This window comes from Streptomyces sp. NPDC006430, assembly GCF_040612395.1.
Lineage (GTDB): Bacteria > Actinomycetota > Actinomycetes > Streptomycetales > Streptomycetaceae > Streptomyces.
The window spans coordinates 57,672-113,770 of the sequence record NZ_JBEXQA010000010.1; the positions used below are offsets into that span (position 1 = coordinate 57,672).

Consider the following 56,099-nt stretch of genomic DNA (forward strand, 5'->3'; position numbering starts at 1 on the left):
CGCCCCGGTGAACCTGCTGCGCCCGCGCGCCCGCAAGCTGCTGCTCGACGCGCTGTACGCGAAGTCCGGCGGCGCCGGCCGGCACAGCGACCCGGAGCTGGCCGCCGAGCTGCGCTCCGCGTTCGACGAGGACATCTCGACCGAAGACGCGTTCATCGACTTCCTGAACGCCTGGTGGCCCGAGCTGACCCCGCGCGCGGTGCTGGCCGCCATGGCCGACGAGCGCAGGCTCGGCCGCTGGTCGCGGCGGGTCCTGAACCCGCGCGAGACCCGCCAGCTGGCGCGCTCGCTACGCCGGGTGGGCCCGGACGGCAAGGGTCCGCTGTCGGTCCACGACGTGGCGCTGCTCGACGAACTGCAGCTGCTGCTGGGCGCCCCGGCGCGGCCGAAGCGGAAGCGGCAGATGGACCCGCTCGACCAGCTCAGCGGGCTGGAGGAGCTGATGCCGACCCGCGAGGAGACCCAGTGGGAGCGGGCAGAGCGGATCGCGGCGGAGCGTACGGAGTACGCACACGTGATCGTGGACGAGGCGCAGGACCTGACGCCGATGCAGTGGCGGATGGTGGGCCGCCGCGGCCGGCACGGCACCTGGACGGTGGTCGGCGACCCGGCGCAGTCCTCGTGGACGGATCCGCAGGAGGCCGCCGCCGCGCGTGACGAGGCGCTGGGGTCCCGACCGCGTCGCCGCTTCACCCTGACGGTGAACTACCGCAACCCGGCGGAGGTCGCGGAGGTCGCGGCCCGGGTGCTGCGGCTGGCGATGCCGGACATGGAGCCGCCGACCGCGGTGCGCTCCACGGGCCTGGAACCGCGTTTCACTGCGGCCGAGGCCGACTTGGGAGCGGCCGTTCGGGCGGAGACCGTGCGGCTGCTGGAGCAGGTGGACGGCACCGTCGGCGTGGTCGTGGCCATGGACCGGCGTGCGGAGGCCGCGGGCTGGCTGGCGGACCTGGGCGAGCGTGCGGTGGCCCTCGGCAGCCTGGAGGCCAAGGGGCTGGAGTACGACGCCACGGTGGTCGTCTCCCCGGCGGAGATCGCGGACGAGTCCCCGGCGGGCCTGCGGGTGCTGTACGTGGCCCTGACCCGTGCGACCCAGCAGCTGACCGTCGTGGCGTCCGAGCGCGACACCCCCGACTCTTCGGGAGTCCCGGCCCTCCTCCGGCCGTAGCGGCCCGGCGGGGTCGGGGTTCGGAAGGGTCGGGCCGGGGCTTGGACGGGTCGGGGCGGCGATGGGCCGGATGGCCCGCGGCCACACGCGTGGTGAGACGAGGTCAACTCCGGGTAGGGGGGTCGGTTCCGGCGATCCTTTGTTAGCCTGGGTACGACACCGGCTCGATCCAAGCCCCCGGGCCCAACCTTCGTCGCTTAGAGCGACCACTTGCCGCGAGGCGAGCATGGCGGGTCGGTGTCGTAGACGTTCACAGAGGTCCGCGTCCTTCGGTCACCGAGGGGCGCGGACCTTTTTCGTACGGGCTGCGCTTTCCCGCGTGCCGATCCATCTCGTATGGTGGAAGTGTCTTTCCGAATTTTGTAGCTGGTTACCTTGTACTGGCTGGTAGGTGGGACGATCGGACAACAGGTCCTGCCGCACCTGGCGTGCAGCGGGGCCCTGTGTGTACAGAAGAACCAGGGACAGAAGAGGAACACGGCCATGGCAACGGCGCCCAGCGTCTCGTACTCGATGACGGTCCGCCTGGAAGTGCCCGCGAGCGGAACCGCGGTCTCCCAGCTCACCACCGCCGTGGAGTCCTCCGGTGGGTCGGTCACCGGCCTCGACGTGACCGCCTCCGGTCACGAGAAGCTCCGCATCGACGTCACCATCGCCGCGACCTCCACCGCGCACGCCGACGAGATCGTCGGCAAGCTCCGGGAGATCGAGGGCGTCAGCCTCGGCAAGGTCTCCGACCGAACCTTCCTGATGCACCTCGGCGGCAAGATCGAGATGGCGTCCAAGCACCCCATCCGCAACCGCGACGACCTCTCGATGATCTACACCCCGGGCGTTGCCCGCGTGTGCATGGCCATTGCCGAGAACCCCGAGGACGCGCGCCGCCTCACCATCAAGCGCAACTCCGTCGCAGTCGTGACGGACGGCTCCGCCGTGCTGGGCCTCGGCAACATCGGCCCGATGGCCGCACTGCCCGTCATGGAGGGCAAGGCGGCCCTCTTCAAGCGCTTCGCGGGCATCGACGCCTGGCCGATCTGCCTGGACACCCAGGACACCGACGAGATCGTCGCCATCGTCAAGGCGATCGCCCCGGGCTTCGCCGGCATCAACCTGGAGGACATCTCCGCGCCGCGCTGCTTCGAGATCGAGGCCCGGCTGCGCGAGGCCCTCGACATCCCCGTCTTCCACGACGACCAGCACGGCACCGCCATCGTCGTCCTCGCAGCCCTCACCAACGCACTTCGCGTTGTGGGCAAGGCAGTTGGCGACGTCAAGGTCGTCATGTCCGGTGCCGGTGCGGCCGGTACGGCCATCCTCAAGCTGCTCCTCGCGGCCGGCGTCAAGAACGTGGTCAGCGCCGACATCCACGGCGTCGTGCACGCGGGCCGCCCCGACCTGGTCGACGCGGACCAGGACTCCCCGCTGCGCTGGATCGCCGACAACACCAACCCCGAGGGCTACACGGGCACTCTGAAGGAGGCCGTGGTCGGCGCCGACGTGTTCGTCGGCGTCTCGGCTCCCAACGTCCTGTCCGGCGAGGACGTCGCCGCCATGGCGGAAGGCGCGATCGTGTTCGCGCTCGCGAACCCGGACCCCGAGGTGGACCCGGCCATCGCCCGTCAGACCGCCGCCGTCGTGGCCACCGGACGCTCCGACTTCCCGAACCAGATCAACAACGTGCTGGTCTTCCCGGGCGTCTTCCGCGGCCTGTTGGACGCCCAGTCCCGCACGGTGAACACGGAGATGATGCTGGCCGCCGCGAGCGCGCTGGCGGACGTCGTCGGCGAGGACGAGTTGAACGCGAACTACATCATCCCGTCGGTCTTCAACGACAAGGTCGCCGGCGCCGTCGCCGGAGCCGTCCGCAAGGCCGCCTCGGCACTCTGAGCCCGGCGGGGCCCCGGGCAGGGCCCGCGGGGCGCGGCCGGGGCCGTCGCGGGGCCGTCGCGGGGCCGTCGCGCGGCCCCTGTGACGGCCCTCACGGCTTGTCGCTCCCGGCGCGTCGCGAGATGCGGGCCCGCCGGGCCGCCTCTAGGGTTGCGGGGATGCCCGCGAGGTCCGCGGTCCGCATCCACCAAGTGCGGACGGAGCGTCACCGCGGCGTGACTGTGGCGCTTTTCGTGTGACCCTGGCGGGTGCCGGATTGGCTTTCCCGCCGCTGGTGGGGGCAGGATGCGTAACCGGGCGAGAGGGTCTGACGTTCAGACCCGGGTCCGGGGACTGTCCGAGGGCCCTGGCAGCATCGGCTTCGATCTCACGCCTCTAAGGCAAGTTGAACACGGGAGTACAACATGAACCGCAGTGAGCTGGTGGCCGCTCTGTCCGAGCGCGCCGAGGTGACCCGCAAGGACGCCGACGCCGTTCTGGCCGCCCTCGCCGAGACCGTCGGTGAGGTCGTCGCCAAGGGCGACGAGAAGGTCACCATCCCCGGCTTCCTGACCTTCGAGCGCACCCACCGTGCCGCTCGCACCGCGCGCAACCCGCAGACCGGCGACCCCATCCAGATCCCGGCCGGCTTCAGCGTGAAGGTCTCCGCGGGCTCCAAGCTCAAGGAAGCCGCCAAGGGCAAGTAGTCCGCCCTTGTGCCGAGGGCCGTACAGGCCCTCGGGACGGCAGCAGTACGCAGCGAACGCCGAAGGGCGGCCACCCGGTGGGGTGGCCGCCCTTTGGCCTGTCAGGGGCCCTCGTGGGGCCTGGGGGGGGCCTCAGACGAGGTCGCCGCCCGGCAGCTCGACCTTGGCTCCCAGCTCCACGAGCTTCTCCATGAAGTTCTCGTAGCCGCGGTTGATGAGGTCGATGCCGTGGACCCGCGAGGTGCCCTCGGCCGCCAGCGCCGCGATCAGGTACGAGAACCCGCCGCGCAGGTCGGGGATGACCAGGTCGGCGCCCTGCAGCTTGGTGGGGCCGGAGACGACCGCCGAGTGCAGGAAGTTGCGCTGGCCGAAACGGCAGGCGCTGCCGCCCAGGCACTCCCGGTACAGCTGGATGTGTGCACCCATCTGGTTGAGTGCCGAGGTGAATCCCAACCGGGACTCGTAGACCGTCTCGTGGACGATCGACAGGCCGGCGGCCTGGGTCAGGGCCACCACCAGCGGCTGCTGCCAGTCGGTCTGGAAGCCGGGGTGCACGTCCGTTTCGAGCGCGATGGCGTTGAGCGGACCGCCCGGGTGCCAGAAGCGGATGCCCTCGTCGTCGATCTCGAACGCGCCGCCGACGCGCCGGTACGTGTTGAGGAAGGTCATCATCGAGCGCTGCTGCGCCCCGCGGACGTAGATGTTGCCGCCGGTCGCCAGCGCCGCGGAAGCCCAGGAAGCGGCCTCCAGGCGGTCCGGGAGCGCCTTGTGGTTGTAACCGCCGAGGCGGTCGACGCCGGTGATCCGGATGGTCCGGTCGGTGTCGAGGGAGATGATGGCGCCCATCTTCTGCAGTACGCAGATGAGGTCCTCGATCTCCGGCTCGACGGCCGCGTTGCTGAGTTCGGTGACGCCCTCGGCCAGGACGGCCGTCAGCAGCACCTGTTCGGTCGAACCGACCGAGGGGTAGGGCAGGCGGATCTTGCAGCCGCGCAGCCGCTGCGGGGCCTCCAGGTACTGGCCGCCCTCGCGCTTCTCGATGGTCGCGCCGAACTGGCGGAGCACGTCGAAGTGGAAGTCGATCGGCCGGCCGCCGATGTCGCAGCCGCCGAGGCCCGGAATGAAGGCGTGGCCCAGGCGGTGCAGCAGGGGGCCGCAGAACAGGATCGGGATGCGCGACGAGCCCGCGTGGGCGTCGATGTCCGCGACGTTCGCGCTTTCGACGTGCGTCGGGTCGAGCACGAGCTCGCCCGGCTCCTCGCCGGGGCGCACGGTCACCCCGTGCAACTGGAGCAGACCGCGCACGACCCGGACGTCGCGGATGTCGGGGACATTGCGCAGCCGGCTGGGTCCGCTGCCGAGCAGAGCGGCGACCATGGCCTTGGGCACGAGGTTCTTCGCACCGCGGACACGGATCTCGCCCTCGAGCGGGGTACCGCCATGGACAAGTAGGACGTCGTCTCTGTCTGTGCCGGTCATGGATCTCGCGTTCCGGAGAGGGGCTCCCCCGGCGAAGCCAGAGGAGGGTGGGCAGGGGGCCAGGGAAAAGGGTAAGGGGCGACACCCCCTTGTTCGTAAGGCTGACGCTGCCGTAGGTCTGTCATGAATCAGCCACAACACCCTCAGTGCCCACCCCGTGGCGGAGCGTCGCATTCCGTCGTGCCCGCACCCCGCGCGCACCCCGACAGCACCGCAACAGGACCGTACGCGGGGCCGCACGCGGGGCTGCGCGCTCCTCGCTGCTGCCGTGCGCCCGGAACTGCGTACGATCCGATTCCTCCGCCCGCTCCCCCTGAAGGGCGAATGTGCGAGATCATGTCGGCATGACCGAGGTGTCCTCCCTCACAGGGCGGCTGCTCGTGGCCACCCCCGCCCTCGCGGACCCGAACTTCGACCGCGCGGTGGTGCTCCTGCTCGACCACGACGAGCAGGGCTCGCTCGGCGTGGTCCTCAACCGGCCCACCCCCGTGGGCGTCGGCGACATCCTGCTGCCCTGGGCCACCCTGGCCGGCGATCCGGGGGTCGTCTTCCAGGGCGGCCCGGTGGGCCTGGACTCCGCCCTCGGGGTGGCCGTCATCCCGGGCGAGGAGGGGCCGCTCGGATGGCGCCGTGTGTACGGGGCGATCGGCCTGGTCGATCTGGAGGCCCCGCCGGAGCTGCTGGCCGCGGCGCTGGGCTCGCTGCGGATCTTCGCGGGCTACTCGGGCTGGGGCCCGGGCCAGCTGGAGGTCGAGCTCGGCGACGGCGCCTGGTACGTCGTGGAATCGGAGCCCGGAGACGTGTCCTTCCCGGATCCGGAACGCCTGTGGCGGGCGGTGCTGCGCCGCCAGCGCAGCGAGCTCGCGATGGTCGCCACCTATCCCGACGACCCGTCGCTCAACTGACCCGCGCGGGGATCGGTACCCTGGCTCTTATGAGCACTCTTGAGCCCGAGCGCGGGACTGGTACGGGGACCCTCGTAGAGCCGACGCCACAGGTGTCCCACGGCGACGGCGACCACGAGCGCTTCGCCCACTACGTCCAGAAGGACAAGATCATGGCGAGCGCGCTCGACGGGACCCCCGTCGTCGCGCTCTGCGGCAAGGTCTGGGTGCCGGGCCGGGATCCGAAGAAGTACCCGGTCTGCCCCATGTGCAAGGAGATCTACGAATCCATGGGCCCCGGCGGGGACAAGGACAAGGGCGGCAAGGACAAGTAGGTCCTGCGGTCGGCGGGTCTTCCGCGGCCGCCGGGTCTTCCGGGGCCGCCGGGTCCTCCAGGTCTTCCGGGCCCTTCAGTCCGCCTGCCCTTCGGCCTGCCCGCCTGCCCGCCTTGTGATCCTGCGGCCCTCGGTCGGCCGGGTGGTGTGGTCCTCGGGTCCCTGGGCCGTCGCTCGGCCCTCCGGCCGGGAGACCCCGGGGCGGCGGGTACGCCGGTCCGACTCCGCGGGACGAGGTACTCCAGAGGCCCCCGGGATGCGCAACCGCGCACCCCGGGGGCCTTCTGCGTACTAGGGTCGGCGACAACGAGCGCTCTGCGGAACGGGTGTTGCGCAGAGCGCAACGCAGCTGTCGTGAAGGGCTGACGTATGGACCTGATCCCCCTTCCCCGGGTCGTCAATCTGAACGAGGACGCGCCCCCCTACGTGTTCGGGCCCGAGCCGGCCCTCGCCGCGGGGCCGGGTGCGGGGGGCACCGCACGCTGGCTGCGCCGCGAACTCGGCGCAGCCACCGGCTGGGACCTCCCGTCCGTCGGGGACGGCGCGACGGGTGCCGTACGGCTGCGGCTCGACGGGCGCGTGGCCGAACGCCTCGGGCCGGAGGGGTACGCGCTCACCGTCGACGGGAGCGGGGTGGACCTCGCGGGTGGATCCGCCGCCGGGCTGTTCTGGGGCGCGCAGACGCTGCGTCAGATGTTGGGGGCCGATGCCCACCGGCGGGCGCCGGCTGCGGCAGGCCGGGCGTGGAGCCTGCCGTACGGGGTGGTCGAGGACGCGCCCCGCTTCGGATGGCGCGGGATGATGCTGGACGTCGCGCGGCACTTCATGCCCAAGGACGGGGTGCTCCGGTACGTGGACCTGCTCGCCGCGCACAAGCTCAACGTGCTGCACCTGCACCTGACGGACGACCAGGGCTGGCGGGTCGAGATCAAGCGCCACCCACGGCTTACCGAGGTCGGTGCGTGGCGCCCGCGCAGCCGTTGGGGGCACCGGGCCTCACCGCTGTGGAACGAGACCCCGCACGGCGGCTTCTACACGCAGGACGACATCCGCGAGATCGTCGCGTACGCCGCCGAGCGGCACATCAGGGTGGTCCCGGAGATCGACGTGCCGGGACATTCGCAGGCCGCCATCGCCGCGTACCCCGAGCTGGGGAACGTGGACGTGGTCGATACCTCGGCGCTCGGAGTGTGGGACGACTGGGGGATCAGCGAGAACGTGCTCGCGCCGACCGAGGGCGTACTGCGGTTCTACGAGGGGGTCTTCGAGGAGCTCTTGGAGCTCTTCCCCGCGGAGGTCTCACCGTTCGTGCACGTGGGCGGGGACGAGTGCCCGAAGGGGCAGTGGCGCGCGTCGGCGGTCGCCCAGGAGCGGATCCGGGAGCTGGGGGTGGACGGCGAGGACGGGTTGCAGTCCTGGTTCGTCCGGCACTTCGACGGCTGGCTCGCGGCGCGCGGGCGACGGCTGATCGGGTGGGACGAGATCCTGGAGGGCGGGCTGGCGCCGGGGGCCGCGGTGTCCTCGTGGCGCGGGTACGCGGGCGGGATCGCCGCGGCCGAGGCCGGGCACGACGTGGTGATGTGCCCGGAGCAGCAGGTGTACCTGGACCACCGTCAGTCCGGTGGCGAGGACGAACCGGTGCCGATCGGGTACGTGCGTTCGCTGGAGGACGTGTACCGGTTCGAGCCGGTGCCCGCGGAGCTGTCGCAGGCGGCCGCGGCCCGGGTGTTGGGCGCGCAGGCCAACGTGTGGACCGAGGTGATGGAGAACCAGAGCCGGGTCGACTACCAGGTGTTCCCGCGACTGGCGGCCTTCGCGGAGGTGGTGTGGTCGAGGCTGCCGGAACCGGCGCGGCGGGACCACACGGGCTTCCAGGCCCGGCTGCGGGGGCACTTCCGGCGGCTGGACGCGCTGGGTGTCGACTACCGGCCGCCGGGCGGTCCGTTGCCGTGGCAGCGGCGGCCGGGGGTGCTCGGGCGTCCGATCGAGGGGGAGCCCCCGAACGTGTGATCCGGGCGCGCGGGGCTGCTCCGAGGTGCTCCGGGTGTCCGGGGCGTTCGCGGTGTTCGGGCCGTGCGGCTCGGTAAGGATCGGTGCGGCTCGGTAAGGATCCGCGCGGGACTGTTCGGAATCCTTCGGGCTCCTTCGGACTTCTTCGGTCTTCATCGGAACTCTTGCGGCTTCCCGGACGTCCTTCGCTCTTGGGGGCTGGTCGGGAACTCTTGCTCGATTGAGGTGTATTCGGAGGATTCTTCGGATTCGGCTGATTCGGTGAATACGGGGGAAACCGGACGGCCGGGAGCTTCCGGGGGCGCCCGCCGGACCCTCGCGCCGGACGGTGGGGAAGATGTGCCAGAGTTGCCACGTCCCGGCGGTGAGCACGTACCGTACGGCGGACAGGCGTGAGCGCCGGGACCGGGACATCGGGAAGGGGCAGCTGGGTTGACCACGCACGCACCGCACACACCGCAGGCGGCGCAGTCCGTGACGCTGCCGGCCTCGCTCGACGAGGCCGTGGCGGCACTCACCGCCATGCCCGCCGCCGTGCCCGTCGCAGGCGGCACCGACCTCATGGCCGCCGTCAACGCAGGGCTGCTGCGGCCCGCCGCTCTGGTGGGCCTTGGCCGGATCAACGAGATCCGCGGTTGGCAGTACCAGGACGGACACGCACTGCTGGGCGCCGGCCTCACCCACGCGCGGATGGGGCGGCCCGACTTCGCCGCGCTGATCCCCGCGCTGGCCGCGGCCGCACGGGCCGCCGGGCCCCCGCAGATCCGTAACGCCGGCACCCTCGGCGGCAACATCGCCACCGCCGCGCCGACGGGCGACGCGCTGCCCGTGCTGGCCGCACTGGAGGCGATCCTCGTCGTCCACGGCCCGGGCGGGTCGCGGCGCGAGATCCCGGTCTCCTACCTGCTGGCCGGCCGCGAGATGCTGCGGCCCGGTGAGCTGATCGGCTTCGTCCGGGTGCCGCTGCTGCACGCGCCGCAGGTCTTCCTGAAAGCCACCGGGCGTACCGGGCCCGGGCGGGCCGTGGCGTCAGTGGGGCTCGTACTGGACCCTGCGCGCCGGGGTGTGCGCTGCGCGATCGGCGCGGTCGCCCCGATGCCGCTTCGGCCGCTGGAAGCCGAGCAGTGGGTGGCCTCGTTGATCGACTGGGACGGGGAGCGAACCCTGGCCCCCGAGGCGCTGGAGGCCTTCGGCGAGTACGTCGCGGCCGCCTGCGTCCCCGACCAGGGGGAACCGGTGGCTCCCGGCGTACTGCATCTGCGGCGGACGGTGGCCGTGCTGGCACGGAGGGCCCTGGGGAGGGCGCTGACCTCATGAGTGAGAACGAGAACGTGAGCGGAACGACGGGAGACAGGCGTCCCGCTGGGCCTGCGGGAACCGCGGGATCCGACGGCCGGGCCGGCGCCGGCTGGGGCTGGGAGCCGGTGCCGCAGGGCGGCGAGTACGACTCCGACGCGACGGCCTTCGTGAAACTGCCGCAGGACATGCTGGACGCGCTCGGCACCGGGGAGCCGCTGGCGGCCCCCGGGCACGGGTACGTGCCGCCGCCGATGATCGTGCCGCTCGGCCCCGCCGGCACGGACCCGGCCGCAACGGGTACGTGGACGATTCCGGCGCAGTGGCCCGAGGCGGGAGCGGCGGCGCAGCCCGACACGGCTGCCGGGGCGGCCACGGCCTCTCCGCTGCCGGTCGGCGGACCGATCCCGGCCTCGATCCCGATCCCGGCGTCGGTGGCGGCGGCGTTCGCGGACCCGGGGCACGGCCAGGCCGATTTCCAGGCCGATTTCCAGGGCGACTTCCCGGGTCAGCACCAGGGCCAGGGCCAAGATCAGCACCAGGGCCAGGGACAGGGACAGGCCCAAGGTCAGCACCAGGGGCAGGGCCAGGCAGCGGCGCAGGCCGAGGGCGAGACGGATCCCGGGGCGACCGCCGAGTGGCGCTTCCCGGAAGCGGTGCAGGACTCCGAGCCCGTGACGACCGGCCAGTGGACCCTTCCGGAACTCCGCGAGGAGACGGGCGAGTTCCAGCGGGTCGCACCGGCGGCCGACTGGAGCCAGGCCCCGGCGACGCTGCCGGGCGGAGCCGCGGCCCCGTGGGCCACGCACCCCGACTTCGAGGCAGCACGCCCGGAAGCCGCGATGAGCGCGGGCGTACTGCCCGACGCGCGGCCGGACGCGGGTGACCCGGGCACGTCGGGCGGGGGCCTGCGACGGCTGGGCGGACCCGGGGTCGGCGTCCCGGGGCGCGCCCCGCGTGTGCTGGGCGGCCCCGGTGTGGGCACGCTCCCGGAAGGGGAGCCGGCGCATCCGGCTCCGCACGACATCGAGGCCGCTCACGGACCGGCGGCGCCGCCCGTCACGGGGGAACGGCAGCACCCGGCGGCAGAGACATCCGACGCGCCGGCGACGACTTCGACCGGCGCGTACGCCGACGCGGCCGGCGCTGCGGCTGCCCTTGCGGAGCCGGAGCCGGAACTGGGGCCGGAACTGGTGCGTGCTCCCGAACCGGAGCACGCCCCGGAAGCCGAGCCCGAACCCGAGGCGGGTACCGTCACGGCCCCCGAGTACGCCCTCGCGGGCGGACCCGGCGCAGGCGCCGGCGGCTTCGCGGAGCCCACGGACACGAACGGGCACGGTTTCGCGGCATTCGGCCACGGGGCCGGTGAGCACGGGCACGGTTCCACGGGATCGGCGCACGACGCAGCGGCGGAGCCCGCCCACGCGGACGGGCAGCCGGGCGCGGGCTCCGGCCCGGTCCCGGGCGAAGTCGGGGCCGCACCCGTGCCGGGTGCGGACACCGCCGACAGTGCCGTGGTGGCGCCGGTTGCAGGAACGGGCGAAGGTCTCCCGGCCGAGGTGCCGACGTACGAAGAAGGACCGACGGCCGAGGCCGTCGCCCATCACGAGCATCCACTGGCTTCCTACGTCCTGCGCGTCAACGGCGCCGACCGACCCGTCACCGGCGCCTGGATCGGTGAGTCGCTGCTCTACGTGCTGCGCGAACGCCTCGGCCTCGCCGGCGCCAAGGACGGCTGCTCGGAGGGCGAATGCGGCGCGTGCGCCGTACAGGTCGACGGCCGGCTCGTCGCCTCCTGCCTCGTCCCGGCCGCGACGGCGGCCGGCAGCGAGGTCCGCACGGTGGAGGGGCTCGCGAGCGGCGGGGAACTCTCGGACGTGCAGCAGGCGTTGTGCAAGTCGGGTGCGGTGCAGTGCGGGTTCTGCGTACCCGGCATGGCGATGACCATCCACGACCTGCTGGAAGGCAACCACGCCCCCAGCGAGCTGGAGACCCGGCAGGCCCTGTGCGGGAACCTCTGCCGCTGCTCCGGCTACAAGGGCGTCATCGAGGCGGTCCGCGAGGTCGTCGCCGAGCGTGCGGCGACGGCCGAGGCCGAGGCTGGGGCCGAGGCTGGGTCTGGGGTAGAGGCCGGGGCCGGGGCCGGGGCTCCTTCGTCTCCGGACGCCCCGGAAGCGCGCATCCCGCACCAGGCGCCGCCCGGTGAGGGCGGGATCCACCACAACGGAGGCATGGCGTGAGCGGGCACGACGCGGCCACGGCGACGGCGACGACGACGGTATCGGTCTCCACGGGTACGTCGGCCGCCGCGGCGCCCGAGGCGGGTGAGCAGGAGGTTCCGCGCGGAATCGGGGCCTCCGTGCCGTCCGTGGACACGCACGCCAAGAGCGAGGGCACCTTCCCGTACGCCGCCGACCTGTGGGCCGAGGGCCTGCTGTGGGCCGCCGTACTGCGCTCCCCGCACGCCCACGCCCGCATCCTGTCCATTGACACCTCCGCAGCCGCCGAGATGCCCGGCGTGCACGCCGTCGTCACCCACGCAGACCTTCCCGGCGCGACCACGCACGGCCGCCGCATCGCGGACCGGCCGGTCTTCGCGCACGACGTCGTACGCCACCACGGCGAGCCCATCGCCGCCGTGGCCGCCGACCACCCGGACACCGCTCGCCTCGCAGCCGCCGCCATCGCCGTCGAGTACGAACTCCTCGACGCGGTGACCGACCCGGAGCAGTCCTTCAGCGCCCCCGCCCTGCACCCCGACGGCAACCTCATCCGGCACATCCCGCTCCGCTACGGCGACCCGGAGGCCACCGGCGAGGTCGTCGTCGAGGGCCTGTACCGGATCGGCCGCCAGGACCCCGCGCCCATCGGCGCCGAAGCCGGCCTGGCCGTGCCGCGACCCGACGGCGGCGTGGAGATCTACACCGCCTCCACCGACCCGCACCTGGACCGCGACCTGGCGGCGGCGTGCTTCGGCCTCGAACCCGACCGGGTGCGCGTCGTGGTGACCGGCGTCCCCGGCGCGACGGCCGACCGCGAGGACGCGGCCTTCCAGCTCCCGCTGGGCCTCCTCGCCCTCCGCACCGGCCACCCGGTCAAACTGGCAGCCACCCGCGAGGAATCCTTCCTCGGCCACACCCACCGCCACCCGACGCTGCTGCGCTACCGCCACCACGCGGACGCGGACGGCCGCCTGATCAAGGTGGAGGCCCAGATCCTGATGGACGCGGGCGCGTACGCGGACGCCTCCTCGGAATCCCTCGCCGCGGCGGTGGCGTTCGCCTGCGGCCCGTACGTCGTCCCGCACGCCTTCGTCGAAGGCTGGGCGGTCCGTACGAACAACCCGCCGTCGGGCCACGTACGGGGCGAAGGCGCCATGCAGGTCTGCGCGGCGTACGAGGGCCAGATGGACAAGCTCGCAGCGGCCCTCGGGCTCGACGGGGCGGAACTACGCCTGCGCAACGTCCTCGCGACGGGCGACCTCCTGCCCACCGGCCAAACGGTCACCTGCCCGGCACCGGTGGCGGAACTCCTGCGCGCAGTACGCGACTTCGAACTGCCCTCGCTCCCGAAGGACACCCCGGAGGAGGAGTGGCTGCTGCCGGGCGGCCCGGAGGGCGCGGGCGAGCCGGGTGCGGTGCGACGCGGCGTCGGGTACGGCGTGGGCATGGTCCACATGCTCGGCGCGGAAGGAACGGACGAGGTGTCGACGGCGACCGTCAAGGTCGTCAACGGCTCGGCGACGGTCATCTGCGCGGCCGTCGACACCGGCCAGGGCTTCTCGACCCTCGCCCGCCAGATCGTCCAGGAGGTCCTGGGCGTGGACGAGGTGGTGACGGCCCCGGTAGACACCGACCAGCCCCCGGCGGGCCCCTCGGCGCACGGACGCCACACGTGGGTGTCCGGCGGCGCCGTCGAACGGGCCGCGAAGATGGTCCGCACCCAACTCCTCCAGCCGATGGCACACAAGCTCGGCATGTCCACGGAGCTCCTCCAGATCGCGGACGGCCGGATCACGTCGTACGACGGCGCGTTCTCGACGACGGTCGCGGAGGCGATGGCGGGCAAGGAACTCTGGGCCACGGCCCAGTGCCGCCCCCACCCGACGGAACCCCTGGACGGGGACGGCCAGGGCGACGCGTTCGTCGGCCTCGCCTTCTGCGCGATCCGCGCGGTGGTGGACGTGGACATCGAACTCGGCTCGGTCCGGGTCGTGGAACTGGCTGTGGCCCAGGACGTGGGCCGCATCCTCAACCCCCGCCAGCTGGAAGCCCGTATCGAAGCGGGCGTCACACAAGGCGTGGGCGCTGCCCTGACGGAGAACCTCCGCTCGGTCTCGGGCCTCGTCCGCCACCCCGACCTGACGGGCTACGCCCTGCCCACGTCGCTGGACGCCCCGGCGGTGCGCATCGTCAAACTGGTCGAAGAGCGTGACGTGGTGGCCCCGTTCGGCGCGAAGGCGGCGAGCGCGATCCCTGTGGTGACGACCCCGGCAGCGGTAGCCTCGGCAGTACGCGCGGCCACGGGCCGCCCGGTGAACAGGATCCCGATCCGGCCATCGGCAGCCGTCGCAGCGCCCAACTCGTGACCGTGTGACCCGCATTGCACGTGCAACCCCGAGGTTGGGACTGTCGGTGCCGCTCGCTAGAGTGATCGGTAAGACGTAGTACGTGCCCGTGCGAACGGGTGCGAACGGGGCCGGGGAAGCAGCGGAAACGCTGCAACCACGGGAATAACGGGGAGTCGGGGAGGCCATCGTGGCAGAGGAGTCGGCGCCTGGCCTGTTGGGGCTGGGCAATATCAATGCGGGCATGGCGGACGCGATCATGGCGCAGGCGAAGGCGCTTGAGGTCGAGTTCGAGTCGATGAAGGAATTCAAGAACCGGGTCGACGAGCTCCTGGACAAGCTCGACGGATCCCAGGCGGCCGACAAGAAGCTGGCCCACACGACCCTGCCCGACGGGGCGCTGGGCCACGGCTTCGCGGAGGCGGAAGCCCTCCACAAGGCGTACTCGACGGTGCACACGCAGCTCCAGAACCTGTCGAAGGGCCTGGCGGGGCAGATCGAGGCCCTGGGCATCGCGATCCTGACGGCGGGCAAGGGCTACGGCAACGTGGACGCGGAAACGGAGGCACGGATGCGCGCCATCGTCGCGCAGGCGAAGAAGGACTACGTTCCTGACCGCGACCCGGAGAAGCAGCAACAGGAGGCCCAGCACGGCTCCACGGGCAATGGACCGGGCGGGATCTGATGGCAACGGACTTCGAGAGCTACACGCACCAGCAGCTGCTCGCCATGATCGCTTCCCTCGACGCGGAAACGGTGAAGGCCCGCGGCACGCAGCTGACCGAGGCGGCCAAGACGATCAAGGAGATCGGCGAGAGCCTCAAGAAGCACCGGGTGAAGGGCTGGGAGGGCGAGGCCGCCACGGCCTTCGAGACCTGGGTCGGCCAGACAGGCAGCGCGACGCTGCGCCTGGCCGACTACAGCGAGGCCGGCGGCAAGTGGATGACCGAGGCCGCGCAGACCATGGTCGAGGTCAAGAAGAACATGCCGGCGTACGACACGGACGCCGCCGCCGACCTCAAGGCCGCCAGGGACTTCCACAACGACCCTGACTCGGTCAAGATCGGCCAGATCGCCACCGTCAAGCTGAACGGCGACCACCAGAAGGCCGTCGACGCCCTGACAAAGCTGGCGGGCTCGTACGACCAGTCGTCGACCCAGATGGGCAAGGCCGAAATCCCGACCTTCCCGCCGCCGCCGGGAGAGTTCCGTCCGTCGGACGAGGTCTCTAGCAGCTCGTATATGGCCCGGTCGAGTGGTAGTTCTGGCGATGGTTCTGGTTCCGGTAGCTCCTCCTTCGCCCCAACGGCACCGCGCAGTGAAGGGTCCTCGGACTCACCGAACCGGGCGGTTGGCCACCAGCCGGACGCTACGCCGCACTTGCCGACTGACCCCGCACCAGTCCCCAGCCTTCCGGACCGGGACGTGGACGTGGACCTCGACCACGTGGCGACGCTCCCCGACAAGACCCTTCCTCCGGTCACGGGCCTGCCGAGCGTTCCGCTTCCCGGACCGGGTCCGAGTGGCGGCCCCGGACCCATTGCGCCCATCTCGCTCCCGCCCATCGGTACGCCGATCCCATCAGGTGGCGGGCCTGGCGGACCCGGCAGCAAATTCCAGGTGCCGACTCCTCCCCTCAGTAAGGCCGGCGGTACTGCGGGCCTGCTCCCCCGTGACACCGGAATCATGGGCGGGCGACCGGTGACCACCAATGGACCGAGTGCCGGCATTCCGCGCGGTACCGTCATCGGCAAGGAAGGCGGCGGCCAGCAGGGACTCGGCCGTGGCATGGGCGGCGGAATGCACCCTGGCGGGGGCGGACCCCACGTCGGCGGCCCGGGTGGTTCCGGGGTGGGCCGTCGCTTGGCCATGGAGCCCGGCGGCGTCGTCGGCGGCCGTCAGTCCCCCACGGTCGGTCGGCCCGCCACGGGTGCGGGAGGTCAGCCGTTCACGCCGGGCGGCTCGGGCCTCGTGCGCAACAGTTCCGGAGCCGCTTCGGCCCGCGGTGCCATGGGCCATGGTGGTGCGGGTGTTCACACTCCTGGTAACCAGCGTGACCAGCGGGAGGGCGAGCGCCCCGACTACCTGGCCGAAGACGAAGAGACCTGGCAGAGCGACGAGCACGTTGTTCCGCCGGTGATCGACTGAGCAGAACGGACGTTGCACGGGATGCGCATGCGTAAGGCGACCGCGGCCCTGGTCGGCCTCCTGCTGGCCGGGGTCGCGGCGACCCCGGCCCATGCAGAGACGATCCGGTCCAAGCAATGGCACCTCGACGCCATGAAGGCCGACGACATTTGGAAAATCAGCAAGGGCAAGGGCGTCACCGTTGCGGTGATCGATACCGGTGTTGCGCGGATTCCCGAACTTGAGGGCCGGGTCCTCCCTGGCAAGAACTTTGCGGCGCCCAGCTACGAAGGCGATGAACGTACTGACTATGGCCATCACGGCACGAGCATGGCTGCGATCATCGCAGGCAACGGCAAGGGCCCTGGAGGCGCGGACAGTGCGTTTGGCCTAGCACCCGATGCGAAGATTCTTCCTCTGCGAATCGACCGAGGTGGTGATGGTGGCCCTATCTTTAAGTCGATGATCGAGGCCATTCGGTACGCAGCGGATTCCGACGCAAAAATCCTCAACATCTCAATTGTCGGCGATGGCACGAGCGAGGACCTCAGTAAGGCAGTCAGGTATGCCTTGGGTAAAGGCAAGCTGATTTTCGCCGGTGCAGGAAACGACGGGGATACCTCGAACGAGATCTATTACCCTGCCGCCACTCCTGGAGTGGTCGGCGTTGCTGCTGTCGACCCAGATGGTGCCGCGACCAAGGAATCGCAACACAACGCATTCGTGGATCTATCGGCCCCAGGTGTCAACATCGTCACCGGATGCGATGGCGGCACAGGTCTCTGCAACAGCCACGGCACGAGCGACGCCACCGCGCTCGCTTCCGCCTCGGCGGCCTTGCTTTGGTCCGCTCACCCGGACTGGACCAACAACCAGGTCCTCCGCGTTCTCCTGAACACCGCCGGAAAGCCTGAAGGCGTGCCGCGGAACGATTACGTCGGGTATGGCGTGGTTCGGCCGCGGATCGCGGTGCCCAACCCTGGTGATCCCGGGCCGGCGGATGTGTTCCCGCTGCCTGATCTGGCGGCGGCAGACGCGAAGAACTCGCCCGCCCCCTCGGTCTCCACTGGCGGCAAGAAGCCCGAGTCCGGTGCCCCCCAGGCCGAGGCCAAGGAGGACGGGAGCAGTCCCGTGCTGTGGATCGGGCTGGGGCTCGGTGCCTGCGTGCTCATCGGGGGAGCCGTCGTCGCTGTTGTCGTTCGGCGCAGGAACGCCTAACGTCGCCCGATGCGGATGCGTCGGACCACCTCGGCCCTGGCCGGCCTCCTGCTGGCCGGGACCGTAGGGGCCCCAGCCGCATACGCCCGGTCCGCTCGGCCAGAGCAGTGGCATCTCGCTGCCATGCAAGCCGAGCAGATGTGGAAGTTCAGCACCGGCCTCGGCGTCACCGTCGCCGTCATAGACACCGGCGTCGGCCGGATCCCCGAGCTCGACGGCCAGGTGGTCCAGGGCAAGGACTTCTCCCACGGGTACGAGGGGGACGAGCGCACCGACTACGGCGATCACGGCACCGGCATCGCCGCCCTCATCGCCGGCACGGGCAAGCGTCCGACGGGCGGCGGGGCGTTCGGGCTGGCACCCGGGGCCAAAATCCTTCCGCTCCGCGTCTCCGAGGGAGGTGGAAACCTCCGCCTCCACCAGTCGATCGCCGAGGCGATCCGCTTCGCCGCGGACTCGGACGCCAAGGTCCTGAACATCTCCTTCGGCGGGCCCGGTGAGAGCGAGGAGCTCGACGCCGCCGTCCGGTACGCCCTGGACAAGGGCAAGCTGATCTTCTCCTCGGTCGGCAACGACGGGGACGGACCCAACGAGGTCATGTACCCCTCCGGCTCGCCGGGTGTGGTCGGCGTCTCGGCCGTCGGCCCGGACGATGCCGCGACCAAGGAGTCCCAGCACGGCCCGCAGGTCGATCTGGCCGCCCCCGGCGTCGACATCGTCACCGGATGCGCCGACGAGACCGACTCCGATCCCGGCCCCGATTCGGGTTTCTGCAGTCACCACGGCACCAGTGACGCGACCGCACTCGCCTCCGCGTCCGTCGCCCTGCTCTGGTCCGTCCACCCCGACTGGACCAACAACCAGGTCCTGCGGGTGCTGTTGAACACCGCAGCCCAGCCCGTCGGCGGCGGTGGGCGCGACGACTACGTCGGCTACGGAGTCGTACGCCCCCGTATCGCCCTGCTCGCCGCGCCCGCCTCCGGCGACCCCGACCCCGGTCCCGGGGACCTCTACCCGCTTCCCGACCTGGCGGGCGCGCAGGGGAGGAACCCGCCCTCCCCGCCGGCCGACGGCAAGTCGTCGGGCCTTCCTGCCCTTCGGGCCGAGGCCGGCCGGGCCGGTCGCAGCGTCCTTCCCCGGACGCTGCTCGGCTGGGGTGCCAGTGCGGTCGTCGGCGCAGCCGTCGCCGCGGTCGTCGTACGTCGGGTGTGCCGCTGACCTGACCTGACCTGACCTGATCCGTGCGGGCGGCGGCGCCGGCCCGGCGCGACGGCCCGTCCTGCCACCTCGCTCCGGGTACGCGCACCAACCAGGGCGACCCGTACGACCCGTACGACCGGGACGGCGGTCTCGGTTACCGTGGCGTTCGCGTCGCCAGGGAAGCAAGGCGACGCGCTGTCCCTCCGGGGTCCGCGCCCGGGATGGGGCCCTGCCTGTTCGCCCGTCAGCCTCGCCGAAGCTGGCGGCCGAAACGAAGGAGAAGAGCACGCGATGACGTTCGACGAGGAATGGTCCACCGCGCGAGCCACCGCCGCGGCGAACGTCTCCATGCGACTCAATCACGTTCCCACCGAGCCCGGTGGTGGCGGCGGGGGCACCGGTGACCTTGAGATCAACCAGGAGCACATCGGGGCCATCGGCACCGACGCGTTCCAGCTCCACTCCCGCCTGACTACCGACGGGAAGCACGCCGACACGGCCACCGCCGAAGCCGCGAGCGCGCTCACGAAGGAGAACTTCGCCAGCGGCGCCGCGCTCCTCAAGGTGAAGTCCCGTTGGGAGAGCCAGTTGAAGACCCTGGTCGCCGCCTGCGCGAACATCTCCAACGGCCTGAACTACTCGGTCTCCTCCCATCACAAGGAGGAGGAGAATCTCTACGCCGAGTTCACCGCCTCCAAGATCGACCAGCTTCTCAAGTAGTCACGCACGCACAACGCCGGCCACCCACGGCGTCGAGGCAGGAAGGCTCAGGACAGCAGTGCTGACGTACGAGAACGTGATGAACGCACCCCTGGACAAGCTCCAGACGGCGATCCGCGACTGGGGCGTGATGGTCAAGAAGCTGGAGGAACTGGCCGAGGTCGCCCGCAACGGCATGAAGGCCAAGGCCGACAAGGCCGAGTGGAGCGGGGTCACGGCGGGGGTCGCCCGGCCGTTCGTCGACAAGACGGCCAAGGAGTTCGAGGACGCGGCCAAGGAAGCCAAGGGCATCCACCTGGTCCTCACCGACGGGCACGCCACCTTCAAGGCCGCCCAGGACCAGATCAAGAAGCTCGTCGAGGAAGCACCGGCCGCCGGCTTCACGATCGACGGGTCCGGGCGGGTCACCGCGATCCCGCTCGCCGACCCGAAGGACCAGTACGCCGCCCAGCACGACCCGGACTACCAGGAGTCGCTGCGCAAGAACCGGGGTCTGTGGCAAGAGCGCGTCAACCGGGCCGTCGAGGACGCCCAGGACGCCGACGACTCGCTGGTGCGGGCCCTCCAGGCGAACGTCACCGACGACAACAACTTCACCGCCCCGAAGTACACGACGCTCGACGCCGAGCAGGTGGACCGGGCGGCGGACCTGATGAAGAAGGTCACCGGCGAGGGCGGCACGGCCCGCAACCCGGAGGCATTGCGCGAGCTGGAGGACCTGCTCGACGACAACCGCAGCGACCCCGAGTTCGCCACCGGCTTCTACCGTCAGGTGGGGCCCGAGGGCACGCTGCAGGCGTACTCGAAGATGTCCCTGGACGCGACCGGCCTCGGCCCGGCGGGTGCGGACCGCGCGCTCATGGTCGGCAACATCCAGAGCGACCTCGGCGCGATGCTGGGCCTCGCCACCCACAAGGACGTCCCCAACCACCTCGACGCCGCCTGGACGATCGAGCTGATGAAGGCCGGCCGCAAGGAGTTGGACGTCGGCCTGACCACGAAGGTGTACGGCTACCAGGCGTTGGGGTCGCTGCTGCGCGAAGGGACGTACGACAAGGAGTTCTTGACCTCGGTCGGCCGTGACATGGTCGCCATGGACCGCAAGAACCCGCGGGTGTGGGAATACGGCGCCCCCATCGACCCGAAGCTGACCCTCAACCACGGGGCCGACGGCGGCCGGGGCTTCTACCCGCTGACGGGCCTGATGGAGGCCCTGAACAACAACCCGGAAGCGGCGACCGCCTTCTTCAACGAGCCGGTGCGCGAGGACAGCAACGGCGACGGCATCGTCACGAAGGACGACAAGGCGGTCGGCGGCCAGCACGGCAAGGCGCAGGGCGTGGTCGACTACATGCTCGACAAGAAGCCGTACATGGACAGCTTCGACATCACGCTGACCGGTGACGTCCACCCGGCCCAGAACGCCCTCGGTGACGCCCTGGAGGCGGCCGTCACGGGCCGCGTGACGGGCGACGAGGACGCGAAGCCCGTCCCGCACACCAAGGAGATGACGGCCGTCATGGAACGGGTCGTCGAAAAGATCGGCGACAAGCCGGAGCTGGTCACCGGGAAGCCGGGCGAGGACAACAGCTCACCGCTGAAGGGGCTGTCCGGCCACTTCGGCCAGATGGCCGCCGAGTACATGCCGGACATCCAGGCCTCCGCCGAGAACGGCAGCCGGATGATCAAGGTGAACGGTGAGATGGCCGAGTTCCACAAGGCCGACATGGCTGCGTTCATCGGAGCCGTGGGGCAGGACCCGGATGCGTACGGCGCGATCACCAATGCGCAGCGCGCGTTCACCACGACCCTCATCAACGACGTGATCGCGCACCGCAGCGAGTACGACGACGTCGATGCGGCGATCAAGAGTGCTGTCCACCCGGGCGGACAGATCACCGGCATCCTCTCCGAGGCCAGGGCCGAGGGGACGTTCGGGGAGAGCAGCCACAAGGCGGAGGAGTACGTCAAGGGCGTCGAGGACAACGCCAAGTGGATCAACCGGGGCATCAGCGCGGCGGGTGGAAAGTACCTGGAAATGGTGCCCTTGGCCGGAGACGTCGTGGAATGGCTCCAGGAGGACATCACGGAGAGCGTGGTCGAGAGGGCCAAGAAGGACCAGGCAGAGAAGACGGGCGAGGTCAATCACAAGGCAGTGATCGACTACACGGACGCGCAGATGGCGGCGGGCGAATCGGCGGCTCAATCGGTCCGCAAGGCAGCGGAGGGAACGGGCATGAACCAGAGGACCATCGACGCCCTCGCTGGTGTCGCCTCCACGGAGACGGCGAATGCGCACGCGGTCGGCCGAGGCCAGGTCGCCACGTCGAACAGCGGTTCCTGATGCGTACCGCCCGCGTTGCGCTCACCTGCGCCGTCGTGCTGTTCGGCTCGGTAGTCGTGGCGGGCTGTTCCGAGGGGAAGCCGGCGGCGTCCCTGCGGCTGCCCGAGCGCACCTGCTTCGGCATCTTCACCCGTTCCGATCTGGAGCCCTTGATGGGCAAGGGCGAGGAGGTGAAGGAGGCGGGGCCCGCCGATGTGCGGCTGACCGCGGAACGCCGGGGCGCGACGTGCAACGTCGACGTGGACGGCAAGGGCCGCTTCCTCGCGTCCGCCACGCGTCAACCGCTGGAGCAGAGCTTCTTCTGGCACCCGGAAATGATCAAACCCGCACCGGATCCGCTGGCCCTGGGGGACAAGGGCCTCGTCTACGACACCGGTGCCCGCGTCCTCGTGACCTGCAAGGGCCCCAAGGACGAGTTCCAGTTGGAACTGGTGCTGGGTGGATCCATCGACTCCATGAAGGCCGGAACGTCCCGCCAGCTGTTCGGTGACCTCATGAAGAAGTTCCTGGACGTGGCCAAGCAGCAGACGCAATGCGGCTCATAGGTGCACGTAGGTGCCCGGGGTCGCCTGCAGTAAGGCGGCCCCGGGGGCGGGTAGTGGTGGGCGGGGTGGGGGTGGGGTCCTAGGGCTTGCGGCCGAGGGGGGATCCGTCGAATTGACAGGGGCGCAACCCGGGCACGCGCCTTACTCTGGGGCGATGAGTGCCCTTGAGCCCCGTGTGCCGCAGTGCAGTGCGCCCGTCCCGCCCCCGCCGCAGGGCGGGGTTCTGGGGTCCGCGTACCGGACGCTCAGCATCGGGATCATCTCCGTCGTCTTCCTCATAGCCTTCGAGGCCACCGCCGTCGGTACGGCCATGCCCGTCGCCGCCCGTGAGCTGGACGGCATCGGGCTCTACGCCTTCGCCTTCTCCGCGTACTTCACGACGAGCCTCTTCGGGATGGTCCTGTCCGGCCAGTGGGCCGACCGGCAGGGGCCGCTGCGGCCGTTGACCGTCGGGATCGGGGCCTTCGCCGCCGGGCTGGTGTGCGCCGGGACCGCCGGGGACATGTGGGTGTTCGTCCTCGGGCGGGCCGTGCAGGGATTCGGCGGGGGGCTGGTCATCGTCGCCCTCTACGTCGTGGTGAGCCGCGCCTACGAGGAGCGGCTGCGGCCCGCGATCATGGCGGCCTTCGCCGCGAGCTGGGTGGTGCCCTCGATCGTCGGGCCGCTGGCCTCCGGGACCGTGACCGAGCACCTGGGATGGCGTTGGGTGTTCCTCGGGATCCCGGCGTTGGTCGTCGTCCCGCTGGTGGTGGCGCTGCCCGCGATACGCCGGTCCGCCTCCGGGCCGGTGGATCCGGACGCGCCGCCCGTGGCGTTCGACCGGCGCAGGATCCGGCTGGCGTTCGGGATCTCGGTCGGCGCGGGGCTGTTGCAGTACGCCGCCCAGGACCTGCGGTGGCTGTCGTTGCTGCCGGCCGCCGCGGGTGCGGCGCTGCTGGTGCCGGCCGTGCTGGGGTTGCTGCCGCGCGGGACGTACCGGGCCCGGCGGGGGCTGCCGGCGGTGGTGCTGTTGCGCGGGGTGGCGGCGGGGTCGTTCATCGCGGCGGAAAGCTTCGTGCCGCTGATGCTGGTCACGCAGCGGGGGTTGAGCCCGACGCTGGCCGGGTTTTCGCTGGCGCTGGGCGGGGTGACCTGGGCGGGCGGCTCGTGGGTGCAGTCGAAGGGGCGGGTGGCGCCGTACCGGGAACGCCTGATGGTGTTCGGCATGGTCCTCGTGGCCGCCGCGATCGCGGCGGCGCCGGCCGTGCTCATCGAGTCCGTGCCGGTGTGGACGCTGGCGCTGGCCTGGGCGGTGGGATGTCTGGGGATGGGGCTGGTGATCGGGGCTACGAGCGTCCTGCTGCTGAAGCTGTCGGCGCCGGAGGAGGCGGGGGCCAACTCCGCCGCGCTGCAGATCTCGGACGCGTTGGCCAACGTGGTGCTGCTGGCGGCCGGTGGGGCGGCGTTCGCCGCGCTGGGCGGGGGAGCGGTGGGGGCGGGGCACGCGGTGACGGAGGCCTCCGGTGCGTCGCACCCCGCTGCCTTCGTCGTCGTGTTCCTGCCGATGGCGGGCGTGGCGCTGGTCGGGGCGTGGGTGGCCACCCGGCTGCACACCCCGCACACCCCGCACGCCCCGCACACTCCGCACGCCCCCGAGGGCACGGCCGGCACCGCCGGCACCGCCTGAGGCATTGAGGATTTCTCTGGAACCAGGCGGTACCACGCGGTACCGTAGTGGCATGGCTGGTCTCAACGTCAGGTTCACCGAAGAAGAGCTGGCCGCCCTGCGCGAACGCGCCGAGGCGGAGGGGCGCAGCATGCAGTCCTTCGCGCACGAGGCGGTGATCAAGGCGATAAACGAACACTCCCGGCTCTTCAACGAGGCGGCTGAGCACGTCCTCAAGGTCAGCGGTGAGCTGAACCGGAGGCTTGCGTGACCCACTACCTGACCCTGCCCGAGGTGCTGAACCTCGCGGAGCGGCTCGGGACCAGCGAGGTGCGCGACTACGGACTGCTCGACTCGGCGCTCGCGCGGCCCCAGTCGAGCGTCTTCGGCCAGGATGCCTACCCGCAGATCTGGGAGAAGGCAGCCGCCCTGATGGAGTCGCTCGCCCGCAACCACTGCCTGGTGGACGGCAACAAGCGCATCGCCTGGTACGCGACATGGGTCTTCCTGCACATGAACGGGCATCCGCTCGACGCCGGTTTCGACGTCGACGAGGCCGAGCGTTTCGTGCTGGCCGTGTGCCAGGGCTCGTTGGACGTACCGAAGATCGCAGCGCAACTGCCGAGATTCGCACGCTGACCCGCGGCGCATGTGACCCTCGCCGCACTCCACGAGGTCACGGGCCCGTCCCTCCGCGAGGCGCCGGCCCGCCCCGGTAAGGTGGCCCGGTTGTCCTACGTACGACCGCCGCCGAGAGCCCGAACCGGAGACCGTGACTACTACCGCCTCCCACCATCTCTCACCCGCCTTCCCCGGCCGTGCCCCTTGGGGTACCGCCAGCAAGCTGCGCGCCTGGCAGCAGGGTGCGCTGGACCGGTACGTCCAGACCCAGCCCCGTGACTTCCTCGCGGTCGCGACGCCCGGAGCCGGCAAGACCACCTTCGCGCTGACGCTCGCGTCGTGGCTGCTGCACCACCACGTCGTGCAGCAGGTGACCGTCGTCGCGCCGACCGAGCACCTGAAGAAGCAGTGGGCCGAGGCCGCCGCCCGGATAGGCATCCGACTGGACCCGGAGTACTCCGCCGGGCCACTGAGCAAGGACTACCACGGGGTCGCCGTCACGTACGCGGGTGTGGGAGTGCGGCCGATGCTGCACCGCAACCGCTGCGAGCAGCGCAAGACCCTGGTGATCCTCGACGAGATCCACCACGCCGGTGACTCCAAGTCCTGGGGCGAGGCCTGCCTGGAGGCCTTCGATCCGGCGACCCGCCGCCTCGCCCTCACCGGTACGCCGTTCCGGTCCGACACCAATCCCATCCCCTTCGTGACGTACGAGGAGGGCAACGACGGGATCCGGCGGTCTTCCGCCGACTACACCTACGGGTACGGCAACGCCCTCGGCGACGGCGTCGTCCGGCCCGTGATCTTCCTGTCGTACAGCGGCAACATGCGCTGGCGCACCAAGGCCGGCGACGAGATCGCGGCCCGCCTCGGCGAACCGATGACCAAGGACGCCATCTCGCAGGCCTGGCGTACGGCGCTGGACCCGCGCGGCGACTGGATGCCGAACGTGCTGCGCGCCGCCGACCAGCGGCTGACCGAGGTCCGCAAGGGCATTCCGGACGCGGGCGGGCTGGTGATCGCCTCCGACCAGGACTCGGCGCGCGCCTACGCCAAGCTCATCCGCGAGATCACGGGGACGAAGGCGACCCTCGTGCTCTCCGACGACACCGGGGCCTCGAAGAACATCGACACCTTCAGCGGGAACGACGACCGCTGGATGGTCGCGGTCCGGATGGTGTCCGAGGGGGTGGACGTGCCCCGCCTCGCGGTGGGCGTCTACGCCACCACCATCTCGACGCCGCTGTTCTTCGCGCAGGCCGTGGGACGTTTCGTACGCTCGCGCAGGCGCGGCGAGACCGCCTCCGTCTTCCTCCCGACCATCCCGTACCTGCTCGGCTTCGCCAACGAGATGGAGGTCGAGCGCGACCACGTCCTCGACAAGCCGAAGAAGCAGGGCGAGGAGGACCCGTACGCCGAGTCCGAGAAGGAGATGGACGAGGCGAACCGGCAGGAGGACGAGGACACCGGCGAGGACGAGCAGATGTCCTTCGAGGCGCTGGAGTCCGACGCCGTCTTCGACCGGGTGCTGTACGACGGCGCCGAGTTCGGCATGCAGGCGCACCCGGGCAGCGAGGAGGAACAGGACTACCTGGGCATCCCGGGCCTGCTGGAGCCGGACCAGGTGCAGATGCTGTTGCAGAAGCGGCAGTCGCGGCAGATCGCGCACAGCCGGCGCAAGCCCGACGCGGACGCGGACCTGTTGGAGCTGCCGGCCGACCGGCGGCCGGTGGTCTCGCACAAGGAGCTGCTGGAACTGCGGAAGTCGCTGAACACGATGGTGGGGGCGTACGTCCACCAGAGCGGCAAGCCGCACGGGGTGATCCACACCGAGCTGCGGCGGGTATGCGGCGGACCGCCCAGTGCGGAGGCGACGGCGGGGCAGCTGCGGGAGCGCATCAAGAAGGTCCAGGAGTGGGCCACGCGGATGCGTTGACCCCCCTTCCGGAGAGCGGCCGGATGCCGGCCGGCCGGTGAGCGCGTGAGCCGTTCCTACGGAGCGTGGCGCGGGGTCCGTACAGAGTTCCGTACGGACCTTGGTCACGCTCCGTGGTCGTTCCCGGCTCCGGAACCGGCCGCGCCGGGGCCCCTGACCCGTGGTCTGCGACGACGGGTCGCACGGGTCCCCGACCCGCGCACGGTCACGAAACGACCCGCCGGGCGATCCCGAACCGACACAAAGGGGTAGTTGGCGCCCGGATTCTGGACGAGGCCTTCCGCTGAGCGGACCCGGTCGCTACTGTCCCCGCATCGAACGCCCCGTGGCAGCGCCGCCGCGGGAGCGCAGCCGGTGCCATGGCCGCTACCGGCGGCCTCTCCGTGCGTCGCCGTGGGACCGGCGTCGTTCCCTCCCGAGAGTCACCGCCGCTCACCGAGAGAGGGAGAGGCGTCGTGACCGCGGAAACCTCCCAGACTCTGGACCGAGGACTCAGGGTCCTCAAACTGCTCGCCGACACCGACCACGGTCTGACCGTCACCGAGCTCTCCAACCGCCTCGGTGTGAACCGCACCGTGGTCTACCGCCTGCTGGCCACGCTTGAGCAGCACGCCCTGGTCCGCCGCGACCTCGGCGGCCGGGCCCGCGTGGGCCTCGGGGTGCTGCGGCTCGGGCGGCAGGTGCATCCGCTCGTGCGCGAGGCCGCCCTGCCGGCGCTGCGGTCGCTCGCCGAGGACATAGGTGCCACCGCGCACCTGACCCTCGTCGACGGCACCGAGGCCCTCGCCGTGGCCGTCGTCGAGCCCACCTGGACCGACTACCACGTGGCCTACCGGCCCGGCTTCCGGCACCCGCTGGACCGGGGGGCCGCCGGCCGGGCCATTCTGGCCGCCCGTCAGGGCACGCTCATCGATCCCGGGTACACGCTGACTCACGGGGAGCTCGAAGCGGGCGCCAGCGGCGCGGCGGCGCCCCTGGTGGGCATCACGGGACTGGAGGGCAGCGTCGGCGTCGTCATGCTGTCCGAGGCGGTGCCCGAGCGGGTCGGCCCGCGGGTCGTGGATGCGGCTCGCGAGGTCGCCGACGCCCTGCGCTGAGGCCCCGTACGAGAGCCTGGCGGGCTCGGTGCGAAAGCCCGCCGGAGCCCCGTACGGGAGCCTGCCGAGCCGCGTCCCGTCCGGCGGGGCGCGGCCCCGCCGGGTCCGCCCGATAGATTGACCGGGTGCTCTCTCGCCTCACACGTCTGTCGCGTCCCGCCGCCCTGGCCGTCTGCGCCGTGCCCGTCCTCGGCTTGTTCGCCGTCGCGGCCTTCGCGCCGCTGCCCTTCGTGATCGCCCAGCCCGGGCTCACGGTCGACGTGCTGGGCGCGCGGGACGGCAAGCCCGTCGTCTCCGTGAGGGGTGCCCCCACCCGGCCGACCACGGGCCAGCTGCGGATGACCACCATCCAGGCCACCGGTCCCTCCACCACCGTGACCCTGCCCGAGCTCGTGGACGACTGGTTCGACAGCAGCCGGGCGGTCATGCCCAAGGAGGCCGTCTACCCCTCGGGCGGAAGTGACGAGGAGATCGAGGCGCACAACCTGGAGGAAATGGCCACGTCGCAGTCGACGGCCACCCAGGCCGCCCTCGGGTATCTCCACAAGGACCCGAAGGACGTGAAGGTCGCCCTCAACCTCGCGGACGTGGGCGGTCCGAGCGCCGGTCTGCTCTTCTCCCTCGGCATCGTCGACAAGCTCGACGGCGACGGCAGCGGCGGCGAACTCACCGGCGGCCGTACCGTCGCCGGTACGGGCACCATCAGCGCGGACGGTACGGTCGGCGCGGTCGGCGGGGTGGCCCTGAAGACCCAGGCCGCGCGGCGCGACGGGGCGAGCGTGTTCCTCGTACCCAAGGCGGAGTGCGACGACGCCCGGTCCGAACTCCCCGCGGGGCTGCGGCTGGTCCCGGTCACTTCGCTGAAGGACGCGGTGACGTCGCTGCGGGCACTGAACCGTGGAGAGCCGGTTCCGTCCTGCTGACCCCGGTCGCGCTGCGCGGCTCCGGTGCGCGGTCCATCGAGCGCCAGGCCGGGAAGACCAGCGGTGCGAGCGTCGTGAGCAGGTACGCGCCGCCGAAGGCCAGCAGCGCGGGCGCCGCCCCGAACCCGTCGACCAGCAGGCCGGCGGCGAGCCCGCCCAGCGGCATGGTCAGTTCGCAGCCCGCCATGGTCACGCCCGAGACGCGACTGCGTAGCTCGTCCGGCACCCGCTCGTAGATCACGGTGGTCAGGATGGGGTTGAGCACGCCCGCTCCGAGCCCGGACAGCGCCATCGTCACCGCGAGCGGCAACGGCGTGTCCGTGAAGGCGGCCATGACGAAGCGGGGCGTGCCGCACAGCAGGAAGGCCGCGGCGAACACGGCCCTGCGGGGGAACCGCTCGCCCCAGACCCCGTACAGGAGGGCGCCCAGCAGCGCGCAGCCGCCGAAGAGGGAGACGAGCAGGCCGAGCGCGGTGGCGCCGCCGAGGGCCTCGCGGCCGTGTACGGGCAGCAGGACCGAGGACCAGCCCTGGTCCAGCCCGTTGGTCATCATCACCATCACGGTGATGCCGGTCAGCAGGCGGGAGCGGGTCAGGAAGGCCCAGCCCTCCGCCAGCTCGGCCCGGTAGCCGGCGAAGGAGGTCCCGCCGGCGGCCGGCTGCGGCTCGGCGGCCGGGACCCCGCGCAGGAAGGCGGTGACCAGCAGCGCCGAGACCGCGAACGTGACGGCGTCCAGCAGGAGGACGGCTTCGGCCCCGAAGACCGCGATGAGTACGCCGGCCAGCGCGGCCCCGATCATCCGGGCTCCGCGGGAGACCGCGTCGTAGAGGCTCGCCGCCCGGGTGACGGTGGTGCCGGCGTGCTCGGCGAGGTCCGGCAGCAGGACGGAGCGGGCGGTCAGGCCCGGGGTGTGCACGAGGCCGCCGACGGCCATGAGCGCGCACAGCATCCAGAACTCCAGCGCGCCCGCGTGGTGCAGGAGCGGGATCGCACCGACGGACAGCGCGCAGACGAGGTCGGAGGCCGCGGAGATCCGGCGGCGGCCGATCCGGTCGATGACCGGGCCGGCGACGAGTGCGGCCACGACGACGGGCAGGGTGGCGCAGAAGGCGACGAACCCGGCCCGGCCGGCGCTGCCCGTGGTCTGGAGCACGAACCACGGGACGCCGATCAGGGTGAGTGAACTCCCGGCTATGGAGACGGTGTTGGCGGCCAGGACGGCCGCGAAGGGCCGCCGGCTCATGCGGCGGGCTGCTGGATGAGGGTGGAGAGGTGGGCGGGCTGCATCAGCCGGATCCCGGCGTGGACCAGGGCTTCGCCGACCCGGTTGCGCAGGGCGGGCAGCGCGGGGGTGGCGGGGGCGGCCTCGTGGGCGAGGTGCCAGGCGGCGGCCTCGGCGGCCAGCTCGGCGGTACGGGCGGCGTGGGTCTCGGCGTGGATCTCGGCGGGCGTGAAGGCGTGCACGGCAGGACTCCTTCTGCGGAAGGGTGGGAGGGGCCAGGGCCGGAGGCCGGGAGGGGGCTAAGCGGTCTCAGGGAAGTGGGGTGCGTTTCCGCGTCGTTCGGGGCGTGCCTCACTTCCCCGAGTCCGCTTAGTCGCCGGTGCGCGGGAAGGCGTGCGTGTGGAATCGCACCGACTCCATGCCTTCCGCGGGCGGCAGGTCGCGGTAGCTGTTGATCAGGTCGTGCACCTTGTGGACGAGTTCGAGGCTCTGCTCGGCCGTCAGGCGCAGGGTGAAGTCGCTGATGTCCGAGCCGCGCCGCCACTCCTGGGGCCAGCGGTGGGCGTTGCCGAGCCAGGTGCTCATCTCCTGCGTGTGGATCGTGGCGATCTCGTGCATGAAGAGGTCCGCCGCACCGCGCGTGGCCGGGTCCTCGTCGTACATCAGCGTCTCGTCGAACCGCGTGCCGTCGTGGGCGGCCCGCCACCAGCGCTCGCGGCCCTTGCCGTGCTCCGGGGCGTCCTCGACGAACCCGTGGGCGGCGAGCTGGCGCAGGTGGTAGCTGGTGGAGCCGCTGGACTCCCCGAGGCGCTCAGCGAGTTGGGAAGCCGTGGCCGGGCCGTCGTGGCGCAATGTGGCCAGCATGCGGATGCGCAGGGGGTGGGCGAGGCCGCGCAAGGAGCGGGCGTCGAGGGTGCGGACCTGGGGCGCCGGCTCGTGCGGCACCCCCTCCGGCTCTGCGGGCTCTTCGGGTTCTTTGGGCATGGCTCAACAGTAGAGTTGCAAAGCTTCCTATGCAAGGGTTTCTTTGCAACGTCTTCTTTGGAACCACCCGAAGGGCTCAGCCCTCGTGCGCCGCCTGCTCCACCAGGGGGATGACCCGCAGCGGTACGGGGTTCTCCATCACGATCGCGGTCGAGGCGCGCACGATCCCCTCGAAGCCCACGACCCGGTCGATCACCCGCTGTAGGTCGGCGTTGGACCGGGCCACGAGCCGGCACAGCATGTCTCCGTGCCCGGTGGTGGTGTGCAGCTCCAGCACTTCCGGCACCCCGTTCAAGTGCGCCCGTACGTCGGCCCCCTGGCCCTGTTTGATCTCCAGCGTGGCGAAGGCGGTCACCGGGTACCCGAGCGCCGCCGGGTCCACCTGGGGGCCGAAGCCGCGGATGACCCCGCTCGACTGGAGCCGGTCGAGCCGGGCCTGCACGGTGCCGCGGGCCACGCCGAGCCGGCGCGAGGCCTCAAGGACCCCGATCCGGGGTTCCCGCGCGAGCAGGACGATGAGCCGGCCGTCGAGTTCGTCGATTCCCATGGCTGCCTCCGGGCTGGTCGGCGAGTGGTCATCCTGTACAGATCTCTCAACCATCCTGGACCCAGGCTGGTCAGTCTGTACAGCCAATCAGGAAACTATTGCGCAGCTTGTGGATCGGCGGGACTCTGCGCTCATGACTGAGTCTTTGGCGAATCTCGAAACCACCCCCCACACCGCGCGTGAGGCAGACCCCTTCCCGGTGAAGGGCATGGACGCGGTCGTCTTCGCCGTCGGCAACGCCAAGCAGGCCGCGCACTACTACTCCACCGCCTTCGGCATGAAGCTCGTCGCCTACTCCGGTCCGGAGAACGGCGTCCGCGAAACGGCCAGCTACGTCCTCACCAACGGCGCCGCGCGCTTCGTCCTGACCTCGGTCATCAAGGCCGCCACGGACCGCGGACGCTTCCTCGCCGAGCACGTCGCCGACCACGGCGACGGCGTGATCGACCTCGCGATCGAGGTCCCGGACGCGCGGGCGGCGTACGCGTACGCCGTCGAGCACGGCGCGCGCGGCCTGGACGAGCCGTACGAGGTGAGCGACGAGCACGGCACGGTGGTGCTGGCCGCGATCGCCACGTACGGGCAGACCCGCCACACCCTGGTGGAGCGCAAGGGCTACTCCGGCCCCTACCTGCCGGGCTACGTCGCCGTCGACCCGCTGGTCGAGCCCCCGGCCAAGCGGACCTTCCAGGCCATCGACCACTGCGTGGGCAACGTCGAGCTCGGCCGGATGAACGAGTGGGTCGCGTTCTACAACAAGGTCATGGGCTTCACGAACATGAAGGAGTTCGTGGGCGACGACATCGCCACCGAATACTCGGCGCTGATGTCGAAGGTGGTCGCGGACGGCACCCTGAAGGTGAAGTTCCCGATCAACGAGCCGGCCATCGCGAAGAAGAAGTCGCAGATCGACGAGTACCTGGAGTTCTACGGCGGCGCGGGCGTCCAGCACATCGCGCTCGCCTCGAACGACATCGTCGCCACCGTGCGGTCGATGCGGGCGGCGGGCGTGGCTTTCCTGGACACCCCGGACTCGTACTACGACACGCTGGGCGACTGGGCCGGCGAGACGCGGGTGCCGGTCGAGACCCTGCGCGAGCTGAAGATCCTCGTCGACCGCGACGAGGACGGCTACCTGCTGCAGATCTTCACCAAGCCGGTGCAGGACCGTCCGACGGTGTTCTTCGAGATCATCGAGCGCCACGGGTCGATGGGCTTCGGCAAGGGCAACTTCAAGGCCCTGTTCGAGGCGATCGAGCGCGAGCAGGCCAAGCGCGGCAACCTCTAGGTTCCGCACCGCCCCGGGGGCCCCGCCCCCGGGGCTCCCGCGACTCACGCCCCGGCGTGGCCGGGCCCTCCTGACGGGCCCGGCTTCGGCGCGGACGGCTTCGGCTTCGACTCCTGCCCGGGCTCCCTCTCCGGCTCGGTCTCCGGCTTCGGTCCCGGCTTCGGTGCCCGCTTCGGCTCCGGCTTGGGCTCCGGCTTCGGTGCCCGCTTCGGCTCCGGCTTGGGCTCCGGCTTCGGTGCCGGCTTGGGCTCCGGCTTGGGCTCCGGCTTCGCCGCCTTCGGGAGCTGCGGTTCCACCCACGGCGTGCGTGGCCGAAGGTTCTCCGGGCCGCCCGGCGGGGGCTGGCTGATCGAGGCCAGGGCCTGCTTCGCCAGCGGCCCCCGCACCGGCGAGAACCGCGGGTTCGTCCGCAGCGCCTCCTGCAAGTGACGGCGGGCCCCGGCCTCATCGCCCAGGCTCCGCTCGATCATCGCCCGGTGGTACGCGAAGTCCGCGCTCCGCAGACCCCGGTCCATCGCCTTCTTCGCGTACTCCAGCGCCTCCGTGTCCTCGCCCGACTTGTGCAGCGCCCACGCCAGCGCATCCGCCACCTGCATGTTCTTGTGCCGTGACCACTCCTGCGTCAGCCGCTGCACGGCCGCCGCCGGATTCCCGTGGTCCGCCTCGAACAGGCCGAGGACCACCGCCTCGTTCACCCCCTCCGCCGTGCCCCGCGCCGCCGCCGCCCGCACAATGTCGTACGGCGCCCGCGCCTCGTCGCCCCGCCCCAGCGACTCCAGCAACTCACACAGCTCCAGCGCGAGCCGCGGCACCTGCGCCCGCCCCAGCGCCAGCCGGTAGTCCCGGACAGCCTCCCCGCTCCGCCCCAGCCCGGCCAGCGCCCTGGCCCGGCCCCCCAACGCCTCCGCCTGCGCGGGGTCCGCCCGCAGCGCAGCCTCGTACTGGCGCAGCGCCACCGCCGCCTCGCCGCGCTCCCAGGACAGCTCGCCGAGCCGGAACAGCACGTGCGCCTTCTCGGCCGGCGTCTTCGCCGCACCCGCCGCGTGCTCCATCGCCATCGTCGCGTCCTCGCGCCAGCCGCGGTCCCGGTAGACCTGCGAGGCCCTGATGAACGCCACCAGCCCCGGCCGCAGGTCGACGAGCCGCTCCAAGGACCGCTCGGCGGCCTTGTAGTCCCCGAGTCCCGTGTACGCGTCCACGAGCACCGGGTACGCCGTCCACTGCTTCGGCGCCTGCGCCCGTACGAGCTCGCCCCACTTCTTCCCGGTCCCGAAGTCCCCCCGGGCATTGGCCAGGGTGCCCATCCCCGTCATCGCGTCGAAGTTGCCCTTCTCGGCCGGATGGATCTCCAGCGACCGCTTCAGCGCCATCTCCGCCTTCGGGTACCAGCCCGGGTCCGCGGTCCTGCGCGCCTGCTCCAGGTACGCAGCCCCGAGCACCGCCCACGACGCGTCGTCCCGCGCGTGCTCCGCGACCCACTTCTCCCGGTCCGCGACCAACGCCGTCAGGTCCACCGCCGCCGCCGGCGCCCCCAAGCCGACCGCCGATGCGGCCCGTTCGCCGGGCCCCGGCGGGCGCGCGTCGTCGCCCGGACGGGCCGGCCGGATCAGCAGGGCCCCGGTGATCAGGACCACCAGGGCCGCGGCCGCCACGAGCGTCTTGCGGCCGGCGAAGGTCACGGGTGGCGCGGGCTGCTGCGCTTCCTCGTCGATACGGTCCATGGGGTCACTGTGCGTCAATATGAAGAGCTCACCGAGGTGCCCGAAGCCGGTCGCGGCCGTGTTCACACCGATGGTCCCCCAGCCGCCTCTGGGAGGCACCCCCCACCGGGTGCCACGCTGGGCCCATGGATGTCACGGATGTCACGGATGACGCTCCCTTCCACCGTCTGCGCGCGCGCCTCCTGGAGGGGCTCCCCGCCGAGGCCCTCCTCACCGACCCCGAGGTGACCGCCTCCTACGCCACCGACATGGCCGGCTTCTGTGCCGCCGGAACCCCGGCGGCACTGGTCCTTCCCCGCACCGTCGAACAGGTCCAGCACGTCCTGCGCACGGCCACCGCCCTCCGGGTCCCCGTCGTCCCGCAGGGCGCCCGTACGGGGCTCTCGGGCGGCGCCAACGCCTCCGACGGCTGCATCCTTCTCTCCCTCGTCAAGATGGACCGCATCCTGGAGATCAACACCGTCGACCGCATCGCCGTCGTCGAACCCGGCGTCGTGAACGCCGTGCTCTCACGGGCCGTCGCCGCGCAGGGCCTGTACTACCCGCCCGACCCCTCCAGCTGGGAGCAGTGCACGATCGGCGGCAACATCGGCACCGCGTCCGGCGGCCTGTGCTGCGTCAAGTACGGGGTCACCGCCGAGTACGTGCTCGGCCTCGACGTGGTCCTGGCCGACGGGCGACTGCTGCGCACCGGCCGGCGCACGGCCAAGGGCGTGGCCGGGTACGACCTCACCCGGCTCTTCGTCGGATCCGAGGGCAGCCTCGGCGTCGTGGTCCGGGCCGTCCTCGCGCTGCGCCCCGCTCCGCCCCGGCAGCTGGCCCTGGCCGCCGAGTTCCCCTCGGCCGCGGCGGCCTGCGCGGCCGTCTGCGCCGTCATGGAGGCCGGACTGACCCCCTCGCTGCTGGAACTGATGGACCGTACGACCGTCCGGGCCGTCAACGCACTGGGCCGGATGGGCCTGCCGGACACCACGGAGGCCCTGCTCCTCGCTGCCTTCGACACCCCGCACGCGTCCGAGGAACTCGCCGCGCTGGGGGAGCTGTGCTCGGCCGCCGGAGCCACCGCGGTCGTACCCGCCGAGGACGAGGCGGAGTCCGAACTGCTGCTCCAGGCGCGCCGGATGTCGCTCACCGCCCTCGACGCCCTGCGCCCGGCGACGATGATCGACGACGTCTGCGTACCGCGCTCGCGGCTCGCCGAGATGCTGGACGGGACCGCCGCCATCGCCCGCGCCCACGACCTGGTCATCGGGGTCTGCGCGCACGCCGGCGACGGCAACACGCACCCGGTGGTCTGCTTCGATCCGGCCGACGAGGACGAGTCGCGCCGGGCCCGCGCCTCCTTCGACGAGATCATGGCGCTGGGACTGGCCCTCGGCGGGACCATCACCGGCGAGCACGGGGTCGGTGTGCTGAAGAAGGAATGGCTCGCCCGCGAACTCGGACCGGTGGGGATGGAGATGCAGCGCGCGGTCAAGCAGGCCTTCGACCCGCTCGGCCTGCTCAACCCCGGGAAGCTCTTCTGACCCTGGCGCGTGCAGAAGTCCTGCCTGCGGTATGAGGCGGAGGGGCGGTACGGGGCGTACGGGGCCTCGGGTGCGCGGCATCAGAGGTCCCCGTCCGTCGACTCGTCCGACGGCCACGGGTCCCGCATCCACAGGTCGTCGGCCGGCGTCGGGGTGAGCAGCTCGGCCAGCGCGTCGTCCAGACCCAACCGCTCGGCCTCGGTGCCGGGCGGGACCACACGCAGCGTGCGCTCAAGCCAGGCCGACACGGAACCCGCCGGCGCCTCCAGCAGGGCGTCGCCGTCGGGGGAGCTCAGCGCCAAGCAGAGGACCGCCTTGTTGTCGACCTTCGTGGGCCAGATCCGGACGTCTCCGTGGCCGCACGGGCGGAACACCCCCTCCACCAGGAGCTCGCGGGCGAAGGTCCAGTGCACCGGGGTACTGGAACCGGTGTGGAAGGTGATGTGTACGGCGTACGGGTCGTCCGTCAGGTAGGCCAGCAGGGCGGGGACGGCGATGCTGCGCTCGGGGGACAGGACCAGCTTGAGTTCCAGTTCGCGCTCGATGACGGGGTGGTGCATGGCGGCCTCACTTCGGTTCTCCGGTGCGTTCGTGGGGCCGGGATCGCACCCCACACCGGGAGAGAGCGCCGAAGTGCCCGGGTATGACGCGACTTCGCGCACCGAATCAGGGATTGGCCGGATTCTGTTGGCTGACCAGAAACAGTCATGGGGTGCGGCGTTCGCTCAAAGGCTTGGATTCTCCCGTTACCGGACCTGTCGGGGGGCGGTTCTTGGCTATGGTCCTCCCTTGCACAAGCCTCAAGCCACGATCGGAGTTGGGGACATGACGGCCTCCCCTGGTGACGGCGAGCACGCGGCCCGCGAGGGCTACTACCCCGATCCGTCCATCCCCGGGTTCGTCCGGTACTGGAACGGCCTCAACTGGGTCCCGGGTACGAGTCGCCCCGCCCCCCGGACCGACGAGACCGGACCGGTGTTCCTGGACGAGACCGGCATGACCGAGGCGCTGCCGGAGCCCGAACCCGAACCCGAACGCGAACCCGAGCGCACGGTCCGAACGGCACGCGATCCGGAACGCGAACCCGAACCCGAACGCGAACGCGAACCCGAGTCCGAACCCGAACCCGTCGTGGCGCCCGCCGCACCCACGGGCGCCTGGCAGGCCGATCCCCTGCACCAATCCGGTTTCGGCGGCCCCCGCGACCACCGGGTGTCCTGGGGCAGCCGCCCCGAGCCGGAGCCCGAGGCCGGGCATGCGCCCGCCCCCGCGGCGGGGGTCTCGCTGGGCCGTGGCCCGCGCCCGGAGCCGCTGGACACGGTCGAACGGGCGGAGCGGGGAACGGGGGTGAACTTCGCCCGTAGACCGGACGCCGCGGCGGCGACCGCGGAGCGGTTCCCCGGGCAGGCCCCGGCGGGGCGGAGCTCCGCCGAGGGCGTGGGCATCCTGTCGGCGCGCTCCCCGGCAGCCCAGGCCCCTGCCCCGAGCCCTGCGCCCGCCCCTGCTACGGCTCCCGCTCCCGCTCCCGCTCCCGCACCGGCCCCTGCTCCCGCCCCCGCTCCCGCTCCGGCCCCTGCTCCCGCCCCTGCTCCCGTCGAGGCCGCGTGGCCGGAGGTCCCGGGAGGTAGCGCAGGCACCGGGCTCACCTCCTCGTGGCCCGAGACGCCGGTGCAGCGGATCGCGCCGGCTCCGGCGTCCGCGGAGGCTCCCCGGACGGAGGTCCGGCGTCCGCAGGCCCCGCGTCCGGAGGCCCCCGCGCTGGCCCGCCCCACCCCCGCCGCCTCCGCCGTGCCCGCTCTTGCCCAGGCCGCCGTTCCCCGGCCCACCGAGCGGGCCGTGTTCGAACAGATGGCGGAGCGGGCCGCCCGCCCCGCCGGGCTGGTCCGCCGGTTCGTGGCCCGAGTGCTGGACTCGGTCGTGCTCGGCGCCGTCGCGGCCGGGACCGCCTGGCCCCTCGTGCCCGTGGCCACCGCCCACCTCCAGGCCAAGGTGAACGCCGCCAAGGGAAGCGGACGGACCACCACCGTGTGGCTGTTCGACGCCACCATCGCCGGATACCTGGGCCTGGTCCTGGGGGCCGTTCTGCTCTTCGGGGTGTTCTACGAGGTCCTGCCCACCGCCCGTTGGGGCCGCACCCCGGGCAAGAAGCTCCTCGGGATCCGGGTGCTGACCTCCGCCACGCTGCGCCCGCCCGGCTTCGGTGCGGCCCTGCGCCGTTGGTTGGTGTGCGCCCTTCTCGGGCTCCCCGGCAGCCTCTGGTGCCTCGCGGACCGCCCGCGCCGCCGGGGTTGGCATGACCGGGCGGCCAAGACGTACGTGGCCCGCTGAGGGCCGCCCAGACGCCGTGCGGCGGCCCTTCCCCCGAACGGACGCCGTCCCGTTGCGGGATGCGCGGAGCCGGGTTCGACTCGGGCCATGAGTACCGATCAGCCGCCGCCGGGCCAGCCGCCCGAGGAGGACCCGTTCCTCAAGAAGCCCCAGGAACCGACGCCTCCGTCGGGCGGTTCGCCGTACGGTCCGCCGCCGGGAGGGCCGACTCCGCCCCCCGGCGGCCCGCCGCCCCCTCCGCCGGGCGGCCCGTACGGTGGAGGAGCGGGCGGCGGCTACCCGCCCCCGCCGCCCCCGAATGGCGGTGGCGGCGGCCCGTACGGCGGTGGCGGCGGCTACGGCATGCCCGATCCGCTCGCGGGGATGCCCCCGCTCGCTGACTTCGGCAAGCGGCTCGCCGCGCGGATCATCGACGTGATCATCGTGGCCGTCCCGCTGTTCCTCATCCAGCTGGCCTTCGGCGCCAACCGGTACGTGGTCGAGACGAACAAGGGCGAGGACGTCAGCGAGGTCTTCACCAAGTCCTACAGCGGCAGCGGTCTGATCATGACGCTGATCTCGATCGTCGCGTACGTCGGCTACGACTGGTGGTTCACCAAGAAGGACGGCAAGACCGTCGGCAAGAAGGCGATGGGCCTGCGGGTCGCGATGCTCAACGACGGCAGCGTGCCGCAGTCCAACGCCGCACTGGCCCGGGCCGCGGTCCTCTGGCTGCCGACGCTGATCTGCTGCTTCTGCCTGTGGCCGCTCGCGCTGATCGTGTCGATGCTCGTGGACAAGCCGTACAGACAGGGCTTGCACGACAAGGTCGCCAAGACCGTGGTGGTGAGCGCGGCGTAGCGACGCGGACCGCGCACAGGGGTGCGACTGGACTGGGCGGCTCGTGGCTCAGTGGTGCACCGGCTGTTCGGTGGCGGCCGTCCGGGGTTCGGGCACCCGGGCGGCCGTCGGCGCGTCCGCGGGGACCGGATCGGGCGTGATATCGGCAACACCGGGGGCGTCGGCGGGGGAACCGGCGGGGGCCGCGTGCCGGCCGCGGCGACGCGGGACCGCCGCGGTGAGCGCGACGAGCAGTCCGAGGGCCAGGGCGGCCGTGGTGATGACCGCGACGCCGAGCCCCGTGCTCGTCTGTGAGAGCAGCAGCATGGCGATCGTCGACACGACGACGGTGGCGGACCCGTAGAGGAGCTGGGCTGCGGTCGGACGCGGCATGGCGATATCCGTCCTCAAGGCGGGAGGGGGGCGTCTGCTCAACTAGGTCGCGCGGCAAGCGACTCTACGACGGTGGATTCCCGAGCGGAACCGCTAGTAAGCGTGACCTAACCCACGGTGCCCGGAGCACGGGGGGCGCACGGGTTCACACCCCGTCCCACGGTGTGGTCGGGACGCGCCCTTCGTCCCATATGGCAGAGGAACGTCCGGATAGCGGAACTCCCTGACCGCATAGTGCAGTTGTAAGGAACAAGTCAAGGTCTGTCTTTTCTTTCGACTCTCCGGTCAAATGTCGTCACTTGAGACGCGCGCCGCGCGGAACCCCCCGCTCCTATGGAGAAGTTCCGACCTGTGTCGCGGCCGCGGGAGGGGAACGACATCAAGTGACCAGCAATTCCAGTCGCCGACGAGCGCTGCGTGCCGTAGCCATCGGTGTGACCCTGGCCGCCTGCGCGAGCAGCGCCACCTTCTTCACCGTCACCGCGGCCCAGGCGGAGAGCCAGGCCCCGGCCGCGCCCGCTTCCGACCGGCAGGACCCGACCGCTCCTGCCAAGGTCGTCGAGCACGACCTCAAGGGCCCGTTCAGCGACCAGCAGGCCAAGCAGAAGAAGGCCGCCCTGGAGCAGGTGCTGACCGGCAAGAAGGACGTCGAGCAGCGCGGCGCCTCCAAGGTCGTCAAGCTCGACGACAAGAAGTACGTCGAACTCGGCCGCGAGAAGACCGACAAGATCTTCACGATCCTCGTCGAGTTCGGTGACCAGGTCGACAACACGACCATGTTCGACCCGGACGGCCCCGACGGCCCCAAGCCGGCGGTCCCGAAGTACGGCGGCACCCCCGGTCCGCTGCACAACACGATCGCGCAGCCGGACCGTGCGACCAACAACAGCACCGCCTGGCGCAAGGACTTCAGCCGCGACTACTTCCAGGACCTGTACTTCGGTACCGGCCAGGGCAAGAACTCGCTGAAGACCTACTACGAGAAGACCTCCTCGGGCCGCTACTCGGTCGAGGGCGAGGTCGCCGACTGGGTGAAGGTCCCGTACAACGAGGGCCGTTACGGCTCCAACTACTGCGGCCAGACCAACTGCTCCAACGTGTGGGACACCGTCCGTGACGGCGTCACCGCGTGGACGGAGGCCCAGAAGAAGGCCGGCAAGACCGACGCGCAGATCAAGGCGCAGCTGGCCCAGTACGACCAGTGGGACCGCAACGACTTCGACGGCGACGGCAACTTCAACGAGCCCGACGGGTACATCGACCACTTCCAGATCGTCCACGCGGGCGAGGACGAGTCGGCCGGCGGCGGCGTGCAGGGCACCAGCGCCCTGTGGGCGCACCGCTGGTACGCCTACGGCACCAACGTGGGCAAGACCGGCCCGGAGAACAACAAGGCCGGCGGCACCCAGATCGGTGACACCGGCATCTGGGTCGGCGACTACACGATGCAGCCGGAGAACGGCGGCCTCGGCGTCTTCGCGCACGAGTACGGCCACGACCTCGGCCTGCCGGACCTCTACGACACCTCCGGTGGCGGCGAGAACTCGGTCGGCTTCTGGTCCCTGATGTCGGCCGGCTCCTGGCTCGGCACCGGCAAGGACTCCATAGGCGACCTCCCGGGCGACATGACGGCCTGGGACAAGTTCCAGCTGGGTTGGCTGAACTACGACCGGGCCAAGGCCGCGACGAAGTCCACCCACAAGCTGGGCGTCTCGGAGTACAACACCAAGGACAAGCAGGCCCTGATCGTCGACCTTCCGAAGAAGAAGGTCACGACGGACATCGTCGCTCCCGCCGAGGGCTCCACGCAGTGGTGGAGCAACATGGGTGACGACCTCAAGAACACCCTGACCCGATCGGTGGACCTGACGGGCAAGAAGTCCGCCTCCCTGTCCCTCAAGGGCTGGTGGGACATCGAGAAGGACTACGACTACCTCTACACCGAGGTGTCCACGGACGGCGGCGCCAACTGGACCGCCCTGGCCGGTACCGCGAACGGCAAGGCCATTGCGGCCGACGCCGCTGGCTCCCCGGCACTGACGGACGTCTCCGGCGGCTGGCAGGACCTGGCCTTCCCGCTCGACGCGTACGCCGGCAAGAAGATCGACCTCCGCTTCCGCTACCAGACGGACGGCGGCGCGGGCGGCAAGGGCTTCACGGCCGATGCCATGACCCTCACGGCGGACGGCTCCGCGCTGTTCACCGACGGCGCCGAGAACGGCGACAACGGCTGGACCGGCAAGGGCTTCTCCCGCGTCGGCGCCGGCTTCACCAAGGAGTACGCGCAGTACTACCTGGCTGAGAACCGCCGCTACGTCTCGTACGACTCCACCCTCAAGGTGGGCCCGTACAACTTCGGCTTCGGCAACACCAAGCCGGGCTGGGTCGAGCACTACCCGTACCAGGACGGCCTGCTGATCTGGCTCTGGGACACCTCCCAGAAGGACAACAACACCAGCCAGCACCCGGGCTCCGGTCTGATCCTTCCGATCGACGCCAACGCCAAGCCGATGAAGTGGGCGGACGGCACCCTGCTGCGGAACAAGATCCAGCCGTACGACGCGCCGTTCAGCGCGTACTCGACGGACGCCTTCACCCTGCACAAGAACGGTGAGGCGCTGTTCCTGAAGCCGAAGCCCGCGAACATGGTCTTCGACGACCACAAGGGCAAGTACTACTACGACGAGAACCCGACCGGTTCGGTGAAGGTCACTGACACCAACACCAAGATCAAGATCGCCAAGGAGACGTACGACGGTCTCCAGATGACGGTCGAGGTCGGCCCCGCCGTCAAGTAATTCGGTAGAACCGCAGGTCAAAGCATGATCGGCCGTCGCCCCCTAGCGGGCGGCGGCCGATCGCGTTTAGATGCGTGGGCTGAGTGTCTTATTGACGGGGGAGCTGAAGATCATGCCCGGTGGAGGTTTCGTCAGGTTGCCAGGCGGCAGTGTGGTGGTCGCGCTCACACTGCCGAGGCCGTCCGGTGACGGCGGCAACGTCCGCGTCCTCGTGCACGCCGCGAACCGGGCCCGCGCCCTGACCAGGCTGCGGAACCTCGGCATGCGGGCCGTCTACCTGCGCGGCAACGCGCAGCCGCCGACCCCGGACGAGGTCACGGCCGTCCTGCACCACCCGGACGGCCTGCTGTGGCGCGGAGCCCCGGACCGGGCCCAGGAGCTCTGGCATCCGATCCGGGCCCTCCTGGGCCACTAGGGGCGCCCACGGCCACGAGGGCCACGAGGGCCACGAGGGCCACGAGGGTCATGCGGGGGCGGCGCCCCCGGCCACGGGAGCCGCCCGGGGTCCTCCGCGCGCCACCAGGGCCCGCCGGAGGCCTTTAGCGGGCGCTCCCGCCGACCAGGACGACCCCGGCCGCCTGGAGCTCCTCCACCGCCCGGGCGGCGGTGTGGGGGGCCACGGCGGCGGTCAGGTCCAGCAGCACGCGGGTGGAGAAGCCCGCGCGGGCGGCGTCCAGGGCCGTGGCCCGTACGCAGTGGTCGGTGGCGATCCCGACCACGTCCACCTCGGTGACCCCCCGGTCGCGCAGCCACTGGGCGAGCGGGGTCCCGTTCTCGTCGGTGCCCTCGAACCCGCTGTACGCGGCCTCGTGCGCCCCCTTGTCGAAGACGGCGGCGACGGCCCCGGAGGCGACGGCCGGGGCGAAGTTCGGGTGGAACCCGACGCCCTCGGTGCCCGCGACGCAGTGGACCGGCCAGGAGGTCTCGTAGTCCGGCTCGGCCGGGGGGCGCGCGAAGTGCGACCCGGGGTCGATGTGGTGGTCGCGGGTCGCGACGACGTGCTGGTAGCCGGCGGTGGCCTGCCCGATCAGCTCGGTGATGGCGGCGGCGACGTCGGCGCCTCCGGTGACCGCGAGGCTGCCGCCTTCGCAGAAGTCGTTCTGTACGTCGACGACGATCAGTGCGCGGTGCATGTCGCGTGTCCTTCGGTTGATGTGTGTCCCGCTGCGCGGGCTCTTCCCCCGGCCCCGGCCCCGCTACGCGTACTCGGTCGGGATGACGGCTTCGCCGCGCGAGAGCTGGGTCGCGGACAGGGGCAGCCCGGCGCGGGCCTCGTGGTGGCGCTCCCGTGCGGTCTCCAGTGGTTCGCGGGCCACCACCTCGCCCGCCTTGACCAGCTGGACCAGCAGCTGCGCGTCGGCCAGCGCCGCCGGTACCGGGCCGGTCCCCAGGACCTCCGCCTCGGCCACGCCGTCCGCGTCCAGCCGGCGGGCAGCCCACTTGCGGCCCCCGACCGAAGTCTTCCCGCCCGAGGACTTCTTCGCCACCGGCACCAGCGGCGCCTTCGGGTCCGCCGACGCCGCCCGCGCCACCAGCTTGTAGACCATGGAGCACGTCGGGTGTCCGCTGCCGGTCACCAGCTGCGTGCCGACCCCGTACGCGTCCACGGGCGCGGCGGCCAGCGAGGCGATGGCGTACTCGTCCAGGTCGGAGGTCACCACGATCTTCGTGCCGGTGGCCCCCAGCTCGTCCAGCTGCTGGCGCACCCGGTGGGCGACGAGCAGCAGGTCGCCCGAGTCGATGCGGACCGCTCCCAGCCCCGTCCCGGCGACCTCCACGGCGGTGCGCACGGCTTCCGCCACGTCGTAGGTGTCCACCAGCAGGGTGGTCCCGCTGCCCAGCGAGGCCACCTGGGCCCGGAACGCGTCCCGCTCGCCGTCGTGCACGAGCGTGAACGCGTGCGCCGAGGTCCCGACCGTCGGAATTCCGTACCGGAAACCGGCCGCGAGGTCCGAGGTCGAGGTGAAGCCGCCGACGTACGCGGCCCGGGAGGCCGCCACCGCGGCCAGTTCGTGGGTGCGCCGCGCGCCCATCTCGATCAGCGGCCGGCCGCCGGCGGCCGAAGCCATCCGGGAGGCGGCGGCGGCGATCGCCGAGTCGTGGTTCAGGATCGACAGGACCACGGTCTCCAGCAGCACGCACTCGGCGAAGCTGCCCTCGACGCGCAGCACCGGGGAGCCGGGGAAGTAGACCTCGCCCTCCGGGTAGCCCCAGATGTCGCCCGAGAAACGGTAGTTGGCCAGCCAGTCCAACGTCCGCATGTCAACGACGGCCTGCTCGCGCAGGAACTCCAACACCGCGCCGTCGAAGCGGAAGTTCTCCACCGCGTCCAGGACGCGGCCGGTGCCCGCCACCACTCCGTAGCGGCGGCCCTCGGGCAGGCGTCGGGTGAAGACCTCGAAGACCGAGCGGCGGTCGGCGGTGCCGTTCGCCAGGGCGGCCTGCAGCATCGTGAGCTCGTAATGATCCGTGAAGAGCGCTGTCGACGGCACGTCCACCGGCAGGCCCAGGTCCGCTGGGTTCATGTCCCGGATGCTAGCGCACATTTCGTCAGAGTGACGAGATCTCGGGGCCCGTTTGTGCGACCGGCCGGTCACAGTGGCAGCATGGGACAAGTGAGTGTTGCTCCCATTGAGATCGAACGCACCGAGTCGGCCGAAGAGACCTTCGCGGTCCCGGAACCCGACGTTCCCTGGGTGACCCTGGTGCACAACGACCCGGTCAACCTCATGAGCTATGTGACGTACGTGTTCCAGGCGTACTTCGGCTACTCGAAGGACAAGGCACACAAGTTGATGCTCGACGTCCACCACAAGGGGCGGGCGGTCGTTTCCAGCGGCACCCGCGAGGAAATGGAGCGCGACGTGCAGGCCATGCACGGCTACGGCCTGTGGGCGACCCTCTCCCAGGACCGCATCTGATGGGGCACTCCGCCGGTACGTTCGAACCCCTCAAGGGCGGCGGCGCCGCCATCGCACTGGACGAGATCGAGATCTCCATCCTGCGCTCCCTGGCCGTGCAGTTGCTCGAACTCATCGGTCCGGGTGCCCCCGAGCCCGACGCGGACGCCGACCCGCTGGCCGTGCTCTTCGCCGAGGGCAACGAGGGGCCCACCGAGCGCCCCTCCGACCCGGCGCTGGCCCGGCTCTTCCCCGACGCCTACGGCGGCCCCGGCCCCGAGGACCGGGGGGTGGACCCGGCCGAGCTCGCCGCCCGGTCGGCGGAATTCCGCCGGTTCACCGAGAACGACCTGCGCACCCGCAAGCGGGAGGACGCGCTGGCCGTCGTGCACAGCCTGGGCGACCTCGCCCCGGACGGCGAGGGCGTGGCCGTGCTGGAGCTCACCGGGGAGCTCCCGTTGCGCTGGCTGGGCGCCCTCAACGACCTGCGGCTGACCATCGCGGCCCGGCTCGACATCACCGAGGACGACGAGAGCGCGACGCTCTTCCGGTTGCCGGACGGCGATCCGCGCAAGCCGATGGTGATGGCGTACCTGTGGCTCGGCGGCCTCCAGGAATCGCTCATCGAAACCCTCTGAGACCCCTCGGAACCCTCAGGAAAGCCTCAAAGGCGAACGCTGTTCGCTCAGTGGACGCTCAAATCCGGATAACGATCAGATCACCGCCATGCGGTGATCTGATCCGTTTCAGGGCCCTTGCCCTGAATTTCATGTGAGGCAGATCACATTTCGACCCCTCGGTCGCCCATGGGCCCGTGATAGATCTTCACGATCGCCGGCGGGGCGCCACCCATGTCCCCCGGCCCGCTTGAACCGGCTGACCGCCGGGTGCACTCCATCCGTATCCGGGGGGATCGAGGACCCGATCCGCAGCCAGTCGAAGGCGCGGGTCGGCGTGGAGAAAGGCGCACCAAGACATGACCTCTGTGCAGGTCGAGCAGCACGACAAGGCACCCGGCGAGGGGGCCTCGGCCGAGGGTGGCGAGGGGTACCACCGCGCACTCGGAGCCCGCCAGATCCAGATGATCGCGATCGGCGGAGCCATCGGCACCGGCCTCTTCCTGGGCGCCGGCAAGGCGATCTCGAAGGCCGGACCGAGCCTGATCCTGGCCTACGCCATCGCGGGCCTGGTCATCTTCTTCATCATGCGCGCCCTGGGCGAGCTGCTGATGTACCGCCCGGTCTCGGGCTCCTTCTCGGACTACGCCCGCCAGTTCCTCGGCCCCTTCTGGGGATACGCGACGGGCTGGACGTACTGGCTCTTCTGGGTGGTCACCGGCATCACCGAGGTCACCGCAGCCGCCAAGTACATGTCGTACTGGACCCACGACGGCTTCCCGCAGTGGGCGTACGCACTGATCTTCACGGTCATCCTCTACGGCGCCAACCTGATCTCCGTGAAGCTCTTCGGCGAGCTGGAGTTCTGGTTCTCCATGGTCAAGGTCACCGCCATCGTCGGCATGATCCTCATCTGTGCCGGCGTGCTCACCATCGGCTTCTCCGACGCCGCCGGCACCGCCTCCTTCTCCAACCTGTGGAACGACCGGGGCTTCTTCCCGAACGGCATCGGCGAGACGCTGATGACGCTCCAGATCGTCATGTTCGCCTTCCTGGCGGTCGAGCTCGTCGGTGTCACCGCCGGCGAGTCCAAGGACCCCGAGAAGACCCTGCCCAAGGCCATCAACACCGTGCCGTGGCGCATCGCCGTCTTCTACGTCGGCGCCCTCATCATGATCATGTCGGTCATCCCGTGGTCCAACTTCAAGGCGGGCGAGAGCCCGTTCGTGCTGGCCTTCGAGAAGATGGGCCTCGGCCTCGGCGCCGCGATCGTCAACTTCGTCGTGCTGACCGCCGCCCTGTCCTCCTGCAACTCGGGCATGTACTCCACCGGCCGCATGCTGCGCGACCTCGCGCTCAACGGCCAGGGCCCGAAGGTCTTCACCAAGCTGACCAAGAGCGGCACCCCGCTCGTCGGCACCACCTTCTCCGCCGCGCTGATGCTGGTGGGCGTCTGGATCAACTACGTCGCCCCGGGCAAGGCCTTCGACTACGTCGTCTCCTTCGCCACCATCTCCGGCATGTGGGCCTGGATCATGATCCTGGTCTGCCAGATCCGCTACCGCGCCAAGGTCAACCGCGGCGAGCTGCCCGCATCCCCGTTCAAGACCCCCGGCGCACCCTGGACGAGCTGGTTCGCGCTGGTCTTCATCGGTGTGGTCATCGTGATGATGGGTATCGACGCCGACTCCCGCGTCTCGCTCTACTGCGCCCCGCTGTGGGGTCTCATCCTGGGCGTCTCGTACCTGGTGCTCAAGAGCCGCAACCCGGCCGGAGCCGCCTTCAACAAGGTCTCCTAGCCGGTCCCACCCTTCGGTTCCAGACCGCCCGTCACGGCCGGGGACCGAGGTGCCACGGACCTCGCGTCCAGCATTCGGGCCCTCCCGTACCACACCTCGGTACGGGAGGGCCCGTCTGCTTATCCTGTCGCTCATGCTGACCCTCACCCAGGCCCTGTACGACCAGATCGTCGAGCACGCCCGTCAGGACCACCCCGACGAGGCGTGCGGCGTCGTGGCCGGCCCGGCGGGCACCGACCGCCCCGAGCGGTTCATCCCGATGCTCAACGCGGCCCGCTCGCCCACGTTCTACGAGTTCGACTCGAAGGATCTGCTCAAGCTGTACCGGGAGCTCGACGACCGGGACGAGGAACCCGTGATCGTCTACCACTCGCACACCGCGACCGAGGCCTACCCCTCCCGCACGGACATCACGTACGCGAACGAGCCGGGCGCGCACTACGTACTGGTGTCGACGGCGGACACCGATGGCCTCGGGGAGTTCCAGTTCCGCTCGTACCGGATCGTCGACGGGGTCATCACCGAGGAAGAAGTACAGGTCGTAGCGGCCTACTGACCACGATGCGAGCGGTTTGCGTCCACGATGCGGGATCACACTCCAAACGGGGGACCGGGAATCGTTAACATGACCGCATGGTTCCCCATGACGTGAGCATCGAGACGCCCAGCAGGCTCCTGCTTGTGGCGCGGCTGCACGTCGACCTGTGCCGCCTCGCCAGCAGCATCTGTCCTGCCGCCTGAGCACCACAGCCCCCCCGCACGGGCCCCTTGTACCTGCGCCGCGCGCCCCTGCACGCCCGCCCCGCCTTACTTCACCACTTCACCACTGGAGCCTGCCATGGCCATCGAGGTCCGCATCCCCACCATCCTCCGCACCTACACCGACGGCGAGAAGGCCGTGAACGGTGAGGGCACCACCCTCTCCGAGCTCTTCGCGGACCTGGAGACGCGCCACAAGGGCATCGAGGAGCGCATCGTCGACGGCGGCAAGCTGCGCCGCTTCGTGAACGTCTACCTCAACGACGAGGACGTCCGCTTCCTCGACGGCATCTCCACGGCGGTCAAGGACGGCGACAGCGTCACCATCCTCCCGGCGGTCGCCGGCGGCTCCGTCTGATGCGCTACGACTCCCCGCTGGCCGCGATCGGCAACACGCCGCTCGTCAGGCTGCCCCGGCTGTCGCCCTCGGACGACGTCCGCATCTGGGCCAAGCTGGAGGACCGGAACCCGACCGGCTCGATCAAGGACCGCCCCGCGCTCCACATGGTCGAACAGGCCGAGAAGGACGGCAGGCTGTACCCGGGCTGCACCATCCTGGAACCCACCTCGGGCAACACCGGCATCGCCCTCGCGATGGCGGCGAAGCTCAAGGGCTACCGGATCGTGTGCGTCATGCCGGAGAACACGAGCCAGGAGCGCCGTGACCTCCTCGCCATGTGGGGAGCCGAGATCATCTCCTCGCCGGCGGCCGGCGGATCGAACACCGCGGTCCGGATGGCCAAGGAACTGGCGGCGCAGCACCCCGAATGGGTGATGCTGTACCAGTACGGGAACCCGGACAACGCGGGAGCCCACTACGCGACGACGGGCCCGGAGATCCTGCGGGACCTCCCCTCGATCACCCACTTCGTGGCCGGCCTCGGCACCACGGGCACCCTGATGGGCGTCGGCCGTTACCTGCGCGAGCACGTCGAAGGCATCAAGATCGTGGCCGCCGAGCCGCGCTACGACGACCTGGTCTACGGTCTGCGCAACCTGGACGAGGGCTTCGTCCCCGAGCTGTACGACGCGTCGGTCCTGACGACCCGCTTCTCGGTGGGCTCGGCGGACGCGGTCACCCGCACACGGGAGCTGCTCCAGCTGGAGGGCATCTTCGCGGGCGTCTCCACCGGGGCCGCCCTGCACGCGGCGATCGGGGTGGGCCGCAAGGCGGTAGCCGCCGGCGAATCGGCGGACATCGTGTTCGTGGTGGCCGACGGCGGCTGGAAGTACCTCTCGACCGGCGTCTACACGGCGGCGACGACGGAAGAGGCCATCGAAACCCTTCAGGGCCAACTCTGGGCCTAAGCGGGCTCGGGGAAGTGAGGCACGCTCCCACGCCGCCCGGCACGCACTCTCGCCGCACCGGCCGAAGACCCGAGTACGTCCAGTACAAGGGCCTTCAGCCGGCACGCCGAGAGCACGCACCGAACGACGCGGAAACGCACCCCACTTCCCTGAGACCGCTTAGTGCTGTGTCGGAAAGGTGTGCGGGTAGGCCCGCGGCGTCCGGTGCGGTGCATCGCAAGGCTGGGTGTGCGCCCCAGGTGGCGGCCTCCGGTGGGCGGCGAGCCGCGGACGCGGGGCGCGGTCCGGCTCTGCGCGGGGTCGGTGCCCGCACGCGGCCGGAGGCGGTCAGCGGGACAGGAAGTCCGCCAGAACTGCGGCGTGGCTCGATGCGGGGTTCCTCACCGCGGTCAGCAGGGTCACCGGGCCCGCCGCACCCGCACCCGTTCCGTCATCAGCGGCCACCTCCGAGCCCCTTGGCCTCGTCCCACACCGCAGGATCCAGCACCCCCAACCGGTTCTGGAACTCCCACACCCACACCTCCGCGGGCCGGTCCGCCTCCAGGAAGCTCGCCCGGCCCTGTGCCCCCACCGTCCCCGGCGGTAGCGGGATCACCCCGGCCCGCCGGTCGTCGTACTTCGCGGTGATCCACGCGACCCGTACCCGGTGGGCCCGTACGGAGGCCACGGCCAGCACCAGGCACGGCCGCCCGTCCGCCAGACACCACAGTTCGCCCGCCCGCGGCTGCGGCGGAGCGCCCGGCCCGTGCGGTGGCGCGGCCCGCCGCGGGATTCCCGACCGACGCCCCGCGACCAGCACCACCAGCGCCACGGCGACGGCCGCGGCAGCTGCGGGCCACCAGGACGTGTCCATCTTCCGACCGTAGCCGCACCGCCGGACCCCGGCACGGGCAGTGCACCCGCCCCGGTGCCGGCCCGGCACCGGCACGCCCGTGCCCACCGTCGCTCCCCCGGGTGACAGCTCAGGTGATTCCCCCCACAACGGCCTGCCGCGGAGGAGCGACCTGACGTTTCGCGCCTTACGCTCGACGCACGCACGGCCCGCATTCCGTCCACGGACCGTCCCCGGAGGTTTTCGCTCCATGAAGCTCACCGTCGTCGGCTGCTCGGGGTCGTTCCCCTCCGCGGAATCGGCTTGTTCGAGCTACCTCGTTGAGGCCGACGGCTTCCGGCTGCTCCTCGACATGGGCAATGGCGCCCTCGGCGAGCTCCAGCGCCACTGCGGTCTCTACGACCTCGATGCGATCTTCCTCAGTCACCTGCACGCCGACCACTGCATCGACATGTGCGCGTACTTCGTCGCCCGCTTCTACCGGCACGATGGCGGTCGCTGCGGCACCATCCCCGTCTACGGCCCCGAAGGCACCGAGAAGCGCCTGACGACCGCGTACGACGACGTCCCGGACGAGCGCTCCATGAGCGAGGTCTTCGACTTCCGGACCCTGAAGCCCGGCAGCTTCGAGATCGGCCCGTTCAAGGTCCGCACCGAGCGGGTCAGCCACCCGGTCGAGTCCTACGGCATCCGCGTCGAGCACGGCGGCCGGTCCCTCACGTACTCCGGCGACACCGGTGTCTGCCCCGAGTTGGGGCTGCTCGCGGAGGGGGCGGACCTCTTCCTGTGCGAGGCCTCCTTCACGCACGGCAAGGAGGACGTCCCGGACCTCCACCTCAACGGCCGCGAGGCAGGGGAGTTCGCGCGCGGCGGCAAGGTCGGTCGCCTCGTCCTGACGCACGTTCCGCCGTGGACGGACGCCCGGCAGAACCTCGCCGATGCCCGTGAGGTCTACGACGGCCCGGTCGACCTCGCGTACGCGGGCGCCGTCTACGAGATCTGACGCACGAAGCCCGAAACGAAGGTGCCCCCACCCTCCCTTGCGGGAGAGCGGGGGCACCTTCGTACCTGCGCGGGTGCTTACTTGGCCTCGGCCTTCAGCAGTTCGGCGAGCTCCTCGTCGGACTCGCGGCCCGGCGTCGGGAGGTTGAACTTGGTGATCGCGAAGCGGAAGACCGCGTAGTAGACCACGGCGAAGCAGAGGCCGACGCCGGCCAGGCCCCACGGGTTGTTCGCGATGCCCAGGTTCAGCAGGAAGTCGACCGCACCGGCGGAGAAGCCGAAGCCGTCCCGCATGCCCAGGGCCCAGGTCAGGGCCATGGAGACACCGGTCAGCACCGCGTGGATCGCGTACAGCACCGGGGCGATGAACATGAAGGTGAACTCGATCGGCTCGGTCACGCCGGTGACGAACGCGGTGGCCGCGAGGGAGAACATCATGCCGCCGACGACCTTGCGGCGCTCGGGGCGGGCGCAGTGGACGATCGCGAGGCAGGCCGCCGGGAGGGCGAACATCATGATCGGGAAGAAGCCGGTCATGAACTGTCCGGCGTTCGGGTCACCAGCGAGGAAGCGGGCGATGTCGCCGTGGACGGCGCCGTCGGCGGTGTCGAAGGAACCGGCCTGGAACCACGGGAAGGAGTTCAGCAGGTGGTGCATGCCGATCGGGATCAGGGCACGGTTGGCGACGCCGAAGAGACCCGCGCCGACGGCGCCCGAACCGGTCAGCCACTCACCGAAGTTGTGCAGACCCGTACCGAGGACAGGCCAGATGAGGCCGAAGACGATGCCGGTGACCAGGCCCGCGAAGGCGGAGAGGATCGGGACCAGACGACGGCCGCCGAAGAAGCCCGCCCAGTCCGGCAGCTTGGTCCGGTAGAACTTCTGGTAGAGCAGGGCCGTGATGATGCCCATCACGACACCGCCGAGCACACCGGCGTTGACGGGGGCGTCGACGTTGACGATCTGGCCCTTGACGACCTTGGCGACCTTGGGGAGGTTGCTGTCGGTGAAGGTGGCCAGCACCTTCTGGAAGACCAGGTAACCGGTGACCGCGGCGAGCGCGGTGGAACCGTCGGACTTCTTGGCGAAGCCGATCGCGATGCCCACGGCGAACAGCAGCGCCATGTTGTCGAGGATCGCGCCACCACCGGCGGCCATATAGCCGGCGATCTTGGTGACGAAGGTCGGGAAGGTGTCCTTCCCGAGCATGTCGTCCGCGCCCAGGCGCAGCAGGAGTGCGCCGGCGGGCAGCACCGCAACGGGGAGCATGAGGCTCCGGCCGATGCGCTGCATGACGGCCATCACGCCCGCGCCCTTCTTGTTTTCCGCAGCGGTGGCTGTGGACATGGTCTTCCTCCATTGGGCAAGGCGCCGCCCGGGGACAAGGGAGAATACGGGGAGGCGACGTCTCAGAAAGGGGGGACCGCGGGGCCCGATGAGCCTTCGTGGTCTACACCACTAAGTGGTGTAGACCAGTTGTAGCACGGTGAGGTCCGCGTAAGGAACCCCGAATTCAGTGGGGGAGGACACATCAGGACAAACACGACAAAGGCCTTCGGACTCTGGAGGTCCGAAGGCCGTAATGCCTGGTGAGACGCGTGTTCCCGGTGGGGTCGTGATCGACGCCCAGGGCCGCGACCCGGGGCTGCGCCTTTGTCGTGGTCCTTTCGTTATCCCTTCGTGTTCACGCCTGCGTGTTCACGCCTTCGTTCACGCCTTCGTGACCTCCGCCTCCATCGCCGCGATTTCCTCGTCCGACTCCCGGCCCGGGGTCGGGATGTCGAACTTCGTGATCGCGAAGCGGAAGACGGCGTAATAGACCACCGCGAAGCCCAGGCCGATCGGAATGATCAGTGCGGGCTTCGTCGCCAGGCCCCAGTTGATGACGTAGTCGATCAGGCCCGCGGAGAAGGTGAATCCGTCGTGCACGCCCAGCCCCCACGTCACCGCCATCGACGCGCCCGTCAGCAGCGCGTGGATCGCGTACAGCACCGGCGCCACGAAGAGGAACGAGTACTCCAACGGCTCGGTGATGCCGGTGATGAACGAGGTCAGGGCGACCGACAGCATCAGACCGCCGACCTCCTTGCGCCGCTGGGGCTTCGCGCAGTGCGTGATGGCCAGCGCCGCCGCCGGGAGGGCGAACATCATGATCGGGAAGAAGCCGGACAGGAACTGCCCCGCGTTCGGGTCGCCCGCCAGGAACATGTTGATGTCACCGTGCACCGTCTGCCCGTCAGGCTTGGTGTAACTGCCGAACTGGAACCACATCGGCACGTTGAGGAACTGGTGCAGGCCGATGACCAACAGCGCGCGGTTGGCGACGCCGAAGACGCCGGCGCCCCAGGAACCCAGCCCCGACAGCCAGTCGGAGAAGCTCTCCAGCGCGTCACCGACCGGCGGCCAGATCCACAGGCAGAGCGCCGCGAAGGCGATCGCGACGAACGACATGATGATCGGGACCAGCCGGCGGCCGTTGAAGAAGCCCAGCCAGTCCACCAACTTCACCCGGTGGTAGCGCTGCCAGAACCAGGCGGCGAGCAGGCCCATGATGATGCCGCCGAACACCCCCGGGTTCTGGTACGTGAACTCCACGAAGGTGAAGTTCGGACCCAGGCAGCCGCCCCCGACGTTCTTGGTGTCGGCCGGGCAGATGTTGGGGAACGCGTGCAACACCCCCCGGTAGACCAGGAAGCCCGCCACCGCCGCGAGGGCCGTCGAGCCGTCCGCCTTCTTGGCCATGCCGATCGCGACGCCGATGCAGAACAGGAGCGGCAGACCGAGGTCCGGGTTCAGCAGGGCACCGCCCGCGCCCGCCATCACCTTGGCCACGTTGGTCCAGTCCAGGCCGTCCTTGCCGAAGACGTCGGGCTGTCCGAGCCGGTTGAGGATGCCCGCCGCGGGCAGGACCGCGATCGGTAGCTGCAGGCTGCGCCCCATCTTCTGCAGCCCCTGGAACAAGCCGTTCCACCACTTCGGCCGTGGTGCTGCTTCGGCGCTGCTCGCGCTCATCGACGTCCTCCCTGAACGGCCCGTTTTGGCAGGTGCGTCCCGTGCGGCACACTGGTGTAGACCACTCTTTTGCGGTCGCATTCACCCGCCCGGAGGGCGGGTTACTGCTGATCGTCATCATTCGGCAGAAGCTGGACCCGCGCCCGCATAGCTGGGCCAACAGTGGGTTACCGTGACCAAGCGGATCGCGCTGGCTGGACCAGGACCACCGAGACTCGTTCTTCGTAGAACTCAGGGAGAAACACATGGCCACCAAGGCTGAGAAGATCGTCGCCGGGCTCGGCGGCATCGAGAACATCGAAGAGGTCGAAGGCTGCATCACCCGCCTGCGCACCGAGGTCGTCGACCCCGGCCTCGTCGACGAAGCCGCCCTGAAGGCCGCCGGCGCCCACGGCGTCGTCAAGATGGGCACCGCGATCCAGGTCGTCATCGGCACCGACGCCGACCCGATCGCCGCCGACATCGAAGACATGATGTGAGCTGAGCGCACCCGGTCGCCCACCCGCCGGCAGCCCGTACGAGACCCCGTCCCGAAGTCACCCGGACGGGGTCTTCGCGTTCCCCCGCACCGACTAGGCTCGGACGCATGTCTCGCATCGACGGCCGCACGCCCGAACAGCTCCGCCCGGTCACCATCGAACGCGGATGGAGCAAGCACGCCGAGGGCTCCGTCCTCATCTCCTTCGGCGACACGAAGGTCTTCTGCACCGCCTCCTTCACCGAAGGCGTCCCGCGCTGGCGCAAGGGCAGCGGCGAAGGCTGGGTCACCTCCGAGTACTCGATGCTGCCGCGCTCCACCAACACCCGCGGCGACCGCGAATCCGTACGCGGCAAGATCGGCGGCCGCACCCACGAGATCTCCCGCCTCATCGGCCGCTCCCTGCGCGCGGTCATCGACTACAAGGCCCTCGGCGAGAACACCATCGTCCTGGACTGCGACGTCCTCCAGGCCGACGGCGGCACGCGCACCGCGGCCATCACCGGCGCCTACGTCGCCCTCGCCGACGCCGTCGCCTGGGGCCAGCAGAAGAAGCTCATCAAGGCCGGCCGCAAGCCGCTGACGGGCACCGTCGCCGCGGTCAGCGTCGGCATCGTGGACGGCGTCCCGCTCCTCGACCTCTGCTACGAGGAGGACGTGCGCGCCGAGACCGACATGAACGTCGTCTGCACCGGCGACGGACGCTTCGTCGAGGTCCAGGGCACCGCCGAGGGCGAGCCCTTCGACCGCAAGGAGCTCAACGCCCTCCTGGACCTGGCCGCCGGCGGCTGCGCCGACCTGGAGGCCATCCAGCGGGGCGCGCTCCAGCTCTAGCGCTCCAGCCCCGGGCCGCCAGAACCGCCGGGCGCGCTCCGGCGTCCCACTGGTTACGGGCGCGCGGTGTCACAGCCGTGCGCCCGCCCACGTACCCGAGTACCCGAAGCACCCGATCCTTCTGGGGGACCCGCATGAAGCTCCGCATAGCCGCCGCAGCCGTGGCGGTCGTACTGACCGTCCCGGCCCTCACGTCCTGCGACGCGATCTCCACCGCGATGGACTGCGCGAACACGGCGGTCGC

The 56,099-nt window shown here is 70.9% G+C and carries 52 protein-coding genes (2 of these 52 cut by a window edge); 39 read left to right on the forward strand and 13 right to left on the reverse strand.

Translation table 11 applies throughout. From position 1 onward, the window contains the following. The 3 genes from ABZZ20_RS17030 to ABZZ20_RS17040 all read left to right on the forward strand — a co-directional run. On the forward strand, nucleotides 1–1,168 hold the 3' portion of the coding sequence (locus ABZZ20_RS17030) for a UvrD-helicase domain-containing protein (RefSeq protein WP_356870181.1). The gene continues 1,139 nt to the left of window position 1, outside the view; the window shows 1,168 of its 2,307 coding nt (coding positions 1,140–2,307); the start codon falls outside the window, past its left edge; it ends in the stop codon at nucleotides 1,166–1,168. 483 nt (nucleotides 1,169–1,651) lie between these two features. Then, nucleotides 1,652–3,055 (forward strand): NAD-dependent malic enzyme, encoded by a 1,404-nt coding sequence (locus tag ABZZ20_RS17035; protein WP_356870182.1) that lies wholly within the window; start codon nucleotides 1,652–1,654, stop codon nucleotides 3,053–3,055. Between the two features lie 404 nt (nucleotides 3,056–3,459). Beyond that, on the forward strand, nucleotides 3,460–3,741 hold the full coding sequence (locus tag ABZZ20_RS17040) for an HU family DNA-binding protein (protein WP_243627406.1): 282 nt from the start codon (nucleotides 3,460–3,462) through the stop codon (nucleotides 3,739–3,741). 132 nt (nucleotides 3,742–3,873) lie between these two features. On the opposite strand, the gene murA is transcribed toward ABZZ20_RS17040, so the two are convergent. After that, complete coding sequence (gene murA / locus ABZZ20_RS17045; RefSeq protein ID WP_356870183.1) at nucleotides 3,874–5,220, reverse strand: UDP-N-acetylglucosamine 1-carboxyvinyltransferase; 1,347 nt, start codon at nucleotides 5,218–5,220, stop codon at nucleotides 3,874–3,876. 344 nt (nucleotides 5,221–5,564) lie between these two features. Here murA and ABZZ20_RS17050 point away from each other — a divergent pair, with 344 nt between their 5' ends. The 19 genes from ABZZ20_RS17050 to ABZZ20_RS17140 all read left to right on the forward strand — a co-directional run bounded on the left by ABZZ20_RS17050 (nucleotide 5,565) and on the right by ABZZ20_RS17140 (nucleotide 28,688). Beyond that, the gene (locus ABZZ20_RS17050; RefSeq protein WP_053784881.1) at nucleotides 5,565–6,125 is read left to right on the forward strand and encodes a YqgE/AlgH family protein; all 561 of its coding nucleotides are present in this window, start codon (nucleotides 5,565–5,567) and stop codon (nucleotides 6,123–6,125) included. A gap of 29 nt (nucleotides 6,126–6,154) precedes the next feature. Then, on the forward strand, nucleotides 6,155–6,439 hold the full coding sequence (locus tag ABZZ20_RS17055; RefSeq protein ID WP_030010729.1) for a DUF3039 domain-containing protein: 285 nt from the start codon (nucleotides 6,155–6,157) through the stop codon (nucleotides 6,437–6,439). A gap of 369 nt (nucleotides 6,440–6,808) precedes the next feature. Further along, the gene (locus tag ABZZ20_RS17060; RefSeq protein ID WP_356870184.1) at nucleotides 6,809–8,449 is read left to right on the forward strand and encodes a beta-N-acetylhexosaminidase; all 1,641 of its coding nucleotides are present in this window, start codon (nucleotides 6,809–6,811) and stop codon (nucleotides 8,447–8,449) included. A gap of 432 nt (nucleotides 8,450–8,881) precedes the next feature. Beyond that, nucleotides 8,882–9,766, forward strand: a complete 885-nt coding sequence (locus ABZZ20_RS17065; protein ID WP_356870185.1) for an FAD binding domain-containing protein — start codon at nucleotides 8,882–8,884, stop codon at nucleotides 9,764–9,766. Then, complete coding sequence (locus ABZZ20_RS17070) at nucleotides 9,763–11,985, forward strand: (2Fe-2S)-binding protein (protein WP_356870186.1); 2,223 nt, start codon at nucleotides 9,763–9,765, stop codon at nucleotides 11,983–11,985. The genes ABZZ20_RS17065 and ABZZ20_RS17070 overlap by 4 nt, the downstream gene beginning before the upstream one ends. After that, nucleotides 11,982–14,333, forward strand: coding sequence for a xanthine dehydrogenase family protein molybdopterin-binding subunit (locus ABZZ20_RS17075; RefSeq protein ID WP_356870187.1), 2,352 nt, complete (start codon nucleotides 11,982–11,984; stop codon nucleotides 14,331–14,333). The genes ABZZ20_RS17070 and ABZZ20_RS17075 overlap by 4 nt, the downstream gene beginning before the upstream one ends. Before the next feature lie 169 nt (nucleotides 14,334–14,502). After that, nucleotides 14,503–14,997 carry a DUF2563 family protein gene (locus ABZZ20_RS17080; protein ID WP_356870188.1) on the forward strand — a complete coding sequence of 165 codons (495 nt, stop codon included), beginning with the start codon at nucleotides 14,503–14,505 and terminating at the stop codon, nucleotides 14,995–14,997. Further along, nucleotides 14,997–16,460: a hypothetical protein gene (locus tag ABZZ20_RS17085; protein WP_356870189.1), complete on the forward strand. Its 1,464-nt coding sequence runs from the start codon at nucleotides 14,997–14,999 to the stop codon at nucleotides 16,458–16,460. Before ABZZ20_RS17080 ends, ABZZ20_RS17085 begins: the two co-directional genes overlap by 1 nt. Before the next feature lie 21 nt (nucleotides 16,461–16,481). Further along, nucleotides 16,482–17,657, forward strand: a complete 1,176-nt coding sequence (gene mycP, locus ABZZ20_RS17090; protein WP_356870190.1) for a type VII secretion-associated serine protease mycosin — start codon at nucleotides 16,482–16,484, stop codon at nucleotides 17,655–17,657. Nucleotides 17,658–17,666: 9 nt separating this feature from the next. Continuing rightward, complete coding sequence (mycP, locus tag ABZZ20_RS17095; protein ID WP_356870191.1) at nucleotides 17,667–18,875, forward strand: type VII secretion-associated serine protease mycosin; 1,209 nt, start codon at nucleotides 17,667–17,669, stop codon at nucleotides 18,873–18,875. Between the two features lie 273 nt (nucleotides 18,876–19,148). Next, complete coding sequence (locus tag ABZZ20_RS17100; RefSeq protein ID WP_356870192.1) at nucleotides 19,149–19,577, forward strand: hypothetical protein; 429 nt, start codon at nucleotides 19,149–19,151, stop codon at nucleotides 19,575–19,577. 79 nt (nucleotides 19,578–19,656) lie between these two features. Continuing rightward, the gene (locus tag ABZZ20_RS17105; RefSeq protein ID WP_356870193.1) at nucleotides 19,657–21,921 is read left to right on the forward strand and encodes a hypothetical protein; all 2,265 of its coding nucleotides are present in this window, start codon (nucleotides 19,657–19,659) and stop codon (nucleotides 21,919–21,921) included. Continuing rightward, nucleotides 21,921–22,466, forward strand: coding sequence for a hypothetical protein (locus ABZZ20_RS17110; RefSeq protein WP_356870194.1), 546 nt, complete (start codon nucleotides 21,921–21,923; stop codon nucleotides 22,464–22,466). Before ABZZ20_RS17105 ends, ABZZ20_RS17110 begins: the two co-directional genes overlap by 1 nt. Before the next feature lie 154 nt (nucleotides 22,467–22,620). Continuing rightward, nucleotides 22,621–24,132 carry an MFS transporter gene (locus tag ABZZ20_RS17115; RefSeq protein WP_356870195.1) on the forward strand — a complete coding sequence of 504 codons (1,512 nt, stop codon included), beginning with the start codon at nucleotides 22,621–22,623 and terminating at the stop codon, nucleotides 24,130–24,132. Nucleotides 24,133–24,184: 52 nt separating this feature from the next. Continuing rightward, nucleotides 24,185–24,382 carry an Arc family DNA-binding protein gene (locus ABZZ20_RS17120; protein WP_356870196.1) on the forward strand — a complete coding sequence of 66 codons (198 nt, stop codon included), beginning with the start codon at nucleotides 24,185–24,187 and terminating at the stop codon, nucleotides 24,380–24,382. Next, entirely contained in the window at nucleotides 24,379–24,750 is a 372-nt protein-coding gene (locus tag ABZZ20_RS17125; protein WP_356870197.1) for a Fic family protein, read from the forward strand. The genes ABZZ20_RS17120 and ABZZ20_RS17125 overlap by 4 nt, the downstream gene beginning before the upstream one ends. Nucleotides 24,751–24,883: 133 nt before the next feature. After that, nucleotides 24,884–26,668, forward strand: coding sequence for a DEAD/DEAH box helicase (locus tag ABZZ20_RS17130; protein ID WP_356870198.1), 1,785 nt, complete (start codon nucleotides 24,884–24,886; stop codon nucleotides 26,666–26,668). A gap of 455 nt (nucleotides 26,669–27,123) precedes the next feature. Continuing rightward, the gene (locus ABZZ20_RS17135; RefSeq protein ID WP_356870199.1) at nucleotides 27,124–27,765 is read left to right on the forward strand and encodes a helix-turn-helix domain-containing protein; all 642 of its coding nucleotides are present in this window, start codon (nucleotides 27,124–27,126) and stop codon (nucleotides 27,763–27,765) included. 125 nt (nucleotides 27,766–27,890) lie between these two features. Continuing rightward, entirely contained in the window at nucleotides 27,891–28,688 is a 798-nt protein-coding gene (locus tag ABZZ20_RS17140) for a S16 family serine protease (protein WP_356870200.1), read from the forward strand. On the opposite strand, the gene ABZZ20_RS17145 is transcribed toward ABZZ20_RS17140, so the two are convergent. The 4 genes from ABZZ20_RS17145 to ABZZ20_RS17160 form a co-directional block, all read right to left on the reverse strand. Beyond that, a complete protein-coding gene (locus ABZZ20_RS17145) occupies nucleotides 28,618–29,931 on the reverse strand; it encodes an MFS transporter (protein ID WP_356870201.1) in 1,314 nt (437 codons plus the stop codon). The genes ABZZ20_RS17140 and ABZZ20_RS17145 overlap by 71 nt on opposite strands. Continuing rightward, the gene (locus tag ABZZ20_RS17150) at nucleotides 29,928–30,152 is read right to left on the reverse strand and encodes a hypothetical protein (RefSeq protein WP_356870202.1); all 225 of its coding nucleotides are present in this window, start codon (nucleotides 30,150–30,152) and stop codon (nucleotides 29,928–29,930) included. Before ABZZ20_RS17150 ends, ABZZ20_RS17145 begins: the two co-directional genes overlap by 4 nt. 127 nt (nucleotides 30,153–30,279) lie before the next feature. Continuing rightward, a complete protein-coding gene (locus tag ABZZ20_RS17155) occupies nucleotides 30,280–30,894 on the reverse strand; it encodes a helix-turn-helix domain-containing protein (RefSeq protein ID WP_356870203.1) in 615 nt (204 codons plus the stop codon). A gap of 76 nt (nucleotides 30,895–30,970) precedes the next feature. Next, complete coding sequence (locus ABZZ20_RS17160) at nucleotides 30,971–31,441, reverse strand: Lrp/AsnC family transcriptional regulator (RefSeq protein ID WP_356870204.1); 471 nt, start codon at nucleotides 31,439–31,441, stop codon at nucleotides 30,971–30,973. A 133-nt stretch (nucleotides 31,442–31,574) separates the two neighbouring features. Here ABZZ20_RS17160 and hppD point away from each other — a divergent pair, with 133 nt between their 5' ends. After that, nucleotides 31,575–32,729, forward strand: a complete 1,155-nt coding sequence (hppD, locus tag ABZZ20_RS17165) for a 4-hydroxyphenylpyruvate dioxygenase (protein WP_356870205.1) — start codon at nucleotides 31,575–31,577, stop codon at nucleotides 32,727–32,729. 44 nt (nucleotides 32,730–32,773) lie between these two features. Here hppD and ABZZ20_RS17170 read toward each other — a convergent pair whose 3' ends face one another. Further along, the gene (locus ABZZ20_RS17170; protein ID WP_356870206.1) at nucleotides 32,774–34,450 is read right to left on the reverse strand and encodes a hypothetical protein; all 1,677 of its coding nucleotides are present in this window, start codon (nucleotides 34,448–34,450) and stop codon (nucleotides 32,774–32,776) included. Nucleotides 34,451–34,575: 125 nt separating this feature from the next. On the opposite strand from ABZZ20_RS17170, the gene ABZZ20_RS17175 reads away from it, so the two are divergent. Then, complete coding sequence (locus tag ABZZ20_RS17175) at nucleotides 34,576–35,976, forward strand: FAD-linked oxidase C-terminal domain-containing protein (RefSeq protein ID WP_356870207.1); 1,401 nt, start codon at nucleotides 34,576–34,578, stop codon at nucleotides 35,974–35,976. A gap of 80 nt (nucleotides 35,977–36,056) precedes the next feature. On the opposite strand, the gene ABZZ20_RS17180 is transcribed toward ABZZ20_RS17175, so the two are convergent. Next, the gene (locus ABZZ20_RS17180; protein WP_356870208.1) at nucleotides 36,057–36,536 is read right to left on the reverse strand and encodes an SsgA family sporulation/cell division regulator; all 480 of its coding nucleotides are present in this window, start codon (nucleotides 36,534–36,536) and stop codon (nucleotides 36,057–36,059) included. Nucleotides 36,537–36,801: 265 nt separating this feature from the next. Between ABZZ20_RS17180 and ABZZ20_RS17185 the strand changes: the two genes are divergently transcribed. After that, a complete protein-coding gene (locus ABZZ20_RS17185) occupies nucleotides 36,802–38,304 on the forward strand; it encodes an RDD family protein (protein WP_356870209.1) in 1,503 nt (500 codons plus the stop codon). A gap of 87 nt (nucleotides 38,305–38,391) precedes the next feature. Continuing rightward, complete coding sequence (locus ABZZ20_RS17190) at nucleotides 38,392–39,144, forward strand: RDD family protein (RefSeq protein WP_356870210.1); 753 nt, start codon at nucleotides 38,392–38,394, stop codon at nucleotides 39,142–39,144. A 48-nt stretch (nucleotides 39,145–39,192) separates the two neighbouring features. On the opposite strand, the gene ABZZ20_RS17195 is transcribed toward ABZZ20_RS17190, so the two are convergent. Beyond that, nucleotides 39,193–39,516 (reverse strand): hypothetical protein, encoded by a 324-nt coding sequence (locus ABZZ20_RS17195; RefSeq protein WP_356870211.1) that lies wholly within the window; start codon nucleotides 39,514–39,516, stop codon nucleotides 39,193–39,195. Nucleotides 39,517–39,899: 383 nt separating this feature from the next. Between ABZZ20_RS17195 and ABZZ20_RS17200 the strand changes: the two genes are divergently transcribed. After that, nucleotides 39,900–42,314 carry an immune inhibitor A domain-containing protein gene (locus tag ABZZ20_RS17200; protein ID WP_356870212.1) on the forward strand — a complete coding sequence of 805 codons (2,415 nt, stop codon included), beginning with the start codon at nucleotides 39,900–39,902 and terminating at the stop codon, nucleotides 42,312–42,314. Between the two features lie 112 nt (nucleotides 42,315–42,426). After that, nucleotides 42,427–42,729 carry a hypothetical protein gene (locus ABZZ20_RS17205; protein WP_356870470.1) on the forward strand — a complete coding sequence of 101 codons (303 nt, stop codon included), beginning with the start codon at nucleotides 42,427–42,429 and terminating at the stop codon, nucleotides 42,727–42,729. A gap of 124 nt (nucleotides 42,730–42,853) precedes the next feature. Here ABZZ20_RS17205 and ABZZ20_RS17210 read toward each other — a convergent pair whose 3' ends face one another. Both ABZZ20_RS17210 and ABZZ20_RS17215 read right to left on the reverse strand, forming a co-directional pair. Continuing rightward, entirely contained in the window at nucleotides 42,854–43,447 is a 594-nt protein-coding gene (locus ABZZ20_RS17210; protein WP_356870213.1) for a nicotinamidase, read from the reverse strand. Nucleotides 43,448–43,510: 63 nt separating this feature from the next. Then, nucleotides 43,511–44,839, reverse strand: coding sequence for a nicotinate phosphoribosyltransferase (locus ABZZ20_RS17215; protein WP_356870214.1), 1,329 nt, complete (start codon nucleotides 44,837–44,839; stop codon nucleotides 43,511–43,513). A gap of 81 nt (nucleotides 44,840–44,920) precedes the next feature. On the opposite strand from ABZZ20_RS17215, the gene clpS reads away from it, so the two are divergent. The 7 genes from clpS to ABZZ20_RS17250 all read left to right on the forward strand — a co-directional run bounded on the left by clpS (nucleotide 44,921) and on the right by ABZZ20_RS17250 (nucleotide 49,697). After that, complete coding sequence (clpS, locus tag ABZZ20_RS17220) at nucleotides 44,921–45,235, forward strand: ATP-dependent Clp protease adapter ClpS (protein ID WP_053784844.1); 315 nt, start codon at nucleotides 44,921–44,923, stop codon at nucleotides 45,233–45,235. Then, nucleotides 45,235–45,852: a DUF2017 domain-containing protein gene (locus ABZZ20_RS17225; protein WP_356870216.1), complete on the forward strand. Its 618-nt coding sequence runs from the start codon at nucleotides 45,235–45,237 to the stop codon at nucleotides 45,850–45,852. The genes clpS and ABZZ20_RS17225 overlap by 1 nt, the downstream gene beginning before the upstream one ends. A gap of 338 nt (nucleotides 45,853–46,190) precedes the next feature. Continuing rightward, nucleotides 46,191–47,630 (forward strand): amino acid permease, encoded by a 1,440-nt coding sequence (locus ABZZ20_RS17230; protein ID WP_356870218.1) that lies wholly within the window; start codon nucleotides 46,191–46,193, stop codon nucleotides 47,628–47,630. 133 nt (nucleotides 47,631–47,763) lie between these two features. Further along, the gene (locus tag ABZZ20_RS17235) at nucleotides 47,764–48,186 is read left to right on the forward strand and encodes a M67 family metallopeptidase (protein WP_356870220.1); all 423 of its coding nucleotides are present in this window, start codon (nucleotides 47,764–47,766) and stop codon (nucleotides 48,184–48,186) included. 77 nt (nucleotides 48,187–48,263) lie between these two features. After that, complete coding sequence (locus ABZZ20_RS17240) at nucleotides 48,264–48,371, forward strand: putative leader peptide (RefSeq protein WP_311318620.1); 108 nt, start codon at nucleotides 48,264–48,266, stop codon at nucleotides 48,369–48,371. A gap of 97 nt (nucleotides 48,372–48,468) precedes the next feature. Continuing rightward, nucleotides 48,469–48,747 (forward strand): MoaD/ThiS family protein, encoded by a 279-nt coding sequence (locus ABZZ20_RS17245; protein ID WP_356870222.1) that lies wholly within the window; start codon nucleotides 48,469–48,471, stop codon nucleotides 48,745–48,747. Further along, a complete protein-coding gene (locus ABZZ20_RS17250) occupies nucleotides 48,747–49,697 on the forward strand; it encodes a cysteine synthase (protein ID WP_356870224.1) in 951 nt (316 codons plus the stop codon). Before ABZZ20_RS17245 ends, ABZZ20_RS17250 begins: the two co-directional genes overlap by 1 nt. A 433-nt stretch (nucleotides 49,698–50,130) precedes the next feature. Here the strand turns inward: ABZZ20_RS17250 and ABZZ20_RS17255 are convergent, their stop codons facing one another. Next, nucleotides 50,131–50,550 (reverse strand): hypothetical protein, encoded by a 420-nt coding sequence (locus ABZZ20_RS17255; RefSeq protein ID WP_356870226.1) that lies wholly within the window; start codon nucleotides 50,548–50,550, stop codon nucleotides 50,131–50,133. A gap of 229 nt (nucleotides 50,551–50,779) precedes the next feature. On the opposite strand from ABZZ20_RS17255, the gene ABZZ20_RS17260 reads away from it, so the two are divergent. Continuing rightward, on the forward strand, nucleotides 50,780–51,532 hold the full coding sequence (locus ABZZ20_RS17260) for an MBL fold metallo-hydrolase (RefSeq protein WP_356870228.1): 753 nt from the start codon (nucleotides 50,780–50,782) through the stop codon (nucleotides 51,530–51,532). Nucleotides 51,533–51,609: 77 nt separating this feature from the next. On the opposite strand, the gene ABZZ20_RS17265 is transcribed toward ABZZ20_RS17260, so the two are convergent. Continuing rightward, nucleotides 51,610–52,878 (reverse strand): PTS transporter subunit EIIC, encoded by a 1,269-nt coding sequence (locus tag ABZZ20_RS17265; RefSeq protein WP_356870230.1) that lies wholly within the window; start codon nucleotides 52,876–52,878, stop codon nucleotides 51,610–51,612. Between the two features lie 363 nt (nucleotides 52,879–53,241). After that, nucleotides 53,242–54,543 (reverse strand): PTS transporter subunit EIIC, encoded by a 1,302-nt coding sequence (locus ABZZ20_RS17270; RefSeq protein ID WP_356870232.1) that lies wholly within the window; start codon nucleotides 54,541–54,543, stop codon nucleotides 53,242–53,244. A gap of 194 nt (nucleotides 54,544–54,737) precedes the next feature. Between ABZZ20_RS17270 and ABZZ20_RS17275 the strand changes: the two genes are divergently transcribed. The 3 genes from ABZZ20_RS17275 to ABZZ20_RS17285 form a co-directional block, all read left to right on the forward strand. Then, entirely contained in the window at nucleotides 54,738–55,022 is a 285-nt protein-coding gene (locus tag ABZZ20_RS17275) for a PTS glucose/sucrose transporter subunit IIB (RefSeq protein ID WP_356870472.1), read from the forward strand. A 107-nt stretch (nucleotides 55,023–55,129) separates the two neighbouring features. Then, nucleotides 55,130–55,855 carry a ribonuclease PH gene (rph, locus tag ABZZ20_RS17280; RefSeq protein WP_356870234.1) on the forward strand — a complete coding sequence of 242 codons (726 nt, stop codon included), beginning with the start codon at nucleotides 55,130–55,132 and terminating at the stop codon, nucleotides 55,853–55,855. Between the two features lie 134 nt (nucleotides 55,856–55,989). Continuing rightward, nucleotides 55,990–56,099, forward strand: the beginning of a protein-coding gene (locus ABZZ20_RS17285) for a hypothetical protein (protein WP_356870236.1). The gene runs 271 nt beyond the window's last position; the window shows 110 of its 381 coding nt (coding positions 1–110); it begins with the start codon at nucleotides 55,990–55,992; the stop codon falls past the right edge of the window.

Coding starts and splice junctions, on each gene's coding strand:
- clpS (WP_053784844.1), top strand. CDS start 44,921: ATGGGACAAGTGAGTGTTGCTCCCATTGAGATCGAACGCACCGAGTCG.
- ABZZ20_RS17070 (WP_356870186.1), top strand. CDS start 9,763: ATGAGTGAGAACGAGAACGTGAGCGGAACGACGGGAGACAGGCGTCCC.
- ABZZ20_RS17225 (WP_356870216.1), top strand. CDS start 45,235: ATGGGGCACTCCGCCGGTACGTTCGAACCCCTCAAGGGCGGCGGCGCC.
- ABZZ20_RS17040 (WP_243627406.1), top strand. CDS start 3,460: ATGAACCGCAGTGAGCTGGTGGCCGCTCTGTCCGAGCGCGCCGAGGTG.
- ABZZ20_RS17180 (WP_356870208.1), bottom strand. CDS start 36,536: ATGCACCACCCCGTCATCGAGCGCGAACTGGAACTCAAGCTGGTCCTG.
- rph (WP_356870234.1), top strand. CDS start 55,130: ATGTCTCGCATCGACGGCCGCACGCCCGAACAGCTCCGCCCGGTCACC.
- ABZZ20_RS17120 (WP_356870196.1), top strand. CDS start 24,185: ATGGCTGGTCTCAACGTCAGGTTCACCGAAGAAGAGCTGGCCGCCCTG.
- ABZZ20_RS17245 (WP_356870222.1), top strand. CDS start 48,469: ATGGCCATCGAGGTCCGCATCCCCACCATCCTCCGCACCTACACCGAC.
- ABZZ20_RS17185 (WP_356870209.1), top strand. CDS start 36,802: ATGACGGCCTCCCCTGGTGACGGCGAGCACGCGGCCCGCGAGGGCTAC.
- ABZZ20_RS17205 (WP_356870470.1), top strand. CDS start 42,427: ATGCCCGGTGGAGGTTTCGTCAGGTTGCCAGGCGGCAGTGTGGTGGTC.
- ABZZ20_RS17270 (WP_356870232.1), bottom strand. CDS start 54,543: ATGAGCGCGAGCAGCGCCGAAGCAGCACCACGGCCGAAGTGGTGGAAC.
- ABZZ20_RS17060 (WP_356870184.1), top strand. CDS start 6,809: ATGGACCTGATCCCCCTTCCCCGGGTCGTCAATCTGAACGAGGACGCG.
- ABZZ20_RS17255 (WP_356870226.1), bottom strand. CDS start 50,550: ATGGACACGTCCTGGTGGCCCGCAGCTGCCGCGGCCGTCGCCGTGGCG.
- ABZZ20_RS17190 (WP_356870210.1), top strand. CDS start 38,392: ATGAGTACCGATCAGCCGCCGCCGGGCCAGCCGCCCGAGGAGGACCCG.
- ABZZ20_RS17195 (WP_356870211.1), bottom strand. CDS start 39,516: ATGCCGCGTCCGACCGCAGCCCAGCTCCTCTACGGGTCCGCCACCGTC.
- ABZZ20_RS17055 (WP_030010729.1), top strand. CDS start 6,155: ATGAGCACTCTTGAGCCCGAGCGCGGGACTGGTACGGGGACCCTCGTA.
- ABZZ20_RS17215 (WP_356870214.1), bottom strand. CDS start 44,839: ATGAACCCAGCGGACCTGGGCCTGCCGGTGGACGTGCCGTCGACAGCG.
- ABZZ20_RS17175 (WP_356870207.1), top strand. CDS start 34,576: ATGGATGTCACGGATGTCACGGATGACGCTCCCTTCCACCGTCTGCGC.
- ABZZ20_RS17235 (WP_356870220.1), top strand. CDS start 47,764: ATGCTGACCCTCACCCAGGCCCTGTACGACCAGATCGTCGAGCACGCC.
- ABZZ20_RS17170 (WP_356870206.1), bottom strand. CDS start 34,450: ATGGACCGTATCGACGAGGAAGCGCAGCAGCCCGCGCCACCCGTGACC.
- ABZZ20_RS17230 (WP_356870218.1), top strand. CDS start 46,191: ATGACCTCTGTGCAGGTCGAGCAGCACGACAAGGCACCCGGCGAGGGG.
- ABZZ20_RS17145 (WP_356870201.1), bottom strand. CDS start 29,931: ATGAGCCGGCGGCCCTTCGCGGCCGTCCTGGCCGCCAACACCGTCTCC.
- ABZZ20_RS17085 (WP_356870189.1), top strand. CDS start 14,997: ATGGCAACGGACTTCGAGAGCTACACGCACCAGCAGCTGCTCGCCATG.
- ABZZ20_RS17035 (WP_356870182.1), top strand. CDS start 1,652: ATGGCAACGGCGCCCAGCGTCTCGTACTCGATGACGGTCCGCCTGGAA.
- ABZZ20_RS17160 (WP_356870204.1), bottom strand. CDS start 31,441: ATGGGAATCGACGAACTCGACGGCCGGCTCATCGTCCTGCTCGCGCGG.
- ABZZ20_RS17155 (WP_356870203.1), bottom strand. CDS start 30,894: ATGCCCAAAGAACCCGAAGAGCCCGCAGAGCCGGAGGGGGTGCCGCAC.
- mycP (WP_356870191.1), top strand. CDS start 17,667: ATGCGGATGCGTCGGACCACCTCGGCCCTGGCCGGCCTCCTGCTGGCC.
- ABZZ20_RS17110 (WP_356870194.1), top strand. CDS start 21,921: ATGCGTACCGCCCGCGTTGCGCTCACCTGCGCCGTCGTGCTGTTCGGC.
- ABZZ20_RS17210 (WP_356870213.1), bottom strand. CDS start 43,447: ATGCACCGCGCACTGATCGTCGTCGACGTACAGAACGACTTCTGCGAA.
- ABZZ20_RS17105 (WP_356870193.1), top strand. CDS start 19,657: ATGAACGCACCCCTGGACAAGCTCCAGACGGCGATCCGCGACTGGGGC.
- ABZZ20_RS17100 (WP_356870192.1), top strand. CDS start 19,149: ATGACGTTCGACGAGGAATGGTCCACCGCGCGAGCCACCGCCGCGGCG.
- mycP (WP_356870190.1), top strand. CDS start 16,482: ATGCGCATGCGTAAGGCGACCGCGGCCCTGGTCGGCCTCCTGCTGGCC.
- ABZZ20_RS17115 (WP_356870195.1), top strand. CDS start 22,621: ATGAGTGCCCTTGAGCCCCGTGTGCCGCAGTGCAGTGCGCCCGTCCCG.
- ABZZ20_RS17050 (WP_053784881.1), top strand. CDS start 5,565: ATGACCGAGGTGTCCTCCCTCACAGGGCGGCTGCTCGTGGCCACCCCC.
- ABZZ20_RS17240 (WP_311318620.1), top strand. CDS start 48,264: ATGGTTCCCCATGACGTGAGCATCGAGACGCCCAGCAGGCTCCTGCTT.
- hppD (WP_356870205.1), top strand. CDS start 31,575: ATGACTGAGTCTTTGGCGAATCTCGAAACCACCCCCCACACCGCGCGT.
- ABZZ20_RS17260 (WP_356870228.1), top strand. CDS start 50,780: ATGAAGCTCACCGTCGTCGGCTGCTCGGGGTCGTTCCCCTCCGCGGAA.
- ABZZ20_RS17265 (WP_356870230.1), bottom strand. CDS start 52,878: ATGTCCACAGCCACCGCTGCGGAAAACAAGAAGGGCGCGGGCGTGATG.
- ABZZ20_RS17250 (WP_356870224.1), top strand. CDS start 48,747: ATGCGCTACGACTCCCCGCTGGCCGCGATCGGCAACACGCCGCTCGTC.
- murA (WP_356870183.1), bottom strand. CDS start 5,220: ATGACCGGCACAGACAGAGACGACGTCCTACTTGTCCATGGCGGTACC.